This is a genomic window from Acinetobacter sp. YH01006 (assembly GCF_013420445.1).
GTDB classification, from domain to species: Bacteria; Pseudomonadota; Gammaproteobacteria; order Pseudomonadales; family Moraxellaceae; genus Acinetobacter; species Acinetobacter pseudolwoffii.
On sequence record NZ_VOYB01000015.1, the window covers coordinates 1 to 57,671 of the forward strand.

Sequence of the window (57,671 nt, forward strand, 5' to 3'; positions counted from 1 at the left end):
AGTATTTTTCCTGTTGAGCTGCACAATAACTAAAGCCTGCATGTTCTTTGAAGTTTTTATGTCTTTTTGCTCGACTATAGCGACAGACAGGAATAGGAAATCCATCAATAAAATGAATATTATCCTGACCATAATATGTAGTTAAGCGAGCTATGATTTTCTGATTGATCTGCCATAAGTTTGCACAATGTTTACAAAAATTAGGATATGACCCCAGTTTTGGAAACCAAGCTAACCAGTTGTTTTTAAAATACATCCAGATACTTTTATCTGTATCCATTCCAAGGAATTCACCCACAATTTGCATTGTGATAATTTCAATATCGGTAAGAGCGGGTGGAAAGCCACGAGTTCTGAGTGGTTTATTAACAACAATTGGATATAGCTCATCTATAATTAAATAGACAAAGATGATAAATTCTTCAATGGACATAACTGTAATTTTATTTTCTTGGTCGAAATTAAAGTGAGGTTATGTCCTTCTCATTTCAATGACTTAAAAAGTTGAGATTGGCGTATAAAGAATATAGTTTTACTATTTGAAGATTATCATATAAAAAAAATGGCGCAAAGAGCGCCATTCTCATTTGCTCAGAACCTTATAGAGTAGTTCCCACACTTACGCCTACAGTTGGCTTCAAGTTCATTGAACTACAGCCGATAAAGGTCAAGCTCAGACATAACACAACTAAGATTTTATTCATGAATCAATCCTTGAGATTTAGCCTGGTTAAACAAGGTCGCTGAACGTGTACCACTCCGGCAAACCATCAAAATAGGTTTAGGCAGTTCATTATAATATCGAGCAAATTCCTCAATATTGGCCTGAGAAAGCTGGCCACTCACCACAGGCTGATAAATTACACTCACTTGAGATTTCTCCGCAATGGAGCGTAATTGACTCACCGTGACATTATTGCCAGTTTCCTGATCCGGCCGGTTTACAATCACAGATTTGAAACCTTGCTGAATCAATTGCTGAAACTTGCTTAAGGTCATTTCACCTGACACACTCAGCGAAGAGGTCATTGCACGGCTGAGATCATTTGCGGCAAAACCAAGTGAGCTGACACTTAAACAGCTTGCCAGTACTACAATTTTCCAAAAAGACTTAGTCATCCAGCAGGTCCATCTGTTTTGCCAGTTGATATAAATTATTTGAGCGATTTCCAGTACGGCAGAACATCAGAATAGGTTTCGGTAATTCATTATAATGATTGGCAAAAGTACGTACATCGAGCTCAGTAATCTGACCAGCGACGACAGGCTGAAAGACATAATCCAGACCGGCACTGCGTGCAGCTTCTTCAATTTGTGCACTGGTCGGCTGCTCAGAACCACCTTCCATATCCGGGCGGTTATTGATAATAGATTTAAAACCTTTCTCGACCACCTGAGTCACGTGTTCCGGACCAATTTGACCAGCAAAGCCTACATTTTCGCTCATGACGCCACTCCATCATTTCATTTATATCGATATGCTTTATGATAGCATTAAGCGGAAAACATGCTGAAGCTGTTGTGAAATTTTTATAAATGATGATCACCATAAGATAACGCAATGGAGCGCGTATGCAGGCTTATACAGTTGAGCCACTGTATGTAAAAAGCGGTCAGGATGTGATTGCTGCAGATTTTTATTGGCCTAAAAATATAGAAAAACCGGCCGTGATCTTGATGGCCCATGGTCTGGCGGCCTTACGTCAATTTAAACTGGTGCACTATGCCCAGCATTTTGCCAGTGCCGGCTATGCGGTGGTGTTATTCGATTATCGCTATTGGGGCGGCAGTACCGGGCGACCGCGTGAGCTGGTATCCATTAATGCCCAGCTGGATGACTGGCGAACCATGATCAGGCATATTCAGGCACGTAAGTCGATTGATAGTCAACGGATCGTGCTCTGGGGAACTGCCTTAAGCGGAGGGCATGTACTCACTCTGGCAGCAGAACTGAAAAATATTCAGGCCGCAATGGTACAGGTGCCTTTTGTCGATGGGGCTGAAAGTGCCAGGTTTTATCCTTTGCAGCAACTCCCTAAGGCACTTAAGGTTTCTAGTCAGGACTATATGGGAAGCAAGGTCGGTATGCAGCCCAAAACCTTGCCGGTGGTCGATCCTTACGAGCTGTGTTTTATGCCGACACAGGACAGCTACGAGGGTTATCTGTCGATTGTGAATCCGGATTATTATTGGAGTGGTCAAATTCCTGCGCGGGTCTTTTTTAATTTAATGCGTTATCGCCCGATTCAGCAAGTTAGAAAAATCACCATTCCTGTGCTGTTTATTGCAGCAAAACTGGATAGTTTAATTCCGATTGAATCCAGTCGCGAAACCGTGACCAATCTTGCACCGTTTGTACAATATCAGGAGTGGAATATCCGGCATTTTGATATTTATCATGGTGAATGGTTTGAAAAAGCCGTTTCAACCCAATTAGAATTCCTACATCAACATATTGGAGTACGCTAGATGATTATTGTATGCCCAGAATGTCAGGCCAAAAATCGTGTTCCTGAAGATAAACTCACCGCCAACCCTGCCTGTGGTCAATGTCATCAGGCCCTGATTCCATTGGCGCCAATTGAATTAAATGAGCAGAATTTCAGCCAGTTTGTCACCCATAGTGATTTACCAATCCTGATTGATCTCTGGGCAGAATGGTGTGGCCCCTGTAAAATGATGGCACCGCATTTTGCGACTGTCGCGCAGCAATATCCAAACGTGGTTTTTGCAAAAATTGATACCGAAGCGAATCCGCGCTTAAGTTCAGCATTTAATGTTCGCAGTATTCCGACGCTGGTGTTGATGAATAAAAGCAACGAAATTGCTAGAATAAGCGGTGCATTACGATCAAGCGAACTACAAAAATGGCTTGATCAGCAGTTAAATACCCAACCCTAATTCAAATGCCTGGAGTGAATGTGTCAGATTCTCAAGTAAAACCAGAGGGGATTCTTTCCCTACAAACGATCGCAATGCCTGCAGATACCAACTGGAGTGGTGATGTGTTTGGTGGCTGGATCGTTTCACAAATGGACTTGGCAGGCGCGATTCACGCAGAACGATTTTCAAAGGGACGTTGTGCCACGATTTCGATTAACCAGATGACCTTTCTGGTTCCAGTGAAAGTCGGGGATGTCATTAGCTGTTATACCCAGATTTTAAAAGTTGGCAAGACCTCTATTCAGATGGAAATTGAAGTCTGGGACAGTCATGATGATTCACGTGCGCCGATTCGTGTCACAGAAGGAGTATTTACTTTTGTCGCGGTCGATGTAAAAGGCAATAAGCGTCTGATTCCAGAGGAAGCCAAACAGAAGTTTTTAGAGTCTCAAGCAGCCCAATGATTGAATGAGATATAAAAAAAATCCCAGAGATCATCTCTGGGATTTTTCTTGCGTAGAAAGAATTATGATTGCTTGAGCTGATCTTTGGCAATCCAGGCCCAGAGCATTTCACATTGAATCGGCGTTTCACCGGATTCATCCGTGACCGTGACCTGAACCAATGTTTCGCCTTTATCGGAGCTTTGCATGAGTGCTTGTTGCTCCGGCGTCAAGGTAGCGACTGCAGTCATGGCGCCTTTGGTCGGACGTTTAAAATCAATCTTCAAACTTTTGATTAATACAATCGCGGTATCCGGCACATTCATTGCCGTCACAAAGCCGGTCGCAGTTTCTGCCACTAAGGCCATGGCGCAGGCATGTACCTGACCAATATGGTTTTGCATGGCTTTATGGTTGGCGATTGTGACCACCACTTTTTCCCCACTGAGTTCTACATAGCGAATCTTGGCAGAACCTACCATGGGAATAATCCGACCAAAGGTTTTACTCAATAAAGTACTACGAATAGCTTGAGGTAGTCTGGAAGTAGCTTTTACCAGTTTGGTCAGTCGATTGCGATGCGTCATAATTCCTTCTTTAAGACACTGTGCGGTCTTAATCTTTAAAGTTATTGAACTGTAAAGGCAGACCAAATTGCTGTTCTTTTAAGAAGGTCATCACTTGTTGCAAAGTGTCGCGCTTCTTGTCCGTTACACGAATCTTGTCACCCTGAATAGAAGATTGCGCTTTAATGCCGCTTTCTTTAATGGCTTTATTGATTTTTTTTGCGGTATCAGAGTCAAGACCGTCTTTGAGCTTGATCACCTGAATCACGTTTTTACCAGAAGCGGTCATTTTCTGTGGATCGAGTGCCTGAATATCAACTTTGCGTTTAAAGAAATGACTTTCGAGCATGCTATACACTTGTTCACACTGGAAATCACTTTCAGTCGAAATCTTGATTTCCTTGTTTTTTTCATTCAGTTCAATAGAAACGTCCTGACCGCGGAAGTCAAAGCGGGTCGCAATTTCTTTTTGCGTGTTTTGAACTGCATGATTTACTTCAAAAATTTCTAATTCAGAAACAATATCGAAAGAAGGCATGGTTTAGACCTTTACAAATGGAAAGAATATCTGAGATGCTAGGGATGTTTTCTTCATTTGCCAAGTGTTGTTTACATCAAAGGAGTGCGCAATGATCCGTAAACAAGAAATTACAACATTTGAGTTCCCAGAAAATGCAATTATCTGGGATGTACGCGATACAAGTGCTTTTGCTGAAGTACACGTGAAAGGGGCGGTGAATCAGCCCATTAACGATCTTTCAGCAGAGAGCCTAACTCAGGTGTCAGCGGATCAACCCATTTACATCTTGTGTGGTGGGGGTAGTAAAGCTCCACGTGCTGCTGAAAAACTAGAGGGTTTTGACAGTTCACGTGAATATGTCATTCTGATGGGGGGTACTCGTGCCGCCCGTGATGCAGGCTTACCGCTTGAACAGGGTGCATAAGCATTCTGTTAAAAAAAAGCGCCGCAAGGCGCTTTTTTATTGGCTGAAATTTAATCCCTCCCAACCTCCCTTTTCTAAAGGGAGGAGCTACAGGTTCTAAAGGGAGGAGCTACAGGCATTCTATTTATTCATAAAAGTATAAAAAAGTCCCCCTTTAAAAAAGGGGGACTTAGAGGGATTCATGCAAAAGGGTAATTAAATTTGTGGCTTAAAATAAGGCTTCTTGGTTTTTACTTTCTTTTGAAAGCGGCTCACGCTGAGTTTTTTAACCAGACTTGCCGGAACAGGATAGGCTTCACCCAGAATCTGGGCGGCCAGAATTTCACTACAAAGGGGTGCAAATAAAAAGCCTTTGGAGCCTAGACCGGCAAAACTATAAATTTCCTGTTCAGGCTGCATTTTACCGAGTAAAGGAAAGTAATCCTGACTTTGGGCACGTAGCGCTGCACGGCCATGCCAGGTGTCCATCGGTGCTAATGACGCGGCATAATCTGGAAAGACGCTCTGGAGCAGCTCATGATTATGTGCATGATCTTCTGGGAGCACCTCTGTATCCTCCCGGCCGGGATGGAAAGATGCACCGAGAATTAAATGTGTATCATCCAGTTGCATACAATACCCACCGTAGTTATAAGCAGTATCTTTGCTTAAAGGCTGAGCGCTATTGTTTAGCCAGCTCACTTGTCCACGAATTGGCTTGAGTGCCGGATAATGCTCAAAGAATTGTGCTGTCTCGCGCGCGCTACAAACCAGCGCATGATCAAACTGACCCAAACAATTTTCATTTTCAAAAAGTTTGGGTTGAGATAGCTGCTCAATTTTGGTGATTTTTGCTTGGATATATTTAATATTCGGATGCTGTAAAATTTCATCACGCAATTGATGCGGAGAAATAGTTCCTGCTGCTAAAAGTTTTAAACTTGAATATTCAGTATGCAGTTTCTGCTCATCCGCCGTTTGCACTGAAAGAATATGTGCTGGATATTCATTTGCCAGACTTAAAAGAGTCTCGGGATGTTTGAGTGCCAATTGACTGACCTGAATCGGTCGAAAGGCTTTGAATTTTGCATAATGAGTCAGCGCATGTTGCCAAGCCAAGGTCATTAAATGTTCTGCACTCTGCTCAATCGGGCAGAGTTTTGGGTTCAGGAGCGCAAGCGGGTTACCAGAACCACCAGCAAGTGGCGCTGATTGATCGTAAATCGTGACTTGGCGGCCACGCTGCGCAAAGGCCCAAGCAGCACTTAAACCTGCGATTCCGGCACCAATAACCGCAATCTGGCGTATGTTAAATTCAAGTTCAGGATTTAATGCTGTTTTTTTTTGAGTAATATCTTGATCTGCACCCGAATTGGCTGGTTCAGATAGCTTCCAGATGGCTTTAAGCATTTCACGTTTATGCCCAAAACCTCTTGGACGTGAAATAGAAATCCCATGATTCTTTAGGCCACGTTTCAGGACACCTGCGACACTAAAAGAAGCGAAAGTGGTGCCGATCTCGGATAAACGCACAATATTATTTAAAACATTTTCTTCCCACATGTCTGGATTACAAGACGGCGCAAAACCATCCAGAAACCATGCATTCACAGGTGCGGTTTTTTCCATGATGGGAAATACATCATGGGCATCTCCAAGCCACAAGTCGATTGAGAAACGTTCTTCCCGGAAGCTTAAACGGTGGCAGCCTGCAATTGGCATCGGATATTGGGAAATCAGTTGATCTGCCAATGGCTTGAGTTCAGGCCAGACATTTAAAGCGCGAATCAGATCGGGTTTAGAGAGCGGAAATTTCTCCACTGAAATCGCATGCAAATGACTGTGATTGTCCGGACGGGTCTGTTGCCAGAGCTGCCATAACGCCAGAATATTCAGGCCTGTGCCAAAGCCGGTTTCGCCCACACAAAAATATTCAAACGGTTTTAAGTCAGTCAGGCGGGTCGGCAGGTCATTGCCATTTAAAAAAACATGGCGGGTTTCCAGCAAACCATTGTCTTTAGAAAAATAAACATCGCCAAACTGTTTAGAGACAGGCACTTCAATGCCATCCACCAATTGCCAATCGAGATCGGCGGTTTGAATTGCATGCGACAAAACGACTACAACCTTAAATAAGTCCGAAAGGGGAGTAGATTACCATTGACGGCGACGTTTGGTATAAACGTAACTGGCAATCAGAAAGCCCAGCAAAACGCCCACGGCCAACGTGGCAGCACCATACAGGAACATCTGCGCACTGCGTTCGCTTTGTAAAACCTGTACTTGCACGCCAAGATTGTCATTTCTGAGCTGTAGTTCCTGATTTTGTGCTAACGCTTCCAGATTGGCTTTTTCCAGCTGTTGCAGACGTGTCGCCTGATCTTTCACCAAGGCTTTTACTTTGGCATCTTGCTGAGCTTTATTTCTGGCGAGTTCTTCAGCAGTCAGTGGCTTATTTCCAGTTGCCGGAAGGGCTTGAGATGCTGTTGCAGCCACAGGGATGATTGCAGGTTTTGGCGTAGCAGTGGGGGGTGCGACTGCAGCTTGTACAGCGGCGGCGGCGACACTGTTCGGTGTTGTCTGAACTGTGGCAACTTCTACTGCCCATACAGAATGAAAGGTACAACAGAGGCCAATAACACTGGCAAGAACAACACGCATAAACCTTATCCTTGAGGGAATGCTTTGTTAAACGGTTTCACATCAATCTGTGCATATACACCTTCTTTCAGGAAGGGTTCATCCTCTAGCCAGGTATCCAGGTCTTCACGGCTGTCAAAATCGACAATGATGGTACTGCCATAAAAGCCGGCTTGTGGATTACTCGGATCTTTCGGCATCGCGCCTGCAACAATCAGACGGCCTTCATCATTCAGCTTTTGCAAGCGGGCAAGATGTTGTGGACGAATGGCAAGACGTTTCTCCACTGTACCTTCCTGATCGGTACAGCTAACGACAAATAATGGCATGATGATTCTCAATCGTTTGTAGTTGGATTTATTCAGCAGTCTTAAAGTATTTACGCAATACAATAAACTGGATAATGATAAAGGAAAACATCACGATCATGTCACCGAATGCCGTGAATTCGCCCCAATATTTTCCATCCAGCCACAAGTAGGCAAAGAAGGTATGTAAAAATGACATCAGTGCAAACATGGCGACCCAGGCATAGTTCAGTTTGATCCAGCCTTTTTCACTTAAGTTGAAAACCGGGCCAAACAGACGCTGAATCAGTGGCTTTTTATCTTTACTAAACCAAGGCGACAGCAGGAATACGCCCGCAAAGACCAGATTCAGCAATACCGCCTTTAAACGGATATAGAAATCGTCGCTCAGCATCAGAGTGATCCCACCAAAAATCACGGTCATAAACAGCACAATCCATTGCTGCTTATCCAAGCGGAATTTTTGCATGACAAATAACGCACCATAGACCACCAGCATAGCAATAATCAGACCAGTGGTTGCCACAAGAATATTATTATTGTCGACACCCCCCGCAGAACCGATCAATTGCAAAAGTTGATGGTCAGTGTCTTTTGGATCTACAGTTTTATATAAATAAAAGAAAATAATGAGTGGCACAAAGTCTAAAAGTGCTTTCATGTTAGAGTATCTAAATCTGATTAAATAAATGTCATAGTATAGAGATGCACGGCGTAGATTTACATACACATAGCAATATTTCTGATGGAACTTTAACTCCACAGCAATTGGTCGAGGCTGCCGTAGAGAAATCGGTGCATACTTTGGCATTGACAGATCACGACACTATGGATGGCCTGGAACTGGCACAAGAAGCCGCTAAAAATCATGAGATTAAGATCATTTCTGGGGTGGAAATCTCCAGCCAGTGGTCACGTCCAGCCACCAAGAAAAATTATGGCGTGCATATTGTTGCACTGAATATGCAAAATCCTGAGCCTTTACAAAAAGCCCTCAATCAGCAGAAGAAAATCAGGGCGGAACGCTCGAAACAGATCTGTGACTTACTGATTCCTTTAATTGGTCAGGATATTTATGCCGATGTACTGGTCAAAGTCGATAATATCCCTGATCGGGTAACACGGACGCATATTGCCAAAACCTTAGTAGAAAAGGGCATTGTGACTCGCCCGCAACAGGCTTTTGATAAGTACATCAAGGAAGGTAAGAAAGCCTATGTCAAATTTGATGGCTTGAGTCTTGAAGACACGGTTCAGGTGATTCATGAAAGTGGCGGTTTTGCAGTGCTGGCACATCCGACCAAATATGACCTATCTGCAACCAACATTCGTTACCTGATCGAGATCTTTGCCAAGTTTGGTGGCGACGCCGTTGAACTGCCGCCAGCGGTAGATCCAAGTTCTACTCGCCAGATGGTCGATCGGATGATTGCGGAGCATCGTCTGAAAGTTTCGATTGGCAGTGACTTTCATGGCGACCATATGCCATGGATCAGACTCGGGAATGTGCCGAGCCTAAAACCGGGACAAGTCGGGATTTGGGAGAGTTTTGTTGATTGAGTGCTTTACTCGAACTTTGTTCTTGCAAAGCAGAAGTGCCCTTTGCTGATAGAAAAGGGCAAGAGAAAAATAAATTACAGTAGGTTATGATCTTTGGCCTGAATCGGTGGTGGGGTTGGTTTGCCTAATGTGCCTAAGAGTTCAATTTCAATGGTACGTACCATCGAATCGAGTGGCAAATCATTACTTTGCGTGCCAAAAGGTTCTTCAATTTCTGAGCTTAAGGCATCCAGTCCTAAAAAGGTATAAGCTAAAATACCGACCAGTAAGGGCGTAAATAAGCCCAATGTTGAACCCAGACTAAAGGGCAAAATAAAACAGAAAAAATAGACGGTACGATTCAGCAAGACCGAATAGGCAAAAGGCAAAGGCGTTGTCGCAATCCGGTCGCAACCAGTCTGGACAATACTTAGTTCTGCCACGTGATTATTCATCTGCATATAGATGATGTCTGAGATTTCACCTTCTTTGAGTGCCTGCATTAACTCCCATTGAATCAGGCTTAAGGTATATTGCGGCGCGTTGGCCTGTTGATAGAGCTGGGTCACCGCTTGCTGGCTCATGCCGCTGGTTTCAACCAGTTCGGTCGGATTGGCTGTCTGATGGCGTAGCCGGTCACGGAGAACATTGGCAAAGACAATCACGTGCTGAATCACACGTTCACGGCGACCTTGGGACAGCATCCGGCAATCCCGGTCAAAATGTCGTGAATTGGCAATCAGAATACCCCAGAGTTTGCGGGCTTCCCACCAGCGGTCATAACAGGCCGAATTCTTAAATCCGAGAAAGATCGACAGTACCACTCCAATCAGGGTAAAGCCGACCAGAGGTAATTCTGGAAAATGAAAAGAGCCAATATGTGACAAGCCACCGATAATGGCCGAGATCAACATCACTACGCCTAAAGGTGGCAAAACTTTCGGCAAAATTGTACCTCGCCAGGAAAACAGCAATTTAAAAAGACTTGGCTGGTCACGTACAATCATTTATTGGAATCATCACAGTTTTTTCATGATCTTCTTGACTTGTGCCAGCTTTGTCAAGTGCTAATCACCTGTGTATTTCGGGTTGAATGAGTTGCTGCTCGGCAAAAGAAAAACTGCCCTCTAGGGCAATGATACAGTGGTCGATTAAATAAATATCGACCAGTTGACAGGCCTGCTGAATCTGGCGAGTCAGATGCAGATCTGCTGGAGAGGGATAGGCCCGGCCGAGTGGATGATTATGCGCAATTACAATTGAGGTTGCCTGCTGGGTAATTGCATAGCGCAGTAATTGATTAATCGAAATATCACATGCATTCACCGAGCCATAAAACAGTTTTTTAAAGCTGATTTTTCTTAAACTGGCATCCAGACACAGCACTGCAAACACTTCCTGAGTTTCACCGAGCAGTTCAAAACGTAAATAATCGCGTAGCCGTTTGGAATTATTGAGCTCCAGCGCATCCTGTTTCAGATGTTCGGAAATATAACGCCGTCCTAATTCCTTGACCGCCATGAGCTGGGTATATTTGCTAATACCCATGCCATGAAAGCGACTGACGTCTTCTAAGGGTGCATCCAGTAAGGCAGTGAGATGACCAAAATGCTGAATCAAGAGTAGGGCAAGTTCGACTGCGGAATGTTGCTGTGAGCCGGAACGCAGGAAAATTGCCAGTAGTTCGGCATCGGATAAACTTTCTGCACCATATTGAATTAAGCGTTCGCGCGGGCGTTCTTGTTCAGGCCAGTTTTTAATAGAAAATTGCATAGTTATTAGACTTATTTATTATGAATTATGTGTTTTCCCTGAAGCTGATCTCTTGGGAATGCCCTTATTTAATGCTATTGTGAGCCCCACTGCAACAGAAAGGTAGCCTGTTTGTGAGCTTCGACGTAAGTGTAATTCCTCATAAAAATATCATTTTAGCTGTGACTGGCGGCATTGCTGCCTATAAAAGTGCGATTCTGGTTCGTCGTCTGAAAGATGCCGGATTTAATGTGCGGGTGGTGATGACCCAAGGGGCACAGGCTTTTATTACACCTTTAACGTTTCAAGCCTTATCAGGCAATCCGGTCCATACGGCATTACTGGATCCTGAAGCGGAAGCAGGTATGGGGCATATCGAGCTGGCACGTTGGGCGGATCTGTTACTGGTTGCACCTGCAAGTTGTGACACCTTGGCAAAGTTTGCAGCAGGTCTGGCAGATGATTTGCTCAGTACTTTATATCTGGCGACCAAGGCACCGGTCTGGGTAGCGCCTGCCATGAACCAGCAAATGTGGGCAGCTAAGCCAACACAACGCAACTTGGCCACTTTAATTGAAGATGGTGTGCATGTGATCATGCCGGATGCCGGATCTCAAGCCTGTGGCGATGTGGGTTTAGGCCGTATGCCTGAGCCGGAAGATCTGGCACGACAAGTCACAGAATATTTCCATCAAGCACAGCGTGCGATCGCAGAAAAATTTGGTCAGCTTGCGGGTAAACGTGTCACCATCACCGCCGGTCCAACCCGTGAAGCGATTGATCCGGTACGTTATATTTCCAATCACAGTACCGGTAAAATGGGCTTTGCTCTGGCAGCTGCCTGTTATGCCGCTGGGGCAGATGTGACCCTGATTGCAGGGCCAGTGACTCTGGATACACCAAATGGTGTCAAACGCAAAAATGTCAGTTCTGCCGTAAAAATGCTCAATGAAAGCATGCAGATGCTGGAAGATGGCTGTGATATTTTTATTGCAACTGCTGCGGTGGCGGATTACCGCGTGGCGGAAGTTGCAGAACACAAAATTAAAAAATCTGGCGATGAGCTGAATGTGGCGCTTGTGAAAAATCCGGATATTGTTGCGACCATCGCCCAGCAAGAGAAACGTCCGTTTATGGTCGGTTTTGCGGCGGAAACCCGCAATATTGAAGAATATGCCGCGGGCAAACTGGTCGCGAAAAAACTGGATATGATTGCCTGCAATGATGTCTCACGTGCCGATATCGGTTTTGCGTCGGATGAAAATGCAATGACCGTATTCTTTGCCGAACAGTATCAGATGGATAAACGTGATCTGGAAAAAGCCTCCAAGCAGGAAATTGCCCAGCAACTGATCGAAGCAATTCATGATGCCTTGCATCGTGATCCATCCAGTGATGACGATTTTTAAAAGAATCTTCACAAAAAAAAAGCCCTGTTAGACTCAGGGCTTTTTTATGAGTAAATTTTTATCATTTATTCAAAAAGCTGTAGAAATCTTAAATAATTTAGTCATGATTCATGCACTGCTTATTTCTTGTTTTTTCAAAAAAGCATAAAATAGGTCACAGAATAAGCAAGCATAACAATACTGCATATATCAGCTATAAGCAGGAACAGGAAAGAAAAAGAAGGAGGCGCTATGAGAACAATCATTGTGTTATGGATGATCGCCTGTCTGGCTGGATGCAGTTACTTTGTCTCGATGGATGAATTGGCCAGAAATATTCAAGCGCAGATGCAACAGGAATTTAATTCCAATCAGGATTATCAACGCTATCGTTTTACTGTGCAGAAGGTCAAAATTGTCCAGCGGCAGGGCAATCAATTTAAAGCGATTTCTCATCTGAATTATCAGGGGGAGGCATATCCGGTCAATGTCAAAATTTTTAAGGTCGATGGAGGCTATAGGTGGGCGATCGAAGAGGATGCCTTTGCTTTTATTGATGAAATTGAAATAGAGCAATACCGGCAGCAACTGGATCGGGAGTTACAGCAGCTGGCTGCAGCCTTAGATGACCTGGAACCTGTAGATGAGTCAAAAGAACATGAGCGCGGTTCTCTGGTCACACCCATTGCCGAGCCAGAATTTCAAGGTGTTTCTTATCAGGAAGAACCGGTTCCGGTCGGTAATATCACCGCATATACTCAATAACGTCTTCGCTCATCTCTATAAAAAAGCACCGATGATCGGTGCTTTTTTATATCGATTAGACTTTTAAATTCGTATTTAGGATTCAACTTGCTGATGTTCACGCACATAGTCTTCAGTACGTTGCATTGCTTCTTGAATATTAAACAGCGCAGTTTCCACATCTTTCAAGGTTTTGGCATTGCCACCGCTTAGTGCCTGACGCCATTTACGTGCACCCGGCAAGTTCTGGAACAGTCCTAAAATATGACGGCTAATAATTGACAATGGTGCACCTTCTGCCATGCGCTGGGCAATATAAGGCAGCATTTGTTGCATGATCTCGAAACGATCAGGTGCATCCAGATTCCACAATTGGCCCAGTTCAGCCAATAAGTACGGATTATGATAGGCTTCGCGACCAATCATCACGCCATCGACATGTTTGAGATGTTCCAGCGTTTCGGCATAGGTCTTGATCCCGCCATTGATTTCAATCAGCAGATCAGGACGATCCTGCTTCAGGCGATAAACATCTTCATAACGCAGGGGCGGCACATCGCGGTTTTCTTTAGGCGATAGACCTTTTAATAAGGCAATTCGCGCGTGTACGATAAAATTATTGCAGCCGGTTTTGGCCACGGTATCGACAAAATGCAGCATTTCTTCATAAGACTGCATATCATCAATCCCGATCCGGTGTTTTACAGTCACTGGAATATCCACCGCATGCTGCATTTCAGCAATACATTCTGCGACTAAATCGGGTTCAGCCATGAGGCAGGCCCCAATTTTATTATTCTGTACCCGGTCACTCGGGCAACCCACATTTAAATTGACTTCGTTATAACCCCAATCCTGTGCCATCTTGGTACAGGTCGCGAGATCTTTAGGATTCGAGCCACCAAGTTGTAGCACGATCGGCTGTTCTTCGGTGTTAAAGTCCAAATGCCGTTTGGCATCCCCATAAATGATGGCACCTGTGGTGACCATTTCAGTGTACATAATCACATTTGGGTTAAACAGACGGGCAAAGAAGCGATAGTCTTTGGTGGTCCAATCCATCATCGGCGCAACACTGATTCGTGGTTGAAGTTTATTTTCAATGGTGGTCAGATCAGTCATTCAAAATTATGCCTTAACGAAATGGAAGAAGAAGGGATGAATAAATCACCCAAAGATTATTTTTTTTTGCCCAAGCTCGCTAGGCCAACATCGCAAAAAAAGAGGGCGTAATACTAGCATAAAATCAGCAGAACGACCCGGCGAACTTGAGTCAAGCCAGTAAGTCCAGGACATAAAACAAGAAATAAAATTAGAATTCCAAGTCATTCCAGAATGGTATATTTTGATAGTAGAAACACCAATATAAAAAATGATAGAAATAAGGAGAATAATTATGCTGTTATTGGAGGAGATTTATAAAAGCCATAAAGCACAAAATTCAGCACATTTTAACTTAAAAATTCATCGTGGCTTAGGCTGGTTTAAAAAAGCGCTAGACTTGGATCAAGATCTGGATTTTAAATTCATCAGTCTATGGATTGGTTTTCAGGCTATTTATGCAGAAGAGGATGATCGGGTTCAGGGAAAGGATAAGCTGCATCAATTTCTAGAAATACTTTGCCAAAATGATCTGGACCAGAAGATTAATCATATTGTCTGGGAAAAGTACAGTCAGCCAATCCACTCACTCTTAGCGAACCCCTATATGGAACAAAGTTTTTGGGATTATCGTCACCAGAAAATTAGTCTGGAACGCTGTAATGCTGAACTGGAAACACAGAAAAAAATCATACAGCATGCTTTAAATGAGCGAAATTCTGTAGAAATTTTAGTCGGGGTGTTTCGTCGTTTATATACATTACATCATCAGCTCATGCAGGGCGGAGTTACCTATCATAGTTCCCTGAATCACAAGTCACTCGAGGAAAGCTGCCGGATTCTGGCCGCTTTGCTGCCGGTCTTTATCTGTATTTTATTGGAAAATTCAGTTGCTCTAGATTTAAATAAACCTTTCTATCCAGCGGCTCAAGTCAGCTAAGTATAGTTAAGCATCTAGGCTGCTGTCCGGGCGTGATGCCATTGGTCCAGTAAGGCGAATAGGGTGGCGCCTAGGGCTAGCCCGAGTCCTGCTATACAGGTCATGCTCCAGCCCCCATGATGCCAGGCATATACACCCAAGGCCGAACCACAGGCACCGCCAATAAAGTACAGGGTCATATACAGTGAATTGACCCGTGATTTGGCATCCGGGCGCAGGCGGAAAATCACATTCTGATTACAGCTATGCGTAATCGCCAACCCCAGATTAATCAGTCCATAGCCCAGAATATAGCTCAGCAGCGATACCGCACCAAAATATAGGAACAGCCAGCTCCCAATCAGGATCGAACAGCCAATCCAGCTCAAGGTTTTGATATGGCCCCGATCGGCCCATTTGCCAATGAATTGAGTCGACAATGCGCCAAAGACACCAACCAGTGTCACCAGACCGACCATGACATCAGACAGCTGGAAAGGTTCTTGGGTCAGCAGCAGGGCAATGGTCGAGAACAGCATGCTCATGGCGGCAAAAGCACAAGCACCGGTAAGAGAGCGCAAGACCAATCGTGGTTCATGTTTTAATAAGCTCGCCATAGATTTGAAAATCGCTGCATAGCTGATTCTTAGGCGTGGCAGACTCGGTAATTTTCCTCGCAGATAAAAACTTAAAGCCAGCATGCTGATGCCACTGACGATATAGATCATTTTCCAGTGAAACAGGTCGGACAATAATCCCGCAATACTGGTCGAGAGCAGAATACCGACCAGCAAGCCGCTCATCAGGAAACCCACTACTTCTCCAGTTTTTTCCGGTTTGACTGCCATGGTGGCCAAGGGAATCAGAATCTGTGCAGCCACGGAAAACAGTCCGGCAATGATGGTGCCAACCCACAGCATCGGCAGGTTTATCGCACTGGCACAAATAAATAAACCTGCAGCTGCACCCAGCATGAGAAAGGGAATCAGCTTGGTTTTATTCAGCATATCGCCCAAAGGTACAATAAACAGCAGGCCTAATGCATAAGAGATTTGAGCAAAGGTAACGGTGAGTGCCACTTGTGATTCCGGCACCTGATAATATTGCTGAATCGATGAAATCAGTGGCTGGCAATAATAGTTGGCGCCGGCACATAAACCACAGGCAATCGCCATCAGCCATAATAAGGGCTTGTTTTGACTGATATCGAGGGGCGTGTTCATAGCAGCAACCTTATTTAAGCCGAGGAGAATTTAAAACAAGCAGCGCATTGATGCAGGAATGAAAGGCACTATAAGTGAGAACTTTAGGCTTTAAAAGTAGAAAAATATTACAATGACTCAATGAAAAGATCTTAGATCGCAAGGACTACACAAGACTTGAATTAGAAAACCAGTCAGGAATGATCAGGTTGCCAGATTTTTGATCAATAGCTGGCTTTATTACAACGCATAGGACAAAGAAAGAACGGAAAATCCCCTGAAAATGAAAAAAATTAAATAATGGCTCTCATTTTATGCGCAGATATGGTGCATAAACTTTATTTTAGTCACTTATTCGGTTTATGACATTAATATAATAAATGGTCAGCAAGATTTTTGTTCCTCTTGGTCTGATCATTTTAGAGATAATTGATCCTTAGACCCACAGATCTCGTTGTGTCACATCCATCAATTCAACCCTAGCTCGATGGGTGTTAAATCATAACTAAATTGAATAAAAGGTATTACTTTACAGATCAGATAGCTTATCGGGAATAAGTTCTTTATTTGTCAATAAAGTCAAATTTAGAAAACTTGGAAAGCTAAAGTGCCGCTGTCCTTAGCAGAGAGACCTATTCAGAAACGGGTAGCCTAAAGAACCAAAACAGGAATTTTGGTCAGAAAGATCAATGTAACAAAAGAAATCTCAAGTAGGCGGCTTATCAGCCGAGCGCATTTTCAGGTTTTCATTCAGGTAAATGAATATCGTTTATAAAATAATCAAATATAAATATTTGGCGTATGTAAGCCACGCACCAGTACAGCAACATTTTTATGAATCATCAGTTCAATATATAGGCATTTATTAAATAAATAGTAGGTAGTAATTTCAAACAGTTTGATTAGAATCCAAAAATTCAACAAGAACACATCCTGAGGGGAAGCATCGTTTAAGCGATGTTTACTTAAGAAAAATTAGCTTGAGGAACGCTCATGCAGATCGGAATTCCAGCCGAAACTGTTGTCGGTGAAAATCGCGTCGCTGCGACGCCAGAGACAGTAAAGAAATTGATCAGCGCAGGACATAGCGTGATTATCGAACGTAGTGCAGGGCTTAAAGCTGCCTATATCGATAGTGCCTATGAACAAGTTGGTGCCAAAATTACGGATGATGCCTACATCGGCAGTCAATTGATTTTAAAAGTTCGTGCACCGAAAGGTGAGGAAATTCAAAAACTCAATCCGAATACCGCCATCGTAGCGATGTTTGATCCTTACCGTAATACTGAGCTTGACCAATTTGCGGCACAGAACGTGTCTGCATTTGCATTGGAACTTTTGCCACGGACCTTGTCTCGTGCGCAGAATATGGATGTCTTGTCTTCTCAAGCCAACCTTGCAGGATACAAGTCAGTCCTTCTGGCTGCGGCTGAATACCAGCGCATGTTCCCGATGCTAATGACGGCTGCGGGTACAGTCAAACCGGCCCGTGTGGTGATCATGGGAGTCGGTGTCGCGGGTCTGCAAGCGATTGCCACTGCAAAACGCTTAGGCGCTATTGTGGAAGCTACAGACTTGCGTCCAACAGCAAAAGACCAAGTGGAGTCATTGGGCGGTAAATGGCTGGACGTGCCGATGTCTGCCGAAGAGCAGCAAAAAGCGGCGGATGCGGCCAAGAATGGTTATGGCTGGATGCCGGGTGAGGAATACATCCGCGATCAGGCTGCCATTGTGGATAAAGCCGTATCAAATGCTGACATTGTGATTACCACAGCGCTTTTACCCGGCCGTGATGCACCGCGTTTAATCCGTGCTGAAACAGTGGCGAAAATGAAACCGGGTTCAGTCATTTTAGATATGGCAGTGGAATCGGGCGGTAACGTTGAAGGTTCGAAATGCGGTGAAACTGTGCATACCGGCAATGGTGTCAAAATTCTCGGTATTCCTAATATTCCTTCGACAGTCTCGACTGAAGCATCGGCTTTATATGCACGTAACGTCTTTAACTTCGTGGAAACACTATTTGATGCCGACAAGAATTTTGTCCTGAATCCAGAAGAAGAAATTCAAAAAGCCCTACTTGTCACTCATGCCGGCCAAGTGCTGCTGAAACGTGGTTAAGGAGAAGACTCATGGTTGAAACAATTACGATTTTTGTCCTTGCCATTTTCGTAGGTTACTACGTGGTGTGGGGTGTAACACCAGCATTGCATACGCCGTTGATGGCGGTCACCAATGCCTTGTCATCGATCATTATTGTCGGTGCGATGATCCAGACCGTTGGTCTGCCGGTGATCGGCGTTGAAGGCAGCGTGGATTTCCAGACCATTAACGTGGTGAGCGTGCTGGGTGCAATCGCGGTGTTCCTGGCCAGTATCAATATTTTCGGTGGCTTTGCCGTGACTGCACGTATGCTGGAAATGTTTAAACCTAAGCAAAAGAAAAAAGAGGGTTAATCCATGGAAATGATTCGAGAATATGCGGATTGGTTCTACCTGATTGGTGCCGTTCTTTTTATCCTGACGCTACGTGGTTTATCAGGTCCTAAAACTGCAATTCAAGGTAACCGTTACGGTATGATCGCCATGGCGATTGCAGTATTGACCACCTTCTTTGTTGCAGATAATCCTGTGGTGTGGATGATTGTGGGCGCAATGGTAGCAGGTGCGGTGGTGGGTATTGCCCGTGCGCGTACTGTCCCTATGACCCAAATGCCAGAAACTGTGGCGCTGATGCACTCATTGGTGGGTCTGGCTGCGGTCTTGATTGCGATTGCTGCAATTATTCATAACAACAAACTGATTGAACTCGGTCCAGACCTTTTGGCGGCCAATGGTGTCAATTTCCATGAAATGAGCCGTGTTCATTTATTTGAACTGTTCGTGGGTTGTTTCGTGGGTGCAATTACCTTTACAGCATCAGTCTTTGCTTATGGAAAACTGGCTGCGAAGAAATGGGCAAAAACCATTTCTGGCGCATGGGTAAAACCTGTTCAGGCCATCATCTTTATTGCCATGTTGGTGTTTGGTTTCATGTTCTTCTCAACAGGGAATATGACCGCATTCTGGGCAATGACAGCACTTGCACTGGTCTTTGGCTGGGTATGGATTGCACCTGTCGGCGGTGGTGATATGCCGGTGGTGGTCTCGCTACTCAACTCATTCTCTGGTTGGGCTGCAGCCGGGATTGGTTTCACGCTTGAAAACAACATGCTGATTGTGGCAGGTTCACTGGTCGGTTCTTCAGGTGCGATTCTGTCTTATATCATGTGTAAAGCCATGAACCGTTCAATCATCAACGTTCTGTTTGGTGGCGCAATGGGCGGTACAGCTGCGCCGACAGCAGGAGCAGGTGAACAGGTTCAACGTAATCACCGTTCTGGCTCGGCAGATGATGCAGGCTTCCTGATGTCAAATGCAGACAGCGTGGTGATTGTACCGGGTTATGGTATGGCGCAAGGCCGTGCACAGAATGCGGTAAAAGAATTGGCTAACTTGCTGAAAGAGCAGGGCGTAACGGTTCGTTTTGCGATTCACCCTGTAGCAGGTCGTATGCCGGGTCATATGAATGTATTGCTTGCTGAAGCTGACGTACCCTATGAAGACATCCTGGAAATGGATGAGATCAATTCGGACTTCCCGGCAACAGATGTGGTGCTGGTGATTGGTGCCAACGATGTTGTAAACCCTGCGGCGAAAGATGATCCAACATCGCCAATTTATGGCATGCCGATTCTGGAAGCGCATAAGGCACGTACCATTATGGTGATCAAGCGTTCTATGGCAACCGGTTATGCGGGTCTAGACAATGACTTGTTCTATAATGACAAGACCATGATGATCTTCGGTGATGCCAAGAAAGTGGTGGAAGATATGACTAAAGCTATTAATGGTACGGGTCATTAATTCAAAATCTCCCCTAACCCCTCTTTAATAAAGAGGGGGAACTTCCAAAATCAAATTGGTTACTCAGGTAAGTCCTCCTTTTTTAAAGGGGGACTTTTTTGATAAAGGCTCCCTCCTTTGAAAAAGGAGGGTCGGGGAGGATTAAATAAAAAACCACCTTCGGGTTAATGCTGATCAGTTAAGGAATTTAGAAATAGACTCTTTAACTTTTTAGTCGTTCACGACAGAGTCTTAACGTTTTAAATCAAATATTTGCAATATCATTTGTTACTTTGGTTTCGCCCAAAGTAACCAAAAGCATTTGTCATCCGCAAAACTCGTCAGCCACCATCCACTAGCAAATTTGTCGCAGAAACAATCATTTTTTAATGTAGTCCTGCCTCAGACAGTTGCGGATGACTTTTCCAGCTATCAAATATAATCATGAATTTAAAAAAGAAAATGCCAGTCAATTGCTTAACTGACTGGCATTAACCTTCGGGTGGTTTTTATTTCGTATTCTTTTTATACGCACATAAAAAAAGCGACCTACACAGGTCGCTTTTTTGAATATTTGATTTTACGCTACAGAGTTTGTATCTGCAGGATTGCGCCATAAGCTTTCTAGATCATAGAATTTACGCGCTGTTGGAAGCATACAATGAACCACTACATAACCGAGGTCGATGAGGATCCATTCAGCATCACGTTCGCCTTCAATACCAAGCGGACGGAAGCCAGCTTTACGTGCTTCTTCAGCAACGTTATTGGCCAGTGATTTGATATGACGTGTCGATGTGCCGCTTGCAATGACCATAGCATCAGCCACATTACTGATACCGCTGACATCAAGCTCAACAATTTCTTTTGCTTTTACATCTTCAAGTGCAGCATGTACGACTTTTAAGCAGTCCTGTACAGCTTGAGAATTTGAATTCATAGTAAGATCGTGAGAATTAGAAGCGCTGGGCGATGGTTCTAAATTCATGGGGTGTGTAATTTCCTAACAATTATGCATGGTCTAATATAGCGGTTTTAGTGCTGAATTTCAAATGAAGCCGCAGTCCACTCAGTCATGCTCCGGAAAGAATTCGGCTTTCCAGACAAAGGAGTCATTGGAATGCTGCATCGGCTTATATTCGGCAGCGACATAAGCTTGATATTGACTATGTTTTAACCACTGAAATATATCATGATATTGAATAGACGCCGTATTGGGTTGATGTCGTCCCGGACAATCCGCAAACTGGATATGACCAATCAGGTGAATATTTTCTTTTAAATTTTCCAGTACATCTTCGCCCATCATCGCCATGTGATAGCAGTCATACTGCATTTTTAAGGCCGGATGATTGACTGCTTCCAGCATTTCCTGAGCTTGTGCAACATTTTGAATCAAAAAACGTGGCATATCGGTGCCATTGACCATTTCAAAGACCGGTTCAATTTGATGCTCGAGCAGCATTGAACAGGCCATTTTCAGATTACTTGCCAGCGTATTCAGGCAGGGCAACAGGTCACAATCCAGAGGCTGTTTGCCTGCCAGAATATTGACCCGAGGTACATTTAAGGCCGTGGCATACTGGATGGCTTGTTCAACAGCATGACGGAACTCGATTTCCCGCCCCGGGATACCGGCCAGGCCATGGCCGCCCTGCATTAAATCACCGGCAGGCACATTAATCAGGCATAAGTTCAGTTGATGGATGCTGAGCTGATTTTGAATCTGGCCAATCGTCAATTCATAAGGAAACTGGATTTCGACATGATTAAAGCCCTGTGCTCGAGCCAGTGCGAAGCGTTCGATGAGTGGCACTTCGGTAAAAATCATCGACAGGTTAACGGCGAGTTTAATCATGTATTTTCCTTATACATTCAGGGTATTACAAAAGTAAAAATTATGCGTGCTTGAGCTGTTGAATCACAGTGGCCAGATCGGCCTCGGCAAAGCCCTGGGCCTGATGGATTTGCAGCTGTGATAAGGCCTGAGTCGCGACCGGAACATCCAGGTCAAAGCTTTGGGCCAGTTGCACGGCATTGTTCAGATCTTTAGATAAGGTCTGCACTTTCCATTGCACCGGTTCGAAAGTTTGTGTGGCCATACGTGGCGCCAGAATCTGGAAAGGTTTGGAATCGGCAAAACCACCCGCCAAGGCAGGTGCCAGTAGGCGTGTATCTACACCTGCAAGGCCCGCCAATGCCACTGCTTCCGCGATCAGGGTGCTATTGGCTGCGACAATGAGCTGATTACAAATTTTGGTCGCCTGACCAGTACCGGTGTCGCCCATACGGGTGACGCGCTGTGAAAGTGTTGCATAAATTGGGTCAAGATGTTTAATCATTGCGGCATCACCACCGGCAAAAATCACCAGACTGCCTTGTTCAGCACCTGCGGTACCGCCTGAAACTGGGGAGTCAATCCAGTTCACCTGTCTGGTCTGTGCTTGTGCTGCAAGCGCGTGGGTTTGCTGCACCGAAAGGCTGGAAAAATCCACAATGATTTGATCGGCAACCAAATACGGCACGATCTGCTCAAAGACCGATTGCACCGCCTGATCATCTGCCAAGCAAGTCAAAATCACTGGATAATCCGCAATCTGATTCAAAGACAGCGCAGTTGCACCCAAGTCGATTAAGGGATGGCAAGCCGCCGAGGTACGGTTCCATACCGCGACCTGAAAACCTGCCTGTAGTAGACGGGTCGCCATCCGGCGTCCCATCAGGCCCATACCCAAAAAGGCAATCTTAGTATCGCGATTTAACTGCATGCTTTTTCTTATTCCTTGCTTGGACTCTAACTCGATTTAGTTATATTGGCGTGGCACGAACTGGACTTCCGGATTCTTGTCCTTTTTGCGAGCCAGCTGACTGTTTTTACCTAGCAATAATTTGAGCTGCCAGATTTTTTCCATACGTAAAGATTTATTTGGGCGATGCTGCATGGCATCCAGTACAAACTTAGAGGCCATCAGGGCATCCGGAGAGCGTTGCAGCATTTCCTCAGCCAATGCTTGTGCGCGTGCCAGTGGTTCTTGATCCACATGGGTAACCAGACCAATCTCTTTGGCATAGGCACCGTCAAAAATCCGGGCAGTCAAGGTCAGCTCTTTGGCCAGATCAATCCCAATCAGGCCTTTCAGCGAACGGCTGAGTCCCATATCTGGTACCAGTCCCCAACGGGTTTCCATAATCGACATTTTGGTATCAGGATGTGCAATACGGATATCTGCGGCCAGAGCAAGCTGCATACCAGCGCCAAAACAGAAGCCCTGCATCGCAGCGATCACCGGCACCGGTAATTCCTGCCAGACCAGAAAGGCTTTCTGGAACAGGCTCTGACCCGGACGGATTAACTCCCAGGCCGCATAGGCACGATTTTTAGGATTATTTAAATCGGCCAGATCAATGCCGGCACTAAACACCTGCGCTTCACCGGTTAAAATGACGCAACGGATACTTTTATCTTTTTTGATTTTCTGCGCAGTCGCAACCAGTTCACGCAGCAGGGCAAAGCTCATGGCATTGCGTTTATCCGGGCGATTCAGTGTAACTGTGGCAATGCCGTTATTTTTTTCCAAGCGCACGAGTGACATGGCATTCTTCCTTATTTTTCCTGAGCCGAGCATAGCATGCGGCCTATGAGCTTGCATGACAGCTCAGTCATACTTTCTAAGTCACGGACTGAGCAGCTTCAAGTTTTAATTCAAATGTTGTTTCAGAATTTGCTGGGCGGCCTGTTCAACTTGTTCGACCACGGCTTTAAGTTCATCAAAATGTTTCAGCACGTCTTGAACAAAGTTTTCGTCGGCCTTGCGACGTTCTTTGCGCAGGGTTGAAACGAACTGTTCAAATCTGCCCGTGACTTTCTGTAAAGTTGGTGCGCCGACATAGCGGGTTGCACCATATAAACGATGCAAGACATGTTCCAGTTGCGGGAAATCTTCCAGCTCAATTAACTGCTGCATTTCAGTAAGTTCATCGGCAAAACTGTCGACCAGCATGCGCAACAGGTCTACTGCCAGATCTTCCTTATTGGCTGCCAGTTGCAGGCTTTGCTGCCAGTCCAGAATATTCGGATCCAGTGCATCAATCACATGGGCGCGTTCCAGCACTGGAAGCCGTTTAAAATGTTCGGTGGTCCAGTGGGTCAGAATCTGCACAATCTGCTCGATCTGGATCGGCTTGGTGACATAATCATCCATGCCATTTTGCAGCAGCTTATGTTTTTCATCCGACAGCGCATGTGCAGTCAGGGCAATAATCGGCAGTCGGTTATGGTTTTCAAAGGTCGATTCCAGTGAGCGAATCGCACGTGTGGTATCAATTCCCGACATCACCGGCATCTGAATATCCATAAAGACCAGATCAAAAGCCGGCTGTTTCTGCTCATAACGGCGCTGGATGATATCAATCGCTTCCTGTCCGCTCAGGGCTTTGCTGGTGGTGACATTCAGTTCAGCAAGTAATGCTTCCAAAACAATCAGGTTGGGTAAATGATCATCGACGGCCAGAATATGCAGGCCCTGACCATTAAAGTCTTCATGCTGTTCCTGATCGAAGACCGGTTGATTGCCCAGCAGCTGAATCAAGGCACTGCGGCTGAGTGGCTGATGCAGAGCACGGGCACGATGGTCGTTCAGCATGCTTGGATCGAGTTGCATCTGATAACCATATACGGCCAAATGACCCTGATAACGCGAGCGGATCTCGCGTAACAGGACTTCGCTGTCGCCACTATGATCGACGATGAGCCAGGTGTTTTCAGAGTTCTGTAGATGATTCAGGCGGCTAAACAGATCCAGAATCGATGCGCATTCAATATGCTTGACCTGATAATTTTCCAGATAATGACGCAAGACGTTCGCGGTTGCCGGATGGGCCAGATAAGACACCACCGTCAATTCATTGAAATCTGGATGTTCAATTACAGTATCTTCATCGACCAGGAACTGCGCAGTAAACCAGAAGGTCGAGCCTTTTTCGGTTGGGGCACGTTCCTGATTATCTTCAAAACCAATCTGGCCATGCATCAGGCTGACCAGCTGTTTGGAAATGGCCAGCCCCAGTCCTGTACCGCCAAACTGACGGGTGACCGAGGTATCGCCCTGTGAGAAAGACTCGAATAATTTTTTACGATCGGTACCACTCAGGCCAATGCCGCTGTCCTGTACACTAAAATGCAAGACACATCGATCGATCCCCTCATGTTCCATACGTGCCCGCACGATGATTTCGCCATCCGGCGTGAATTTGATCGCATTGGAAATCAGGTTGGTCAGAATCTGCTTAAAGCGTAGCGCATCGCCAATCACATGTTTCGGTACGCTGTCTGCGTAGTAGAAGGCCATATCAATATGTTTTTGTGCCGCCAGTGGCGAGAGCATGTCCATCACATCAAAAATGGCTTCTTCCAGATCGAAAGCTGCGGTTTCCAGTTCCAGTTTGCCGGCATCAATTTTGGAAAAATCCAGCACATCATTAATCAGCGCCAGTAAATGTGCGGAAGATTTACGAATGGTTTGCAAATATAGACTTTGCTCATTGCTGAGATTGCCCTGACGCAAGAGCAGATGAATAAAGCCATCAATACTGTTGAGCGGGGTACGCAGTTCATGGGAAATATTGGCCAAAAACACCGACTTGGCCTGGTTGGCTGAAATCGCCTGGTCACGTGCCTGACGGTAAGTAATATTCTGTACTTCGAGCGTATCTAAAGTACGACGTAAATCATCTTCAGTCTGTTCAGTATGTTCGCGCAGTTCTAGAAAACTAAAATGTAGACGTTTTACCACATTGGCAATATCCCGTTGCAGTAAACGCAGCTCTCCGGTGCTGTTAATCACCATATGCTGGCCGAGGGTATCGGCATTCAGTCGCTGCAACTGCATGCGAATTTCATACATCGGTGCAATCCAGCGCCGTGAGTAAAAGTTCAGACAGAGTAATAACAATAATAAGGTTAATAGACCCGTTGCAATCAATACGATCAATACCCGGTAGCGAGCAATGGCCAGCGGCTGATTATCCAGCTCAATTGCCAGCCAGCCTTTAGAAAAACTGTTTTCATTCACTTTAATGGCATAAATATGATTGTCTTTATGCAGAATCGGGCCAATAAAGTTACCGCTTTTATCAAAATCGGGCCAAGCGGCCTGTTCCTGAAAGCCGATACCTAAACGATTCTTGCCACTGTCATCCAGAATGGCTGCCCGAACCAGATGTTTTTCATTGAGCATATTCTGCATGGCATTGTGGGCCTGATCATATTGCCAGGGATACAAGCTTAAAATATCCAGTGCATACTCAGACGTGCCTTGAAAACGCGTCATAATGGCAATTGCCATCTGCTTTTGCTGGGCACGTGCGGCATTCGAGGTTTCAGTCAACACCAGCATCGCGCCAACACAGGCCAAAATAGTAATCGGCACAAAAATCAGCGCAATCAACTGTCCATAGGCGTGATTTAAGTGTAGGCGTTTAAACAGCTTTTTATTGATCGTTGACATGATTTAAGCAGTATTTTCTTTATGTCTGGCATATTAGCATGCTTTAAATCGACAGTTAAAATTTAAGCATTATTTTTATAAGGGTTCAGATCAACCTTTAAAAATACAAGAGATTTCAGTTAAATGATTGCTGAAATACAGTGAAAAGCGGGCGATGAAGACTTCAGTCGTCTGAAAGTCCGGGGCTGAAAATAACGCTTTTATATTCACAGCCGAGCTGCTTGATCTTGCTAAATCACAGGGAAATGAAGTTTATAGCAGGATACTGAGTTTGTTTTAGAGAGTTTCCTGAAAAAGCAGTGCTAAATGGATGCAGGGAAAAGCATTTTTTCATACAATAGCCGCACCTCGATATAGGTGCACACAATGAGTAATACCACCCCCGATTTTCAAGCAGATGAATTTTTGTTAGACCACTATGTTGGCAAAACGCCATTGGTGCGTTTACAGCGTCTGGCAAGTCACACTCAAGCTACAGTACTCGCGAAACTCGAAGGCAATAATCCGGCAGGATCGGTCAAAGACCGTCCGGCCTATAATATGATCATGCAGGCCGAGAAGCGTGGACAGATCAAGCCGGGTGATACCCTGATTGAAGCAACGAGCGGAAATACGGGGATTGCATTGGCGATGGTCGCAGCGATGCGTGGCTATAAAATGAAGCTGATCATGCCGAACAATATGAGTCAGGAACGTAAGGATGCGATGCGTGCTTATGGTGCCGAGCTGATTGAAGTTACCAAAGAACAAGGCATGGAAGGTGCACGTGATCTGGCCGCTCAAATGCAAAATGATGGCGTGGGTCTGGTACTGAATCAGTTTGGCAATCCGGATAATGTCGAAGCACATTATCTGACTACAGGTCCTGAAATCTGGCAGCAAACCGGTGGCAAGATTACCCACTTTGTCAGTTCTATGGGTACAACCGGCACTATTATGGGTGTCTCGAAATATCTGAAGGAAATGAATCCGGAGATTCAGATCGTGGGTTTACAGCCATCTGATGGTTCAAGCATTGCCGGAATCCGTCGCTGGCCGGAAGAATATCTGCCGACCATTTTTGATCGCAGTCGCGTGGATCGTATTATCGATATTCCACAAATTGAAGCTGAAAAAACCATGCGTAAGCTGGCGCAGAAAGAAGGCATCAGTGCTGGTACTTCATCTGGTGGTGCAGTGTGGGCTTCCATAAAGCTGGCGGAAGAACATCCGGATGCCGTCATTGTGTGTATTATTTGTGACCGTGGTGACCGTTACTTGTCTACAGGGTTATTCTCTGTGCAAGATTCTGAATAATTATTTGAGCACTGTGTTATGCGCCTGCCTGTTTTAACTTTCGATATTGAAACCCAAACCGATCTCAAATCAGGCGCGCATTTATTTGGTCTGGACCTGCCTGAAGCAGATCTGGATCAGGCCTTGACCAAACTGCGCCGTCAGGATTCAGGCTCTGATTTTCAGCGTCCGCCCTTGCATGAAATTGTCTGTATTTCCGGTTTATGGATCGATGAGCAGGGCATGAAGCTGTTTTCCTTTAGCCGGGAACAGCATTCTGAAGCGGAAATTTTAAGAAAATTCTTATCGATTTTTGATAAGCGTCATCCGACGCTGGTCAGTTGGAATGGTTCACAGTTTGATTTACCGGTGATTTTATACCGTGCCATGTATCATGGACTCTCTGCACCGAGTCTATTCGATCAGGGCGAAATTGACACGCAAAAGCGTTATAATAACTACCAGAATCGTTACCATCATCGTCATGTTGACTTAATGGATGTGATGGCCATGTTCCATACGCGTCATTTCCAGAAGCTGGACGATGTTGCACATTTGCTGGGTTATCCGGGTAAACGCGGTGACGGGGCCTATCGGGTTCCTGAATATGTCCGCAATCAGCAATGGATCGAACTGACCTCTTATTGTGAAGGCGATGTGCTGAATACCTGGCTGGTCTATATCCGCTGGCTGTTGTTAAAAGGACAGCTGTTATTGCCGGATTATCAGCATTTGCTGCACAGTACGATTCAATATTTGCATACGCAACCGCAGCATGCGGACTTTTTATCGGTTTGGCGTGAAACGTCACAAAGAACTGACTTTACCCGTTTTGATTTTCCAACTCCCACATCCTAGGTTTTCATGAAGCATCGAGCACACACACGTCCTACCCAGCAACCCGAGTACATTTTTCAGGTTGAGTCACTTTCGCATGAGGGACGTGGCATCGCTCATTATGGTTCACACCCGGATCATCCACCGCATAAACACGGCAAGAAAGTCTTTATCCGTTATGCCTTGCCCGGTGAAACCGTGCGTGCTCGCATTACCCGTGAAGTTAAAAAACTGGAAGAAGCTGACAGTCTTGAATTACTCAGCGAAGCTTCCGAAATTCGCGTCAAGCCGATCTGTGCACATTTTGGGGTCTGTGGCGGCTGTAATATGCAGCATATCGCAGCCGATGCACAGATTGAACTAAAACAGAATGTGCTGAAATCGCATTTACAGCATTTTGCTGGCATCCAGCCTGTGCAGTGGCTTGCACCGCTACGTTCCGAGCGTGAAGATTATCGCCGTAAAGCCCGGATCGGAGTGCGTTATCTGCCGGCTAAAGACACATTGGTGGTGGGTTTTCGTGAGAATCAAAGCAATAAATTAACCTCGATTGATCGCTGCATGATTCTGGATCGTGAATTTGGATCGCTTACAAGCCTTAAACAATTGCTGCAAAGTCTCAATGGCAAGGCTGACATTGGTCATATAGAATTGGCCATGGGGGATCAGGATATTGCCTTACTGGTGCGTGAAACTGCAAAATTATCAGTGGCTGATGTCAACCAATTGCGCGAATTTACGTTACAGAAAGGCTGGCAACTGTATGTGCAGCCTGCCGGCAAAGATACACTCTCGCGAATTGATGCTCCAGATGCCGCGGCGCGCTTGCACTATAGTCTTGATGACTTTGATGTGAAATTCGGTTTTAATCCTGTGGACTTCACTCAGGTGAATTCGACTATCAATCCGCAAATGGTAGCGCTGGCATGTAATTTGCTACAGCTGCAACAGGGTGAGCGGGTTCTGGATCTATTTTGTGGATTAGGAAATTTTTCTCTAGCACTGGCACGCTGTGTAGGCACATCTGGTCAGGTGATTGCGGTGGAAGGGAGTGAAGAAATGGTGCAACGCGGTGCGGAAAATGCCAAAAATAATGGTATTGCCCAAGTTGCTTTTTATTCACAAGATTTAACCAAAGATTTCTCGCACCAGACTTGGGCAAATCAAGGTTTTGATGCATTATTGATTGACCCGCCACGTGCTGGCGCAGAAGAAGTCATGCATTATCTTCCTCAGTTTGGCGCAAAAAGAATCGTTTATGTGTCATGTAATCCTGCGACACTCGCAAGAGATGCAGGGCTCTTGGTACAACAGGGTTATCGCCTCACTCAAGCCGGAGTGATGGATATGTTCACGCATACTGGGCATGTTGAATCGATTGCATTGTTCGAAAAAGAAAATTAAATGAACGATTGAAGAAATGATGTATTTACAAGTAGGAGAAGGGTATGGTCACAGTACGTGAGCAACTCCCTGGACGACTCAATGAGTTGTCACAGGAGACGACTGTAGAACATGCCGAACAAGCACACCACGATCTGACTGAGTGGTTGGATCGGGTTCGTGGCATATTAGATGGGGCACCTTTACAGCAGCTCGAAGAAGTCGCCCACTTAACATTAGAAAGAGAGCTGCAAAGTACGGTTCAGCATCGTTCCAATACCTTTTATACCGGTATTGAGATGGCGGATATTTTGGCACATCTGCATGTCGATGAAGATACCCTGTCCGCGGCCATGCTCTATCGTTCGGTGCGTGAAGGCGTCATGCCACTGACTGAAGTGTTAGAGAAGTTTGGCGAGCAAGTGCATAGCCTGGTCAAGGGCACGCTGGCCATGGGTAAACTGTCTGAACTGATCGAAAAAAATAAACGTCTGGAAGACCATTTCGATAATAATCAGCGTGAACATCTGTCCGGCATTTATAAAATGCTGATTTCAGTGACCGAAGACGTGCGTGTGGTTCTGGTGAAGTTGGCAGAGCGTACCTATGCCTTGCGTGAGCTGACCAATTCCTCGCGTGAGCGTCAGGAGCGGGTTGCCCGAGAAATTCTGACGATCTACTCACCACTGGCGCACCGTTTAGGCATCGCCCAGTTAAAGTGGGAACTGGAAGACTTGGCCTTCCGTTATCTTGCGCCAGAACGTTATAAAGAAATTGCTTCTTTACTGAATGAAAAACGTTTAGAGCGAGAGCAATATATTCAATTCGTGATTGATAAATTACGCAATGAATTATCTGAATATGGCATCGAAGCTGAAATTAACGGACGCGTAAAACACATTTATTCGATTTATCGAAAAATGAAAAGCAAGAGCCTGAGTTTTGACCAGCTCTATGATATTCGTGCCTTAAGGGTATTGGTCAAGAGCGTACCGGAGTGTTACCACAGTTTAGGGATTGTACATCAGATCTGGCGACATATTCCGCATCAGTTTGATGACTATATTACCAATCCAAAAGCCAATGGCTATCGTTCCCTGCATACGGCTGTAATTGCCGAGAACAAATCACTTGAAGTGCAGATTCGTACTTACAGCATGCATGAAGAAGCAGAGCTGGGGGTGTGTTCGCACTTTAATTATAAAGAAGGCTCGAAAACCACCGATCATTCTTTTAATCATCGTTTGCATTCTTTACGCGCAGTTCTCGAGCATTATCAGGAACGCAATGAGTCCAGTGCACATAAAGAAGCAGAAGATGAAATCGAAAACTTCGAACATATTCAAGACTTCGAAGGCTTCGAAAAAATTTATGTGTTTAGTCGTGATGGTGATATCAAAGAGTTGCCGCGTGATTCAACTGTGCTCGACTTTGCTTATCATGTGCATACCGAAGTTGGTAACAAATGCTATGCCGCGCGTGTCAATCAGCGCTATGTGCCACTGACCTATACCCTGAAAACCGGGGAACAGGTCGAGATTCTGACCAAAAAAGACCGTGAGCCGAATCGGGACTGGCTGGTTAACTCTCTGGGTTATATCAAGACTGCACGTGCGCGCGACAAGTTGCGCCACTGGTTCCGTCAACAGGACCGCAGTAAAAACCTGGAAGTCGGCCGTGAAGTGCTGAATAAAGAATTGTCACGTCTGGCGATTCATCCAAAATCGATCGATTTGAGTGATTATTGCAATCATTTTAATGTCAAAACCGGTGATGACATTCTGGTGAATCTGGTCAATGGTGATATCAGCCTGCATGCCTTGATTAATCAGGTGAATCGTCATATGCATCTGGATCAGGATGAACCTGAGCTGGTGCTGAAGCCAGCGCTGAATCCGCGTGCCAGTCATACCCTGTCAGCGCACGGTATTCTGATTGACGGGCTGGATAACGTAGAGCTGCATGTCGCGCAATGTTGCCAACCGGTGCATGGTGAGTCGATCGCTGGCTATATCACCCTGAATCGTGGGGTAAGCATTCATAAGGTGGCTTGTCCGGACTATGTGCGCATGATCACCCAAGAGCCTGAACGTGCGGTAGAAGCCGACTGGGAAATGCAGCCAACACGTGGCCAGAGCGTACAGATTGTGGTGGAAGCCTATGATCGACGTGGTCTGCTCAAAGATCTGACGCAAGTGATTTTTTCCGACCAGATCAATATCCGTCAGGTCAATACTATTTCGGAAGCGGACGGTATTGCCAATATGAAGCTATTGATTGAAGTTAAAGGTCTGGCGCAACTTTCCAAACTGCTGGCGCGTCTTGAACAGCAGCCGGGCATTATCAGCGCCCGCCGTCTGGTACAGGGCACTTAATTCTTTATTTCTAAGCTGAAGAAAGCCTGCAATTCAATTGTGGGCTTTTTTATTGTAAGGTATTTGAACAAAATGGATAAAAACAGATCAACAGACCGATATGAGTGCGCCAGAAATATTTGAACGAAGACGACATCATCTGACAAAAGTGATTGATCAGCTGATTGACACCCAGCAATTTAAAACCGGCAAAGAGATCTGCGAGCATTTTGGCTTGTCTGCTGCTTATATCGCGCAGTTACTGAATAGCAAACGCCAGATCGGAGAGAAGGTGGCAAGGGAACTGGAACAGCAGCTTGGCTTAGCCCGTTTAATTCTGGATCAGACGGTCGAACCGAAGATTGAACTTGCTACAGCTATAGATCGGGTCGTTTTGTTTCAGATGCAGGTGGTACAACAACAGGCCTTTAAACTCAATCCCATAGATTCTACGGTTTCGTTCAATCCGGATATTTTTCATCTGCAAGCACAGCATTATGCGATTCAGGTGGCAGAGCGCTATTATTTTCCCAGTCTGAAACCGGACTGGTGGCTGGTTTGTGATAAAGAGTTGCCAGTTTTTGGGATGTGCTGTGTGTATCTGGCCAACGGCTTGCAGCTCATTTTGGAGGGGGTGGGGGAAGCTCAAGATACTTATGAATTTCAAAGTCTGGATGAAAATCGGAAAGTCATTTTCCAAAAAACAGATATTGAAAAAATCCATCCAGTGATTGCGATTCTGCCGGCTACTTCAACATTCAAACAGCAGAAATAATTCAGCCCATCCTAGGACGGGCTGAACGATGAAAATGAAATATCAGATTAGGGAATCTGGTTTTCGTCTTCAAATTCTGGCTTGACTTGTACGATAAAGTCCTGACGGTTTAAACCACGCCAAAGTGCAAATCCAGTCCCGATATAGATTGAAGAGTAGGTACCGACAAAAACGCCGACAAACATCGCAATCGAGAACCATTTCAGGCCATCACCACCCATGAGCATCATTGCAACAACAACCAGCAATAGCGTCATAGAGGTATGAATGGTACGGCGTAAGGTTTCGGTCAGGGCAATGTTAATCACTTCAAGCGGTTCTGCACCCCGAATCTTACGGAAGTTCTCACGGATACGGTCAGAGACCACGATATTATCGTTCAGTGAGAAACCAATGATCGCAAGGAGTGCCGCAAGTACCGTCAGGTCAAATGGCCACTGCGTCATGGCAAAAATCCCGAGGGTCACCACGATGTCATGGAACAGCGACAGTACTGCACCGATCGCCAGTTTGAGCTCAAAGCGGATGGTGACATAGACCAGCATCAGTAAGAGCGCCAGTGCCACCGCGCCACCAGAGCGGACATACAGCTCATTACCCACCTGTCCGCCGACCACATCAAGCTTCGGTACCTCTGCCGCATTATTTGGCAGTTGAACCGCTGCAGTAACTGCTTTGGTCAGGTCTTCAGCTTCCACATCTTCCTGAACTGGCATACGCACCATCAGGTCACGTTCCGAACCCAAAGTTTGTACGACAGCATCGTTGAAACCGGCCTGGCTCAGTGCCTTGGAAACATCTTCAGGCTTGACCGGATTGGTATAGTTCAGCTCGGCTGCCACACCACCGGTAAAGTCTAGCCCCAGGTTAAGGCCTTTGGTCGTAATAAAGAACAGACTCGCAACAGTTAAGATGATTGAAAACAATGCCGCAGGCAAAGCAATCTTCATAAACGGAATGACGCGTTCGTCTTCAGGGCGACCGTACTGTTTTTGATTCAGTTGAGTATTTTCAGTCATCATCGATCTCCTTAAATGCTCAACTTTTTCAAGTTACGTTTTTTGCCATAAATGAGCTGTATCACGGCACGCGTTACTGTAATCGCAGTAAACATCGAGCAGACAATACCAATCATCAGGGTCACGGCAAAGCCTTTGATCGGACCTGTACCAATCGCGAACAGAATGAAGGCTACCAGGAAGGTAGTAAGGTTCGAGTCGAAAATGGTGTTATAGGCCCGATCATAACCGGCCACAATCGCCTGTTTCGGCGAAGCTCCCCATTTCATCTCTTCCCGTATTCGTTCACAGATCAGAACGTTGGCATCGACTGCCATCCCGATGGTAATCACGATACCGGCAATACCAGGCAAGGTCAGAGAAGCACCAATCCATGACATGACGGTCAGAATCATTGCCAGGTTAAAGACCAGGGCAAAGTTCGCAATCACACCAAACAGACGGAAGAATACCACCATCCAGATCGCCACCAGAAGGAAGCCAATTTGTGTTGAAAGTACACCTTTGTCGATGTTTTCCTGACCCAGACTTGGACCAATCACACGTTCTTCAACAAAGTACATTGGCGCAGCCAGGGCACCGGCACGTAGCATCAAGGCAAGTTCAGCAGCTTCCTGTGGTGAGTCCAGACCGGTAATACGGAACTGGGAACCGAGTACCGCCTGAATGGTTGCCGCATTAATCACGACAGATTCAGTATATGGCGTACGCACTTCAGTTTGAGTCCCAGTCGCTGGATCTTCTACATAGCTAATGCGCTGTTTGTTCTCGATGAACAATACTGCCATCCGTTTGCCGACCGCATTCCGGGTCGCATCCGACATCAGTTTGCCGCCTGCGCTGTCTAGGGTAATGTTGACCTCAGCACCGCCAGTGTCCTGGCTAAAGCCGCTTGATGCATTCTGAACACGTTCACCGGTCAAGATACGGTTACGGTTCAACAGCAGCTGACGACCGCTGTCCAGGGATTCATAAGCGAATACTTCTGTACCTGGTGGCAATGTGCCAGTCGCCTGACCGGTATATGGATCAATATATTGATCATTCAGGTCAGAAACCAGACGAAACTCAAGGTTTGCGGTACGACCCAAGACACGTTTTGCTTCTGCAGTATCCTGTACACCCGGCAATTCAACCACAATACGGTTGCTGCCCTGGGTTTGCACCAGTGCTTCTGCCACACCTAACTCGTTAATACGGTTACGTAACGTGGTCAAGTTCTGGTTGACTGCATAAGACTCGATTTCTTGCTTACGTACATCAGTATAAGTCAAACGTAAAGTCGAACCGGTATCAGTCGCAACAGCCTGCTGGGTAAACTCATTGCCATTACGGCGCAAGAAGTCCATCGCTGCAGCACGATCATCATTGCTGGCAAACTGCACCACAATGGTGTTGCTGCTTAAGTTCAGGCTATTAAATTTCAGGTTGTTATCACGCAACTGACGACGTAGGTCTGTCGCAGAGGTTTCCATGCGCTGCGCAATCGCTTTGTCCATGTCCACTTCGAGTAAGAAGTGAACACCGCCACGTAAATCCAGACCCAGCTTCATTGGCTTGGCACCAATTTTTTGCAGCCATTCCGGCGTGGTCGGGGCAAGGTTCAATGCAACCACGTAATCATCACCTAATCCGCGACGTAAAGCTTCTTTGGCTTTAAGTTGCAATTCACTTGAATCTACACGTAATAAGGCAGCATTGTTGCTAAAGCTATTGTCATGGGTGGCAATATTTTCAGTTGTTAAAATTTGCTCTGCTTTTTGTACGATGCTTGCATCAATTTGAGTACCGGCTTTGGCACCCGAAATCTGTACAGCAGGTTCATCTGGATACAAACTTGGCAGGGCATATAAGGTACTGATGACTAGTACAACTAGAATCAGTACATATTTCCATGCTGGGTAACGCATTTATTTTCTTCTTAAAATGAAAAAGTCGTGCAAGGGCACGACTATTTTTGATTAAAGGTTATTTAAAGTGCCTTCAGGAAGGACTGAAATCACACTCGCACGCTGAACTTTAACTTCTACGCCACGGTTCAATTCAACCACTGCGAAGTCACCTTCAATCTTGGTGATTTTGCCCATTAATCCGCCTGCAAAAACGACTTCACTGCCAACACCAAGGCTTTCAACCAAAGCACGATGTTCTTTGGCACGTTTAGATTGAGGGCGCCAGATCAAAAAATAGAAGATTGCAATAAAAACCGCAATCATCAAAAGGTTCGCCATCATGCTGGGTTGTTGTGCAGCTTCACCTGCAGCGTGAGCAGTCGAAATAAAAAGGCTCATTACATTTTCCTAAAATAAAAAAACTGGTGATCAACTTGATAATAAATTGACATATTCTTGCAATTTACATTGTCTTTTTCCTCAGCGCAAATGCTGATGGATTAATCTTGCGGGCAAGGGGGTACTTCCAGGCCACGACGGGCATAAAAGTCCTGCACAAACGCATCAAATGTACCGTTGTCCAAGGCATCACGCATGGATTCAGTCAAGCGCAGGTAATAACGCAAGTTATGAATGGTACCGAGCATCGAACCAAGCATTTCCCCACATTTTTCGAGGTGGAATAAATAAGCACGAGTGAAGTTGGTACAGGTGTAGCAATCGCAATGTGGATCAAGCGGGCTTTGATCGTGACGATATTTTGCATTACGGATCCGTACCAGACCATCTGTGACAAAATAATGACCATTACGTGCATTTCGGGTTGGCATCACGCAGTCAAACATATCGACACCACGGCGCACCGCTTCCACAATATCTTCAGGCTTGCCGACCCCCATCAAATAGCGCGGTTTATCTGCCGGCATTTGTTCTGGAAGATAATCCAGTACCTTGATCATTTCTTCTTTAGGCTCGCCAACGGACAGACCGCCAATCGCGTAACCATCAAAGTCAATATCAAGCAGGCCTTTTAACGATTCTTCACGTAAGTCTTCATACATGCCACCCTGAATAATCCCAAACAGTGCATTACGGTTTTTCAGAACCTCGTGATGTTGGGTTTTACAGCGCTTCGCCCAGCGCAAAGACAGTTGCAAGGATTTTTGCGCTTCTTCATGCGTCGCAGGGTACGGCGTACATTCATCAAAAATCATCACAATGTCAGAGTTCAGCGTGTGCTGAATGTCCATTGAAATTTCAGGCGATAAAAATACTTTTGAACCATCGATGGGTGAGCGGAAGGTGACCCCTTCTTCTTTAATTTTACGCATTGCGCCCAGACTGAACACCTGGAAGCCACCGGAATCGGTCAAAATGGGATTATTCCACTTCATAAATTCGTGCAGGCCACCATGTTCACGAATCACATCGAGTCCTGGACGTAAATACAAATGGAAGGTATTGCCCAAAATGACTTGAGACTTGATCTCTTTAATATCACGCGGCAACAGGCCTTTCACCGTACCGTAAGTGCCGACAGGCATAAACATCGGGGTTTCAACCACACCATGTTCAAGCGTTAAACGACCACGACGGGCGCGACCCGACTGACCTAATTTTTCAAACTTCATAGGAGTTCCACATCCAGGCGAAAAAACAGTTCGCTGCTAGTTCATAGCTAAAGGGCGCTATTTTCCTTGATTCTTACGCTAAACGCCAGCATTGTAGAGCATTCGCTCTGTAATTTTATTTATCGTTGAATAAATGCAAGATCAGGTGAAATAGTCGAATTTGCAGAAAACTGTTGCAAGCGCTGCTGGATATCTTCCCGGCTAAGAGCACAGCTGCCATCCGGCTCAGAGGCCATGGCAGCGATATGCTGGATCAGTTTCTGGATATAGATATTGCTGTCGATAAAGTAGGATTCCAAGGTCAGCAAATAGGCATCGTGCGCCACTTGCAGATAATCATAAGGCTCCATCACCAGCATTTGTTCCAGATCAATCAGAATGTCCTTGTCATTTTGCGAGAGTTTTAATCGCTTGCTGATTTCAGAAAAAGGCTGGGCATGTCGGGAGACTAAAAAGTTTTGCAATAAGGCGCTTTCTGGGTTGATTTCCAGTGCAGATCGGCGCTCAAATTCGACTTGGTTTGGCAGGCTCAGGAAAAAAAGTATATTGCCCAGATCCAGACCATAGGCTTCGGAGAGGCGATATTTGGCCTGTTTGAACGTTTGCAGTAATAAGTCCAGATGTGTTGTGTGGAGCTGTTGCTGTCCCAATAGCGGATGACCAAAACTATGCTGGGTTTTAAAATAATCGGCCAGCAAAGTTTTGAACGGGATCAGTCCGGAGTCGGGCGCAGCTTGTGCCCGATAACGCCATTTTGGGACATTCCAGCGATCTTGTTTAGCCAGATATTGCCGCTGATCTTCCGGATCTTTAAAAATACTGCACTCAGTCGAAATAGCCAGATCATCCAGCAGTAAAAATTCGTCAAAGACCAGACTACAGGCATAGATTCCATCGTCCTGATAATGGTCATAAAGCGGATAAAATTCTTCCACCAGCGTCTGCTCTAAGCGCTCTACATAATTCAGCATAATTTTTATTCTTTATTTTATTGGTTTTATAAAGGTGTAGCTTCATCCTGGGGCATTTTATTATAAGTTGAGTACGCCAGGATGAGAAAGTCGATCAGATGAGATAGTTGCTCAGTGAAAATTTGGACGATAGTCAAAACTCTGGGTTGCGCTCTGATCGCGAAAAGGGCGAACTGCTTTTTTTCCTAACAGCATATTATTAATCACATTGTGTGGGAAAATCTGGATCTGGTTATTAAACAGTTCCACATTGCGATTATAAATGGTAATTGCCGCACCGACATTTTCATTCTGTTCTTCAATTTCAGCCATCATTTTCAGATAAATGTCATTGGCTTTTAGCTCGGGATAGTTTTCAACCACTACATTGAGGCTATGCATGAGTTGTTTGTTCAGGCTTTCAATGCGCTGTAACTGAGAAATGTCGGCATCGTTGATATTTAAATTCATGATGTTCTGACGCAGTTCGATGACTTTTTCCAGTGTGCCTTTTTCAAAAGAAGAATATTGCTCGACCAGCGGCTGCAGTCCATCCAGAATTTTCAGTTTCTGCCGTTCATAACTGGCAACATCCGACCAGGCGCGAATCGTCGCGTTGTGATGACGGACAATACTGTTGCGGATCATAATGATCAGCACAATCAGCGCAATAATGATCAAACATAAAACCAAAAATCCCATGCGAGATATCCCCAATTCATATTTATATTCTGAAAATATTGATTTAAAAAAAAGCAGTTATTTTAAAAACTGCACAAGATCATGTTGTAACTGTTCGAGTTGTCTTAATTTAAACGTTCTGAGATGGCCGCGCAATGTCGAAATATCATTGATATGACGATGCTTGCTCGACACCTGAAATAAATCATGAGGCCCCAGATAGCAGAGCATCCGATTTTCCGGATGAAACAGTAAATCCCCCTGACGCTGTGCAAAAAAATCGGCCAGACGCAGTACAAAACCCGGACTGAGTAATTTGGCGGTTTGCATCGGATCACTGCCATAAAAGCTTAAGCGTTGATTGGTACGAATATCGCTACTATGCCAGGGATGGCTATAAGGATAATAAAATTTACGTCGAGAAGTCGTGACCGCCAGTCCCTGAATCTGGATATCAAAGACAAACACGCCCCACAGGTCTTTGTGAACCTGCATTAATTTAACCGGCTGCCCTTGCTTGTTGCGAACCTGTACTTCATCAATATAGTGATATTGAAACAGCAGCACCTGATGTTGCTGGCCGTTTTCATCTTCCCATACCGTGCTGGCATAACGTGTAATCTCATTACTCAAAGAACCTTGATTGAATAAGGGGAATAAACGTTTTAAATGTCCAATAAAATGCAGGGGATTTAAAGGAATTGAAATATGCTGTGGCTGTTGCTGAAAGGCAAGCTGATATTTTTTGGCCAGTGCTGCATCTTCCAGAAAGCCAATAACTTCATCTAATGGTTGTTGTTGCTCATAGCAAAGATAGGCCCAGAACAGCAGCAGACCGCCCAGAAAAACGCCACTTTGAATCCAGATATTTTCCGGTGCAATAAAAATGCTGACGATGAGCAACAAACCAATACCAGCCAGCGCCAATGGCAGATTATTTTCAAATTTTAGCGTTATCGGGCCATTCCAGGGATGCAATCCGTCCAGCAGGTCTTGATGACTCTTGGCTTGACGGCCCAAATCCCACAGCCGGGCGATATTCTGAAACACCACTGCATTTTTCTTGCGGCGAATATGAATGGACTGTTGTACAGACTCGATCGGCATGGGCAGCTATTCTCGCTATTGTGCCTGATCAATCAGCATGGCATCGCCATAACTGAAGAAACGATATTGGCTGTCTACTGCATGCTTGTAGGCATTCAGAATGTTGTCACGATTGGACAGGGCAGAAACCAGCATTAACAGGGTCGATTCCGGTAAATGGAAATTGGTAATCAGACGATCGACCACTTTGAACTGATAACCTGGATAAATGAAAATCTGGGTATCACCGGTCCAGCCTTTTAGTTCACCGCCATTGGCCTGCGCCGCACTTTCTGTGGCACGGGTAGCCGTTGTACCGACAGCAATCACTTTATTGCCACGCGCTTTAGTTGTTTTGATGAGTTCCATCGACTCATCGGACACCTGGCACCATTCGCTGTGCATGATGTGATTTTCAATATCGGTAGTGCGTACTGGTAAGAATGTACCTGCGCCCACATGTAGTGTGACAAAGGTGGTTTGAATTCCTTTGGCTGCTAACTTTTTCAATAAGTCTTTATCGAAATGCAGAGAAGCCGTAGGTGCTGCGACACTGGCCAGCTTGGTTGGATCATTAAACACAGTTTGATAACGTTCGGTATCAATTTCTTCTGCTTCACGGTTGAAATAGGGCGGAATAGGGAGGGCGCCATATTTGTCTAAGACTTCTAAAATCGGCTGTGAAAATTCCACAATAAACAGGTTTTCATGACGACCTTGCACGGTCACTTTTACTGCATCTGGGCCAATAAACAGTTCTGCACCGGCTTTCGGTGAGTTGCTGGCCTTGATATGACAATGTGCAATGAACTGATCCATCATGCGTTCAACCAGTACTTCTATGGCACCGCCTGAGGCACGTTTGCCTTTTAGACGTGCTTTCATGACTTTGGTGTCGTTCAATACCAGTAAGTCGCCGTCTTCAAGCAAGTCCAGAATGTCGGTAAATTGATGGTCGTGATATTGACCGTGTGCGTCGAGGTGCAGCAGGCGAGAGGCACTGCGTGTTTCCAGAGGATAGCGAGCAATCAGCTCATCGGGGAGATCAAAATTAAAATCAGAAAGTTGCATGATGATTTACGCTAAAAAAACTGCGGCTAGTATAAACTTTTTTCTTTTTTATGGCGGGAATTGCTCGATTTTAAAACGAAAAAATGCCATTTGTTTTAAAAATAAACAAATGTAAATATTCTGCGTTGACAGTGCCGAGAAATCGCGTATTATACCTTTCATCCACTCCCGAGGTGGTGAAATTGGTAGACGCGGCGGACTCAAAATCCGCTGTCAGAGATGACGTGTCGGTTCGAGTCCGACCCTCGGGACCAAAATTCTAGAAAACCCCAAGCACATTCAGTCTTGGGGTTTTTTATTGTCTGTATATTTAAAAGTATTTATTTTCATCATTTCTTAAAATGGTTTTTGACTGAATTTGAGTGGTTTTGTCAGTAAGATGATGATTTATATCTATAGCGAAAAATAGATTAATTGAATAACTTTGATACATCAATCAGACATAAAAAACCGGCGCCTAGACGCCGGTTTTTTTATTTTACATTACTGATCAAGTCAGTTTTGCAAAAGCTTAGATCGTAGCAAGTGCTGCATTCAAAGTAGCACTTGGACGCATCACTGCATTTACTTTCTCTTGATCAACAGCGTAGTAACCACCGATGTCTACTGATTTACCTTGAACTTCAGCAAGCTCAGTAACGATTTTCTCTTCATTTTCAGCTAAAGTTTTTGCAAGTGGTGCAAATTTCGCTTTCAATTCAGCATTTTCGTCTTGAGCAGCAAGTTCTTCAGCCCAGAACTTCGCCAGGTAGAAATGGCTACCACGGTTGTCGAGTTCGCCAGTACGACGAGAAGGTGACTTGTCGTTATCTAGCAATTTGCCAGTTGCACGGTCTAAAGTTTTAGCAAGTAACTTGATGTTGTCATTGCCTTCTTTAATACCCATTTCTTCTAGAGAAACTGCAAGCGCCATGAATTCACCGAGTGAATCCCAGCGTAAGTGGTTTTCTTCAACTAACTGCTGTACGTGTTTAGGCGCAGAACCGCCTGCACCTGTTTCATACATGCCGCCACCCGCCATTAACGGCACGATTGACAACATTTTCGCAGATGTACCCAATTCCATGATCGGGAACAAGTCAGTCAGGTAGTCACGTAAGATGTTACCTGTTACAGAAATGGTATCTAGACCGCGCGCAACACGTTCAAGCGTATAACGCATTGCACGTACTTGTGACATGATCTGGATATCAAGACCGGTAGTGTCGTGATCTTTCAGGTATTTTTCAACTTTCTTGATCAGTTCATTTTCGTGTGGACGGTACGGGTCAAGCCAGAAGATTGCCGGCATGCCAGAGTTACGTGCACGCGTTACTGCAAGTTTCACCCAGTCGCGGATCGGTGCGTCTTTCACCTGACACATACGCCAGATATCGCCTTCTTCCACGTTTTGTGACATCAACACTTCGCCAGTTTCAAGATCAACGATGTTGGCAATACCTGCTTCAGAGATCTCGAAAGTTTTGTCGTGTGAACCGTATTCTTCCGCTTTTTGCGCCATCAAACCAACGTTCGGTACGGTACCCATTGTACGTGGATCAAAATTGCCATTCCACTTACAGAAGTTGATCATTTCCTGGTAAATACGTGCGAATGTTGATTCAGGCATAACGGCTTTACAGTCATAAGGTTTGCCATCAGCGCCCCACATTTTACCGCCACCACGGATCATTGCAGGCATAGAAGCATCTACAATCACGTCGTTTGGTGAATGGAAGTTCGTGATGCCTTTGGCAGAATCAACCATCGCAAGCGCTGGACGATGTTCTTGGCAAGCATGTAGATCTGCAATGATTTCTTCACGTACAGAGGTTGGTAGAGTTTCGATCTTTTCATAAAGACCAGCCATACCGTTGTTTACGTTCACGCCCAGCTCATCAAATAACTTGCCGTGTTTTTCAAATGCGTCTTTGTAGTAAATTCTCACACAGTGACCGAATACGATCGGGTGTGAAACTTTCATCATGGTTGCTTTGACGTGAAGTGAGAACAAGATGCCGGCTTCTTTACAATCATCTAATTCTTTTTCATAGAAATCGCAAAGCGCTTTTTTGCTCATGAACATTGAATCGATGATTTCGCCATCTTGAAGTGCAACTTTTGGCTTAAGAACGATGGTTTCACCAGACTTGGTGATCAATTCCATTTTCACATTACGTGCACGGTCTAAAGTCATCGACTTTTCGCCATGGTAGAAGTCGCCTTCGTCCATGTGTGAAACGTGAGTTTGAGACCACTGTTTCCACTCGCTCATAGAGTGCGGGTGTTTTTTCACATAGTTTTTAACGGCAGCAGGTGCACGACGGTCTGAGTTACCTTCACGTAGTACCGGGTTTACTGCTGAACCAAGACATTTGCTATAACGTGCCTTGATTGCTTTTTCTTCTTCAGTGGCCGGGTTTTCAGGATAGTCAGGAAGGGCATAGCCTTTAGACTGGAGTTCCTTGATACACGCTGTTAGCTGGCCAACAGAAGCACTGATATTTGGGAGTTTGATAATGTTCGTGTCTGGATCTTGTGTAAGACGACCTAGCTCAGCTAGAGTGTCAGGCACCTTTTGCTCTTCGCTTAGGTAATCTGTAAATTCAGAGAGCACGCGCACAGCTACAGAGATGTCACTTTTGACGATCTCAACGCCAGCTGGCTTAGTAAAGGTCTCAATGATCGGCAGCAGAGAATAAGTCGCCAGTAATGGCGCCTCGTCGGTCAGTGTGTAAATGATAGTTGACTTTCCACCAGCCATATATAGCCCCTTGCGTTGGATTGAGTTTCTGAGGACCGAACTTTTGGTCCAGCCTCATTGAACCGATTTGCTTAAATAAAAACATTGAGAGTATCGTCTTTCAGCGCATTTCAGTCAACGAAATATGCTTTTAGATTGAAATTTGGGCGAAAATTTGTACAGATTTGTATGGTTTAGCTGTGTTTGTATTTTGTACAAAAAATAATTTTCGGCGCTTAGAAATCATTGTGGTGCTGGAAGGAAATTTTATGCTACCAGATTGTATTCACTGAAGATGAGTTTTTGAGCATTGGGCGGGATCGTGATGATCTCGAAATACAAATAAATGTTGAGTAAGCAGATACTATTTCGGGACAATTTCTTAGGGTCAATTGAGGAAATTTGTCTTGACGAATCATCACCTCAATATCATGGAATTACTTTGCGATATACTTCTAAGCATTGATCAAATCATTCTTAAAATTGCAGCGAAATAAGGAAATCGAATGCCCAGTTTATTTATTGTGATGCTTGGTGGCCGTCATGCCCGTGCCAATACAGAAGTTCATGATGTGGTACTGGCAGTAGGCGAAACTCTGGAAGAAACCTATCCTCAACTGAAAAATGCCTGGTTTGCCGAGCAAAAAGGGCTGCATATTGATGCTTGGGCGCAAATTAATGGACTGGAGTTCGAGGGCAAAAATTATCACGTTCAATTTAGCGATGCTGCCCCGAATCAGGCTGCCGAAAAGCTTTGGCTGATTAATTTAGGTGGTTATGATGCACGTGAATTTGGTGAGCTGCACCGTTATGTGCTGGTGGTGGCACAGAATGCCATGGTGGCAAAACAGCGCGGTAAAGCTTATTTCGCCAAGCACTGGCAAAAACAGCATACTGACCGGGTGCTGGATGTCGATGATTGCATTGCGATTGATCAGGTGTATGGCCGATATGTACAGCTGGTGGAGGGACATTTTAGTGCGAATCGCTGGGAAAATACCTATCTTACGATTTAAAACTGAAGCATAGGGCTATAGCGTGGCTGAGGGTCAGGATTCGACGAGTGACTTAAAAAAAATCTTTATCAAAGTTCAATAATCTGCATAATACCGGAAAGGAAAAACAGCTTTTGACTGAGATGGAACATCTTAAATGGATTTAATTCAGGCAAATGGACAACCGCACTATGGACGTTTCAAGGAACTTCCAAAAAGTATTGACTATCAGGCATATCAATACAAGAACCCTTATGGTCAGGTGCTGTCAGGCTGGCGTAAGCATCTAAAATATAAGAAATTCAAATTTTGTAGTATTCAGCACGAACATTATACCATTGGGCTGGCGATTGCCGATATTGCATGGGCAGGGCACAGTTTTGTCTATGTCTACAACCATATGACCAATGACGTTCTGGAATGGAATGCGATTAATTTCCTGTCTCGCCATACTGTGCTGGATGAACAACCATTATTCAATCACAGTTATTTTCATAAATCGCCTTTTCAGGTCGATATTCAGCATGCCAACGGTGTGCGCTATATCAATGTCAGTAAATACGGCGAAATTCAGCTCAGTGCACGAATCTTTTGTGCAGGAACCGATCCTTTAAGTATGTGTAGCCCAACTGGTATCAACGGTTGGACTTATACGCAAAAGCTCACGACCTTAGGTTGCGAAGGCTATTTTTTAAATAAACAAAAACAAAAGATTCAATTTAACGAACGAACTTTTGCCTTGCTGGATGACACCTGTGGCTTTTTACGTCCAGAAACTGCCTGGTTTTGGTTGTCGTGTAACTTTTGGGATGCGACCAATCAGCGGATTGGAATTAATTTAGCATCCGGTGTTAACGAAAGCTTTGGTAATGAAAACTGTTTGTGGATCAACGGAAAAATTTATCCATTGGCTGATGTGCTCTTTCAGCAGGAAACTGAAACTCAATGGACGATTCAATCACTAGATGAAAAGCTGAATCTAACGGTGACAACCGGTTGGCGACGTTATGAAAATCTGAATTTGCGTCTGGTCGGCAGCCAGTTTAGCCAGTGGCAGGCCAAAGTCTGTGGCACCATTCAGCAGGATGATCAGGAAATTATTTTACTGAATGAATATGCCTTGCTTGAGCAGCATTATGCCAAATGGTAAATCATCTTAAATCAAAAAGCCTTCAAGTTAATGAGGGTTTTTTGATTTAAGCGATGCTCACGTGTAGTCTTTCGCGGCCTGCCAGAAGGCTTCACCGGCTTGAATCGGATCGCCGGTTTCATTTAGGGTGTTGATCCAGACATCGTATTGGGCAATCACTGGGTGCTGACTCGGATGAAAGTCTTTTTTAAACCAGTCTCGATACTGTTTGCCCATTCGGGTCAATGTGCCTTTTGGGCCAAAAAACCAGGGTAAGCTCTTGATATTCATCTGCAAGCGTTGCAAGAGGCTAAAGCCATCATGTTTCAGCATGACATTGGCACGGTAGACGGTAAAACTAAACATTAAAATGGTCGTGCTGACTAAGGTGGCTCGACGGGTAAATTCTGGGGTTTTAGCCACATTTTTCATCACATCAAAAGCTACATCGCGGTGTTCCATTTCCTCAATGGCATGCCAGGCCAATAATGCCCGTACAAAAGGATGGGCATCTTTCAGGGTCTGTTTTTGTCCATAAAAAGTTTCTGCCATAAGCGCCGTTAAATGCTCTGCCGCAGCGGTAATGGCAATATTAAACTGGGGTGAGCGGTGCTTCAGATCATAATTGAAAATTTTATTTAAACGTTCAATAAATTGGTCTACAGGCATGCCTTGCTCGCGCATCAACTGATTCATTTTGTCATGCGCGATGCCGTGCTGGGCTTCCTGGCGGATAAAATCCGCGACACGTTGTTGCAGCTCCGGGTCCTGGATCTGATCGCGGAACAGGCGGACACTCTGAATAAAATAGCGCTCGCCGTCTGGAAAGGTCAGGCTCAGGGCATCGAACATGCGTGTCATAAAGGGATCGCCGCCGAACCAGTAACGTGGAATTTCATCCAGTTTAAAATCAAGTTGGGTGCGAACCACAGGCTGTAGGGCGGATTTTAATATGGCGTTCATCTTGTAATTCTTTTTTGTGACGATGCTGACAGTATGTCGGCGAATCTCGCCATTGTTTTGACAGAGCTTGCCAATTTTTATACATTTTATGCCAAATGAAAATAAAACTGGTCAGATTAGAGCTGCCAGCGAGAATCGCACATGCAAGACATAAAAATATCCAATGGTTATCTTCAGCTCTGGGCGACTTATTTGCGTGATGTGGGGATTGAACCCTTAACTGCCGACTTTCTGCAAGATGTGCATGACTCGCTTGTGACCCTCATCGATCAGCCTTTTGATACACAAGTACCTTTGGAATTGTTGAATCATATTATTTTAACTACTCGGCAACATCTGAACTGTCCGCAGCTGATTTTTGAAATCGTGCAGGTCATTCGTCCTGAGCATTTTGGTGTACTGGGTTATATGGTTTCACGTAGCAGTAGTGTCGCGGAAATGATCGGCTATAGCATGCGCTTTCAGCGGCTGGTGATTGATGGCAGTGAATTCGTGCCTTTACAGTTGAAGCAGCATGAACACAGTATGGAACTCTATTGGGGCTATTTAGATGAAAAATATAATTTGTTAAATGAGCTCACCATGGCAGCAATGGTGCAACTGGGACGGGTTATTTTGCAAGAGCAGCCACTTTTATTGCGTTGTGTACGACTGGCTCATGCAGCTGAAATGGCACAAATGCATTATCAAAAATTCTTTGCCTGTGAGGTTCAGTTTTCTCAAGATTATTATGCTCTGGAACTGGATGTACAGGGGTTAGCTCATGGGTCTGAGCATGCTGACCCCATATTATTGCAGTTGCTGACTCTTCAGGCGGAACAGGCGATTGCAGCAAAAGTACCTGTTGAAAATACCTTGCAGCAAGCACAGCAAATCATTGCCGAACAGTTGCGAACCAGGCAACAGGCGATCAAAATTGAGCAGCTTGCCCAGCAGTTGTGGATGTCGACCCGAAGCTTGCAACGCTTATTCAGCATATATCAAACTTCATTTAAAAAACTGCTGCAACAGCAGCGCATCAAACGCTGTGAGATTTTGTTACAGCAGGGGCTTAGTCTGAGCGAGATTGCTGAAGCGCTGGATTATTCCGACCAGTCGGCCTTGGCCCGCGCCTATAAAGCAGCCACCGGACAGACTTTGTTCCAGCGCAAGAAACAGTTAAAGCATGCACAGCAATAAAAAAGCGACCCAATCAGATCGCTTTTTGATGTGAGGATGATACAGAGATTAAGCGGTTGCTTTAAGGTTGGGGAATCTCAACGCAATCGCAGCAATTGCGAAGATGGCCAGAATCCAGCAATAGTACAAGCCGCCAATCAGTTCAACCGGTGAGATTTTTGCAATCGAGCAGGCGAGGAGCAACTGTGCACCATAAGGAATCAGACCTTGTACCACGCAGGAGAAAATATCCATCAGTGCTGCAGAACGCTTGGGATCCACGCCGTATTCTTTGGCGACTTCACGTGCCATATCACCCGACAGAATAATTGCGACGGTATTATTGGCCACAAAGATATTTGAAAATACCACCAGAAAGCTGATCCCGATTTCGCCGGCCCTTTGCTGCCCAACTTTAAACAGACGGGTCAGGCTATAAATGCGCTCGATTAGCCAGCGTAAACCACCTTCACGTTGCATGATCGCTGACAGACCCCCCAGAAACATGGACAGTAATGCCACTTCAAACATGCCGACAAAGCCGTCATAAATCGAAGTATTCAGCTTGAGCAGGTTAAATTCAGGCGTCGCAAACAGACCGAACAGACCCGAAAGCAAAACACCAATGGTCAGTACTGCGAGGACATGCAGGCGACTAAAAGCCAAAACAAAGACCGCAATATAAGGTAAGACCAGTAACCAGTTAAAATCTTTATATTCTACGGGGCTGGAGCTGCCTGTACTTAAAATATAAATCACAATGGTGCTGATAGAGGCCGGTACAGCAATCCAGACATTGACTTTAAACTTGTCACGTAATTGCACCCGCTGGCTGGTGGTGGCTGCAATGGTGGTATCTGAAATCATGGAAAGGTTGTCACCGAACATGGCACCGCCTACGACTGCACCAATGGCGTAGATCACATTAATATCGGTGACCTGGGTAAAACCAAAGGCAATCGGGGCACAAGCTGCAATGGTGCCCATGGAGGTGCCCATCGCCGTGGCAATAAATGCCGAGATGATAAACAGCATCGGCAAGATAAATTCAGGCGGAATAATCGACAGGCCCAGTTGTACCGTGGCATCCACACTGCCAATCGCACTGCTGACACTGGCAAAGGCACCGGCCAGCATAAACACCATAAACATCAAAATTAAGTTCGGATGACTGGCCCCTTTTAGAAAGGCTTCAATGCCCTGATTGAGTTTGCCGCGATACACCAATGCAGCCAAAATAATCGCAGGCAGGGCAGCAACAGGCGCTTTCACCTGATAGAACGCAAATTCGGTTCCAATCAGGGAATGATAGATCCCGCTACCCAAAAATAGGGTTAAAAATACAATAAGCGGCAGCAGTGCAATGGCGCGTGCCTGCACTGTAGCCTCAGAATCAGTCTGCATAGGAGATAAAAAAGTAAGAGAATAGGACTAGTATAAAGCAGGTTTTGCAATTTCAGAAAACTTTAAATGAATGCGCTAACATCTGCATTTTTATTAATTTTTGCATGATAAAAATAAGTTTATCTAAATATTCAGGATTTTGGCTAATAGCAAAATTAGGCATCTTTGATCATTGTGAAAAAAATCAAAATAATCGTAAATAGACCCTTCCGAATTGTTTTGAAATCTTCGTACAGGAAATGAAATACTCGAGGTCGGTATCGCAGACTGTTCATTGGACAAAAAATAGCGTTACAATGCGACGTCTTGTATTTTTACATAGTCAATGCCTCAAGTTTGAAACACGTTAAGGAAAGCTCAGCCCTATGTCACGTTTAGCCACACGATTTGAACAACTTAAATCTCAACAGCGTAAAGCTTTAGTTTCTTATGTGATGGCTGGTGATCCGCATCCAGAGGTCACTGTACCTTTGCTCCATGCAATGGTAGAGGCGGGTGTCGATGTGATTGAGCTGGGTCTTCCTTTCTCCGACCCGATGGCAGATGGTCCCGTAATTGCTTTAGCGGCTGAACGTGCGCTGGCAGGCGGAACCAATACTTTGGACGCACTGCACATGGTGAAAGAATTTCGCTTGAAAGATCGCGAAACACCTGTGGTGCTGATGGGTTATCTGAATCCGGTCGAAGTGATTGGCTATGAAAAGTTTGTGGCTTATGCTTACGAATGTGGAGTAGATGGCGTGCTGCTGGTGGACTTACCGCCAGAGGAAGCACAAAGTCTGGGTGAAGTACTGGAAAAATATGACATGGATCAGATTTTCCTGCTGGCACCCACTTCAACCGATGCACGTATTCAACACGTAGCGAAACAGGCCACTGGCTTTATCTACTATGTATCCTTGAAAGGCGTGACCGGTGCAGCAACTTTAGATGTCTCTGAAGCCGCTGCCCGCATTCAAAAGATTAAAGCTGTGACTGATGTTCCTGTAGGCGTAGGTTTCGGTATCAGCGATGCTGCATCTGCGAAAGCGATGGGTGTTGCTGCCGATGCAGTTATTGTGGGAAGTGCGTTTGTAAAGCAGTTTGCAACGCTTGCACCAGAACAAGCCGTTATTGCGACGGTGAATAAAGTCAAGGAGCTTCGAGCAGCGCTCGATGAGTTATAGTATGAGTCAACCCGTGAAATCAGGCAAAATTCTGAGCCCATCGACCCCATGGACGGAACGCATTGTTCCAGGCATTCATGTACCTGATGAGCAAACGATCTACAAAGCGACATTTACCGAGCCTACGGTCGAGTGTCCTGAATGTCATGCTTTGGTGACCCGTACCGCGATGTCATTCAATGCCTATGTTTGTCCGCAGTGTGATGAGCATTTACGCATGAAAGCCCGTGATCGCCTGAACTGGTTCTTTGACCAGGTACAGACTGAACTGGGTCAGGAGTTTAAGGCTAAAGATCCGTTAAAGTTTGTCGATAGCAAAGCTTATCCAGAGCGTATGGCAGAAGCGCAAAAGAAAACCGGCGAAACCGAAGCGTTGGTCGTGATTCAAGGCCTGCTAAAAGATGTCCCAATGATTGCCTGTGCATTTGAATTCGATTTCATGGGCGGCTCTATGGGGACAGTGGTCGGTGACCGTTTTGTTCAGGCGGCAGAGCGTGCGATTGAAGCCCGTCAGCCCTTGATCTGCTTTGCTGCTTCAGGCGGTGCACGTATGCAGGAAGGCATGTTGTCCTTGATGCAAATGGCACGTACTTCGGCTGCTATCCAGCGTTTAAAAGAAGCAGGCCTGCCTTATGTGGTGGTATTGACGCATCCGGTATACGGTGGTGTCACTGCATCATTGGCGATGCTGGGTGATGTACATCTGGCTGAACCGAAGGCGATGATTGGCTTTGCCGGTAAACGAGTGATCGAACAAACTGTCCGTGAAAAACTGGAAGAACCGTTCCAGCGCGCGGAATATTTGCTTGATCATGGGGTAATCGATCAGATTGTTCACCGTCACGCATTACGTGATACAGTTTACCGTATTGTTACGAAATTGATGAACCTGCATTGAACACAGCACCGCTAGCAACAGATTCTTTAAGTACATGGCTCGATTATTGGAGCCATGTTCACGTTACGGGTATTGATTTAGGTCTGGAACGGGTTATTCCGGTGGCTGAAAAGCTCGGTGTGACACGTCCGGCGGCCAAAGTGCTGACGGTGGCTGGAACCAATGGTAAGGGTTCAACCACCACCACACTGGCTGCGATTTTGAATGCACAAGGCTTCAAGGTCGGACTGTATCAATCTCCACACGTGTACCGTTTCAATGAGCGGGTAAAACTGCGCGGCATTGAAGTTGAAGATCAGTTGTTGGTGGATGCTTTTGTTCAGGTGGATCAGGCTCGTCGCGAATGTGATTTGAGCCTGTCTTTCTTTGAAGCGACCACTTTGGCCGCTTTTGTGATTTTTAAAGATCAGTTATGTGATGTCTGGGTGCTGGAAGTCGGTCTGGGCGGTCGTCTGGATGTGGTCAATGTGGTTAATCCGGATGTAGCAGTGATTACCAATATTGGTCTGGATCATACCGATTGGCTCGGTGATAGCATCGAGAAAATTGCCTTTGAAAAAGCCGGAATTATCCGGCCGAATATTCCGGTGGTGTTTGGTGGACAGCAACAGATTCCACAAGCCATTTTAGCTAAAACTCAGCAATGCAACGCGCCCCTATATGCGGTGAATCGTGATTATTTCTATGAAGCATGTGCAGATGGGCAAAGCTGGGTCTTTGCCTCTTCGGGTACGACCTTAAAACTTTCTACAGGATCGTTGGCGCTGGATAATATTTCCACGGCGGTGGCTGCAATTTTGCTGAGCGGTTTAACGGTTAGTCAGGATGTGATGGCTCAAGGTATTCAGACTGCAAAGTTGCCGGGACGTTTTGAAGTCTGTCAAATCCAGAATAAAACCGTGATTTTTGATGCCGGACATAATCCGCATGGGGTCGAGTTTCTGCTGAAACAGTTGCGAAACTATTTAAATTACAATCAAAACTATAAAAATATCGTTTGTGTGTTTTCAATGTTGGCAGATAAAGATATAAATTCTGTCACCAAGTTATTGAAAGACACGGTTCAATTGTGGAAAATTGCACCATTATCCGTCCCACGTGCGGCAGAGCTCACAGTTTTGGCTGAAGCTCTAGGCGGTGAGGCGGTAGAACAATTTGACAATGTGAAATTAGCTTTTAAATCAGCACTGGATCAAACAGATAATAATCAGCTGATTTTGGTATGTGGATCATTTCATACCTTAGAAGCGGTATGGGAGTATTTGGAAGAATGTCAATGAATAACAAACAGCGCTGGATGGGCGGTGTTGTTTTACTCGGTGGTGGTGTTTTATTGGCAGCATTACTCCTGAAAGGTCAAGATGAAATCAAGCAGGACCGTCAGCAGAAACCGGCACAGGTTGCGGAAGTGGAAACGAAGGATGCAGTGAATCATTCGCTGGGTTCCTTGACGGTCGATGTGGAAACAGAAAAGCGTTTACTTGAACAGCAACGCCGTGATCGGGAAAAATCTGTGGCAGAGCAGGAGGCTCGTGCGGCTGAATTTTTAGCGATGCAGCAGCAGGCAGAAGCAGATGCGGCGCGTAAAGCGGCTGAAGAATATGCTGCACTTAATGCGCATCGTATGGGACAGCAAAGCTCGGATAATATTCCACCAGAACTGGTCGAAGACGAACAGGCCAAACAGAAACGCTTGGCTGAAGAAAAGGCTGCACAAGACAAAAAGCTAGCCCTGCAGAAGCTTGAGCAGCAAAAAGCCAACAGTTCAACTGAAGCGGCCAAGAAAGAAGCGGAGCGTAAAGCCGCTGAAAGCAAAGCGGCTGAAGAAAAACGTAAATTGGAGCAACAGCAAAAAGCCGAAGCAGAACGTAAGACGGCTGAGGCAAAACGTAAGGCTGAGGAAGAGCGTAAGGCAGCCGAGAAGAAAGAAGCTGAACGTAAAGCCGCCGAAGAAAAACGTAAAGCCGAAGACAAACGTAAGGCTGAAGAAGCCAAGAAAAAGGCAGCAGAAGACGCCAAAAAGAAAGCAGAAGCTGAGCAGGCACGTAAATTGCTGGAAGGTGAAAGTGACAAGCAGTGGATGGTGCAGGTTGCACTGGCAGCCAATGAAGCCAATGCAGATGCGGTTGCGGCAAAGCTGCGTGCCAAGGGTTATAAAGTGACCAAGAGTCCAACCTCTAAAGGGATTCGTATCATGGTCGGTCCATCAAAGGATCGGGAAACTGCTGATGCTTCGCGTAAAAAAATCGCTGCAGATGACAGTCTGAATATGAAATCTGCCTGGGTGATTGACTGGGTGCCTTTAGATAAGCGTAACTAAGACGGCGTATTACTGTACTTTGGTTTAAAATGGATTCAGGTTATGCCTGAATCCATTTTTATTGGGGAGCAAAAATTAAAAAGGTGACAAAGCTCTCAGGATTAAAAAAGCCTATCTAAAGATAGGCTGGTGATGAACTTCGAACTCGGCACGTCATTCGGGTTAGAAATTCAGTTTTAATCTTGCTGCTTTTTATATAGATATATCAACGTTAAGAGTGATGAATGTACTTATACATATTCTTTATGGACAGAGCAGTGCTTCGTTTTATCCCGTCCTACGCGCTTCACTTGTCTTGCGCCAAATTAAGGTAGTGCTTTATTTATAACTACGCGCTTCGCTTGTTTTGCGCCAAATTAAAAAAGGAGTCCTTTTCATTTGTTGCTCGAAGCGTACTTTTCGTCTTGCGTTCGGGCAAGGCAGTGCCTTGCTGATCCTCACTCAGGATGTGGCGTTAAGCGCAGGTAAGGCGTGACCGCGGTATACCCTTTAGGAAAACGTTGTGCAATTTCAGTCTCATCTTTTAGGGAAGGCACAATCACCACATCATCGCCATGCTGCCAATTGGCCGGTGTTGCGACTTTATGGCTGTCGGTGAGTTGCAATGAATCCACCACACGCAAGATTTCATGGAAATTACGACCCGTCGATGCCGGATAGGTAATAATCAAACGGACTTTTTTGTTTGGATCGATGACCACCAAAGAGCGAACTGTGAGCGTTTCACTGGCATTCGGGTGAATAAAGTCATATAGTTCAGACACTTTACGATCCTGATCGGCAATGATTGGGAAATTGACTGTGGTATTCTGGGTTTCATTGATGTCTTTAATCCAGCCCTTATGTGATTCAACATCATCAACCGATAAGGCAATGGCTTTGACACCACGTTTTTCAAATTCATCCTTCAGCTTTGCGGTATAGCCAAGTTCAGTGGTACATACCGGCGTATAGTCCGCCGGATGTGAAAATAAAATGCCCCAGCTATCGCCCAGAAAATCATAAAAATTAATCAGGCCTTTACTGGATTGCTGTTCAAAATTCGGTGCGGTGTCGCCTAGACGTAAACTCATTTTTTTGCCTCAATTGGTCTTTTAATGTAGAGATGAGATTTAATATGAACTAATTTTTTTATGATTAAAAATAGTGTTTTTAGCTTTCTTTATGAATAAATAGCATAAGTGATTTGTTTTATCTATCTAGAATCAAACAAATCAGTCGTCTAATTGACTATATTGCACAGCTAAAGTTTGCTACATTACTTTGCCTTAGATCTCGGGGCTAGAACTCAGGATCAGATTTTTTCAGCGGTTTTATAGCAAAACCCTTGTAGTTCAAATTTCTAGCACCATAATAACGACTAAGAACATATTCATTTGACAAGCAAGATTTAGAGAGTCTATTCATGTTGGCAAGTCTGATCGGAGGAATCTTCGGTACCAAAAATGAGCGCGAACTCAAACGCATGCGTAAAATCGTAGACAAGATTAATGTGCTCGAGCCGACGATATCTACCCTTAGCGATGCAGACTTATCTGCAAAAACTGAAGAATTCAAACAACGATATAATAAGGGTGAAAACCTCGATAAATTATTGCCTGAAGCATTTGCAGTCTGTCGTGAAGCCGCCAAGCGGGTCATGGGCATGCGTCATTATGACGTGCAGCTGATCGGTGGTATTACCTTGCACGAAGGTAAAATTGCAGAGATGCGTACCGGTGAGGGTAAAACCCTGATGGGTACCTTGGCCTGTTACCTGAATGCCATCAGCGGTCAGGGTGTGCATGTCATTACCGTGAACGATTACCTGGCACAACGTGATGCCGAGCTCAACCGTCCATTATTTGAATTTTTGGGTTTAAGCATCGGGATTATTTATTCCATGCAAAATCCGATGGAAAAAGCGGAAGCTTATCGTGCCGATATTACCTACGGTACCAATAACGAATTTGGCTTTGATTACCTGCGTGACAATATGGTGTTCTCGCTGGCTGAGAAAAAGCAGCGTGGTTTAACCTATGCGATTATTGATGAGGTCGATTCGATCCTGATTGATGAAGCACGTACTCCGCTGATTATTTCGGGTCAAAGTGAAGACTCTTCGCAGCTTTATGCAGCCATTAATAATATTCCACCAAAATTACAGCCGCAAAAAGAAGAGAAAGTGCCGGATGGTGGTCACTTCTGGATTGATGAAAAACAGCGTTCAGTTGAAATCACTGAAGTGGGTTTTGAAACCATTGAAAGTGAACTGATTGAAATGGGCTTGCTGGCTGAAGGTGAGAGCCTGTATTCGGCTTCAAACCTGAATCTGTTGCATCATGTGACTGCGGCAATTCGTGCCCATTATTTATATCAACGTAACGTGCAATACATCATCAATGATGGTGAAGTGATTATCGTTGATGAAAATACCGGTCGTACCATGCCGGGCCGTCGTTGGTCTGAAGGCTTGCATCAAGCAGTAGAAGCCAAAGAAGGTCTGGAAATTCAACCAGAGAACCAGACCCTGGCAACCACAACCTTCCAGAACTATTTCCGTCTGTATAAAAAATTATCCGGTATGACCGGTACTGCTGATACTGAAGCCGCGGAAATGAAAGAAATTTATGGTCTGGATGTGGTGCTGATTCCGACCCATCGTCCAATGATCCGTGATGACCAGAACGATTTAATCTATTTAAATCGTGAAGGCAAATATAACGCGATTATTCAAGAAATTCAGCGTGTGCATGAAGCCGGTGTTGCGCCAATCTTGATTGGTACGGCAACCATCGAAGCATCTGAGATTCTATCCGATAAGCTGAAAGCTGCCGGTATTACCCACGAAGTACTGAATGCCAAACAGCACGAACGTGAAGCGGATATTATTGCGCAAGCCGGTGCGCCGCGTGCCGTAACCATTGCCACCAACATGGCGGGGCGTGGTACCGATATTCTGCTGGGTGGTAACTGGAAAGCGCTGCTGGCCAAAATTGAAAATCCGACAAGCGATGACGAAGCGCGTCTGAAAGCGGAATGGGATGTTAATCATCAATCCGTTCTGGATTCGGGTGGCTTGCATATTATCGGTTCTGAACGTCATGAATCACGCCGTATCGATAACCAGTTGCGTGGTCGTGCAGGCCGTCAGGGTGATCCGGGTGTATCGCGTTTCTACCTGT

General features: G+C 45.2%; 53 protein-coding genes, 1 tRNA gene and 1 pseudogene (1 of these 55 running past the window's edge). 25 read left to right on the forward strand and 30 right to left on the reverse strand.

The window, feature by feature from the left end; all coding sequences use genetic code 11:
* From FTT73_RS12025 to FTT73_RS12035, 3 genes and pseudogenes are all read right to left on the reverse strand, one after another.
* A pseudogene (locus FTT73_RS12025) lies at positions 1-433 on the reverse strand (IS982 family transposase); the annotation flags it as partial.
* Between the two features lie 263 nt (positions 434-696).
* A complete protein-coding gene (locus FTT73_RS12030; protein ID WP_100329847.1) occupies positions 697-1,119 on the reverse strand; it encodes a beta-lactamase hydrolase domain-containing protein in 423 nt (140 codons plus the stop codon).
* Complete coding sequence (locus FTT73_RS12035; protein ID WP_005098133.1) at positions 1,112-1,447, reverse strand: TIGR01244 family sulfur transferase; 336 nt, start codon at positions 1,445-1,447, stop codon at positions 1,112-1,114. Before FTT73_RS12035 ends, FTT73_RS12030 begins: the two co-directional genes overlap by 8 nt.
* 125 nt (positions 1,448-1,572) lie before the next feature.
* Here FTT73_RS12035 and FTT73_RS12040 point away from each other — a divergent pair, with 125 nt between their 5' ends.
* From FTT73_RS12040 to FTT73_RS12050, 3 genes are read left to right on the forward strand one after another with little or no spacing between them, the layout of a single operon-like run.
* Positions 1,573-2,469 (forward strand): alpha/beta hydrolase, encoded by an 897-nt coding sequence (locus tag FTT73_RS12040; protein ID WP_180078700.1) that lies wholly within the window; start codon positions 1,573-1,575, stop codon positions 2,467-2,469.
* The gene (trxC, locus tag FTT73_RS12045; protein ID WP_005098120.1) at positions 2,470-2,901 is read left to right on the forward strand and encodes a thioredoxin TrxC; all 432 of its coding nucleotides are present in this window, start codon (positions 2,470-2,472) and stop codon (positions 2,899-2,901) included.
* A gap of 5 nt (positions 2,902-2,906) precedes the next feature.
* Complete coding sequence (locus FTT73_RS12050; RefSeq protein WP_218944670.1) at positions 2,907-3,347, forward strand: acyl-CoA thioesterase; 441 nt, start codon at positions 2,907-2,909, stop codon at positions 3,345-3,347.
* A 62-nt stretch (positions 3,348-3,409) separates the two neighbouring features.
* On the opposite strand, the gene FTT73_RS12055 is transcribed toward FTT73_RS12050, so the two are convergent.
* Positions 3,410-3,913, reverse strand: coding sequence for a DUF4442 domain-containing protein (locus FTT73_RS12055; RefSeq protein WP_005098116.1), 504 nt, complete (start codon positions 3,911-3,913; stop codon positions 3,410-3,412).
* Between the two features lie 28 nt (positions 3,914-3,941).
* On the reverse strand, positions 3,942-4,430 hold the full coding sequence (locus tag FTT73_RS12060) for a YajQ family cyclic di-GMP-binding protein (protein WP_005098115.1): 489 nt from the start codon (positions 4,428-4,430) through the stop codon (positions 3,942-3,944).
* A gap of 91 nt (positions 4,431-4,521) precedes the next feature.
* Here FTT73_RS12060 and FTT73_RS12065 point away from each other — a divergent pair, with 91 nt between their 5' ends.
* Positions 4,522-4,836, forward strand: coding sequence for a rhodanese-like domain-containing protein (locus tag FTT73_RS12065; RefSeq protein WP_180191482.1), 315 nt, complete (start codon positions 4,522-4,524; stop codon positions 4,834-4,836).
* 195 nt (positions 4,837-5,031) lie between these two features.
* Here FTT73_RS12065 and mnmC read toward each other — a convergent pair whose 3' ends face one another.
* Genes mnmC through FTT73_RS12085 form a run of 4 tightly spaced genes read right to left on the reverse strand, consistent with a single transcriptional unit; the run spans position 5,032 to position 8,424 of the window.
* Positions 5,032-6,930 carry an FAD-dependent 5-carboxymethylaminomethyl-2-thiouridine(34) oxidoreductase MnmC gene (gene mnmC / locus FTT73_RS12070; RefSeq protein WP_180191483.1) on the reverse strand — a complete coding sequence of 633 codons (1,899 nt, stop codon included), beginning with the start codon at positions 6,928-6,930 and terminating at the stop codon, positions 5,032-5,034.
* 39 nt (positions 6,931-6,969) lie between these two features.
* Complete coding sequence (locus FTT73_RS12075; protein WP_100329844.1) at positions 6,970-7,476, reverse strand: hypothetical protein; 507 nt, start codon at positions 7,474-7,476, stop codon at positions 6,970-6,972.
* A 5-nt stretch (positions 7,477-7,481) separates the two neighbouring features.
* Positions 7,482-7,784: a YciI family protein gene (locus FTT73_RS12080; RefSeq protein ID WP_005098111.1), complete on the reverse strand. Its 303-nt coding sequence runs from the start codon at positions 7,782-7,784 to the stop codon at positions 7,482-7,484.
* Positions 7,785-7,812: 28 nt separating this feature from the next.
* Positions 7,813-8,424: a septation protein IspZ gene (locus FTT73_RS12085; RefSeq protein WP_005168649.1), complete on the reverse strand. Its 612-nt coding sequence runs from the start codon at positions 8,422-8,424 to the stop codon at positions 7,813-7,815.
* Positions 8,425-8,468: 44 nt separating this feature from the next.
* Between FTT73_RS12085 and FTT73_RS12090 the strand changes: the two genes are divergently transcribed.
* Positions 8,469-9,323, forward strand: a complete 855-nt coding sequence (locus FTT73_RS12090) for a PHP domain-containing protein (protein ID WP_005098107.1) — start codon at positions 8,469-8,471, stop codon at positions 9,321-9,323.
* Positions 9,324-9,397: 74 nt separating this feature from the next.
* Here the strand turns inward: FTT73_RS12090 and FTT73_RS12095 are convergent, their stop codons facing one another.
* On the reverse strand, positions 9,398-10,309 hold the full coding sequence (locus FTT73_RS12095; protein WP_005168648.1) for a bestrophin family protein: 912 nt from the start codon (positions 10,307-10,309) through the stop codon (positions 9,398-9,400).
* A 64-nt stretch (positions 10,310-10,373) separates the two neighbouring features.
* Entirely contained in the window at positions 10,374-11,075 is a 702-nt protein-coding gene (gene radC, locus FTT73_RS12100; protein WP_180191484.1) for a DNA repair protein RadC, read from the reverse strand.
* Positions 11,076-11,188: 113 nt separating this feature from the next.
* Here radC and coaBC point away from each other — a divergent pair, with 113 nt between their 5' ends.
* Entirely contained in the window at positions 11,189-12,463 is a 1,275-nt protein-coding gene (coaBC, locus tag FTT73_RS12105; RefSeq protein WP_005098105.1) for a bifunctional phosphopantothenoylcysteine decarboxylase/phosphopantothenate--cysteine ligase CoaBC, read from the forward strand.
* Positions 12,464-12,694: 231 nt separating this feature from the next.
* Positions 12,695-13,207, forward strand: a complete 513-nt coding sequence (locus FTT73_RS12110) for a hypothetical protein (RefSeq protein WP_180075584.1) — start codon at positions 12,695-12,697, stop codon at positions 13,205-13,207.
* Between the two features lie 75 nt (positions 13,208-13,282).
* On the opposite strand, the gene dusA is transcribed toward FTT73_RS12110, so the two are convergent.
* Complete coding sequence (gene dusA, locus FTT73_RS12115; protein WP_100535415.1) at positions 13,283-14,308, reverse strand: tRNA dihydrouridine(20/20a) synthase DusA; 1,026 nt, start codon at positions 14,306-14,308, stop codon at positions 13,283-13,285.
* 274 nt (positions 14,309-14,582) lie between these two features.
* Here dusA and FTT73_RS12120 point away from each other — a divergent pair, with 274 nt between their 5' ends.
* The gene (locus FTT73_RS12120; protein ID WP_159516646.1) at positions 14,583-15,227 is read left to right on the forward strand and encodes a hypothetical protein; all 645 of its coding nucleotides are present in this window, start codon (positions 14,583-14,585) and stop codon (positions 15,225-15,227) included.
* 14 nt (positions 15,228-15,241) lie between these two features.
* Here FTT73_RS12120 and FTT73_RS12125 read toward each other — a convergent pair whose 3' ends face one another.
* A complete protein-coding gene (locus FTT73_RS12125) occupies positions 15,242-16,429 on the reverse strand; it encodes an MFS transporter (protein WP_180191485.1) in 1,188 nt (395 codons plus the stop codon).
* A 972-nt stretch (positions 16,430-17,401) separates the two neighbouring features.
* Between FTT73_RS12125 and FTT73_RS12130 the strand changes: the two genes are divergently transcribed.
* Genes FTT73_RS12130 through FTT73_RS12140 form a run of 3 tightly spaced genes read left to right on the forward strand, consistent with a single transcriptional unit; the run spans position 17,402 to position 20,313 of the window.
* Complete coding sequence (locus FTT73_RS12130) at positions 17,402-18,529, forward strand: Re/Si-specific NAD(P)(+) transhydrogenase subunit alpha (RefSeq protein ID WP_179999655.1); 1,128 nt, start codon at positions 17,402-17,404, stop codon at positions 18,527-18,529.
* 11 nt (positions 18,530-18,540) lie between these two features.
* Complete coding sequence (locus FTT73_RS12135) at positions 18,541-18,864, forward strand: proton-translocating transhydrogenase family protein (RefSeq protein WP_004281642.1); 324 nt, start codon at positions 18,541-18,543, stop codon at positions 18,862-18,864.
* A 3-nt stretch (positions 18,865-18,867) separates the two neighbouring features.
* On the forward strand, positions 18,868-20,313 hold the full coding sequence (locus FTT73_RS12140) for an NAD(P)(+) transhydrogenase (Re/Si-specific) subunit beta (RefSeq protein ID WP_180078692.1): 1,446 nt from the start codon (positions 18,868-18,870) through the stop codon (positions 20,311-20,313).
* 559 nt (positions 20,314-20,872) lie between these two features.
* On the opposite strand, the gene rsfS is transcribed toward FTT73_RS12140, so the two are convergent.
* The 5 genes from rsfS to FTT73_RS12165 form a co-directional block, all read right to left on the reverse strand.
* Positions 20,873-21,280 carry a ribosome silencing factor gene (gene rsfS, locus FTT73_RS12145; RefSeq protein WP_005098092.1) on the reverse strand — a complete coding sequence of 136 codons (408 nt, stop codon included), beginning with the start codon at positions 21,278-21,280 and terminating at the stop codon, positions 20,873-20,875.
* An 81-nt stretch (positions 21,281-21,361) separates the two neighbouring features.
* A complete protein-coding gene (locus FTT73_RS12150) occupies positions 21,362-22,150 on the reverse strand; it encodes a hydroxypyruvate isomerase family protein (protein ID WP_100329839.1) in 789 nt (262 codons plus the stop codon).
* A 40-nt stretch (positions 22,151-22,190) separates the two neighbouring features.
* Positions 22,191-23,060, reverse strand: a complete 870-nt coding sequence (locus FTT73_RS12155; protein ID WP_180191486.1) for an NAD(P)-dependent oxidoreductase — start codon at positions 23,058-23,060, stop codon at positions 22,191-22,193.
* Between the two features lie 36 nt (positions 23,061-23,096).
* Positions 23,097-23,885: a crotonase/enoyl-CoA hydratase family protein gene (locus FTT73_RS12160; protein WP_100329837.1), complete on the reverse strand. Its 789-nt coding sequence runs from the start codon at positions 23,883-23,885 to the stop codon at positions 23,097-23,099.
* Between the two features lie 105 nt (positions 23,886-23,990).
* Entirely contained in the window at positions 23,991-26,798 is a 2,808-nt protein-coding gene (locus tag FTT73_RS12165; RefSeq protein WP_179999649.1) for an ATP-binding protein, read from the reverse strand.
* 366 nt (positions 26,799-27,164) lie between these two features.
* Here FTT73_RS12165 and cysM point away from each other — a divergent pair, with 366 nt between their 5' ends.
* The 5 genes from cysM (at position 27,165) to FTT73_RS12190 (ending at position 33,422) form a co-directional block, all read left to right on the forward strand.
* Entirely contained in the window at positions 27,165-28,094 is a 930-nt protein-coding gene (cysM, locus tag FTT73_RS12170; RefSeq protein ID WP_005168623.1) for a cysteine synthase CysM, read from the forward strand.
* Positions 28,095-28,112: 18 nt separating this feature from the next.
* Positions 28,113-28,931, forward strand: coding sequence for a 3'-5' exonuclease (locus FTT73_RS12175; protein WP_100535412.1), 819 nt, complete (start codon positions 28,113-28,115; stop codon positions 28,929-28,931).
* A gap of 6 nt (positions 28,932-28,937) precedes the next feature.
* Positions 28,938-30,314 carry a 23S rRNA (uracil(1939)-C(5))-methyltransferase RlmD gene (gene rlmD, locus FTT73_RS12180; RefSeq protein ID WP_005098083.1) on the forward strand — a complete coding sequence of 459 codons (1,377 nt, stop codon included), beginning with the start codon at positions 28,938-28,940 and terminating at the stop codon, positions 30,312-30,314.
* A 44-nt stretch (positions 30,315-30,358) separates the two neighbouring features.
* Positions 30,359-32,668, forward strand: a complete 2,310-nt coding sequence (locus FTT73_RS12185; protein ID WP_005098082.1) for a bifunctional (p)ppGpp synthetase/guanosine-3',5'-bis(diphosphate) 3'-pyrophosphohydrolase — start codon at positions 30,359-30,361, stop codon at positions 32,666-32,668.
* Positions 32,669-32,768: 100 nt separating this feature from the next.
* Complete coding sequence (locus tag FTT73_RS12190) at positions 32,769-33,422, forward strand: hypothetical protein (protein WP_074383521.1); 654 nt, start codon at positions 32,769-32,771, stop codon at positions 33,420-33,422.
* Between the two features lie 47 nt (positions 33,423-33,469).
* Here the strand turns inward: FTT73_RS12190 and secF are convergent, their stop codons facing one another.
* From secF to queA, 8 genes are all read right to left on the reverse strand, one after another.
* Positions 33,470-34,444 (reverse strand): protein translocase subunit SecF, encoded by a 975-nt coding sequence (gene secF, locus FTT73_RS12195; RefSeq protein WP_180078688.1) that lies wholly within the window; start codon positions 34,442-34,444, stop codon positions 33,470-33,472.
* Positions 34,445-34,452: 8 nt separating this feature from the next.
* Positions 34,453-36,351, reverse strand: a complete 1,899-nt coding sequence (secD, locus tag FTT73_RS12200) for a protein translocase subunit SecD (protein WP_180078687.1) — start codon at positions 36,349-36,351, stop codon at positions 34,453-34,455.
* A 51-nt stretch (positions 36,352-36,402) separates the two neighbouring features.
* Positions 36,403-36,732, reverse strand: a complete 330-nt coding sequence (gene yajC, locus FTT73_RS12205; RefSeq protein ID WP_005098077.1) for a preprotein translocase subunit YajC — start codon at positions 36,730-36,732, stop codon at positions 36,403-36,405.
* A gap of 101 nt (positions 36,733-36,833) precedes the next feature.
* Positions 36,834-37,964 carry a tRNA guanosine(34) transglycosylase Tgt gene (gene tgt, locus FTT73_RS12210; RefSeq protein WP_005098076.1) on the reverse strand — a complete coding sequence of 377 codons (1,131 nt, stop codon included), beginning with the start codon at positions 37,962-37,964 and terminating at the stop codon, positions 36,834-36,836.
* A gap of 119 nt (positions 37,965-38,083) precedes the next feature.
* Positions 38,084-38,935, reverse strand: a complete 852-nt coding sequence (locus tag FTT73_RS12215; RefSeq protein WP_100329834.1) for a DUF4303 domain-containing protein — start codon at positions 38,933-38,935, stop codon at positions 38,084-38,086.
* Positions 38,936-39,046: 111 nt separating this feature from the next.
* Positions 39,047-39,616, reverse strand: a complete 570-nt coding sequence (locus FTT73_RS12220) for a LemA family protein (RefSeq protein WP_180191487.1) — start codon at positions 39,614-39,616, stop codon at positions 39,047-39,049.
* A 57-nt stretch (positions 39,617-39,673) separates the two neighbouring features.
* Positions 39,674-40,702, reverse strand: a complete 1,029-nt coding sequence (locus FTT73_RS12225; protein ID WP_005168601.1) for a hypothetical protein — start codon at positions 40,700-40,702, stop codon at positions 39,674-39,676.
* A gap of 15 nt (positions 40,703-40,717) precedes the next feature.
* Positions 40,718-41,752: a tRNA preQ1(34) S-adenosylmethionine ribosyltransferase-isomerase QueA gene (gene queA / locus FTT73_RS12230; protein ID WP_180078683.1), complete on the reverse strand. Its 1,035-nt coding sequence runs from the start codon at positions 41,750-41,752 to the stop codon at positions 40,718-40,720.
* Positions 41,753-41,919: 167 nt separating this feature from the next.
* Here queA and FTT73_RS12235 point away from each other — a divergent pair.
* A tRNA-Leu gene (locus FTT73_RS12235) sits at positions 41,920-42,006 on the forward strand.
* Positions 42,007-42,263: 257 nt separating this feature from the next.
* Here the strand turns inward: FTT73_RS12235 and FTT73_RS12240 are convergent.
* Positions 42,264-44,495, reverse strand: coding sequence for an NADP-dependent isocitrate dehydrogenase (locus tag FTT73_RS12240; RefSeq protein ID WP_100357986.1), 2,232 nt, complete (start codon positions 44,493-44,495; stop codon positions 42,264-42,266).
* Between the two features lie 485 nt (positions 44,496-44,980).
* On the opposite strand from FTT73_RS12240, the gene FTT73_RS12245 reads away from it, so the two are divergent.
* Together FTT73_RS12245 and FTT73_RS12250 are read left to right on the forward strand one after the other, a co-directional pair.
* Entirely contained in the window at positions 44,981-45,490 is a 510-nt protein-coding gene (locus FTT73_RS12245; protein WP_005098068.1) for a DUF1543 domain-containing protein, read from the forward strand.
* A gap of 136 nt (positions 45,491-45,626) precedes the next feature.
* Complete coding sequence (locus FTT73_RS12250; RefSeq protein WP_100329830.1) at positions 45,627-46,619, forward strand: DUF2804 domain-containing protein; 993 nt, start codon at positions 45,627-45,629, stop codon at positions 46,617-46,619.
* A gap of 57 nt (positions 46,620-46,676) precedes the next feature.
* Here FTT73_RS12250 and FTT73_RS12255 read toward each other — a convergent pair whose 3' ends face one another.
* Positions 46,677-47,561, reverse strand: a complete 885-nt coding sequence (locus FTT73_RS12255) for a metal-dependent hydrolase (protein WP_005168590.1) — start codon at positions 47,559-47,561, stop codon at positions 46,677-46,679.
* A 141-nt stretch (positions 47,562-47,702) separates the two neighbouring features.
* Here FTT73_RS12255 and FTT73_RS12260 point away from each other — a divergent pair, with 141 nt between their 5' ends.
* Positions 47,703-48,740, forward strand: a complete 1,038-nt coding sequence (locus tag FTT73_RS12260; RefSeq protein WP_005098065.1) for an AraC family transcriptional regulator — start codon at positions 47,703-47,705, stop codon at positions 48,738-48,740.
* A 48-nt stretch (positions 48,741-48,788) separates the two neighbouring features.
* Here the strand turns inward: FTT73_RS12260 and FTT73_RS12265 are convergent, their stop codons facing one another.
* Positions 48,789-50,123, reverse strand: a complete 1,335-nt coding sequence (locus tag FTT73_RS12265; protein WP_005098063.1) for a Na+/H+ antiporter NhaC family protein — start codon at positions 50,121-50,123, stop codon at positions 48,789-48,791.
* A gap of 365 nt (positions 50,124-50,488) precedes the next feature.
* On the opposite strand from FTT73_RS12265, the gene trpA reads away from it, so the two are divergent.
* From trpA to FTT73_RS12285, 4 genes are read left to right on the forward strand one after another with little or no spacing between them, the layout of a single operon-like run.
* Positions 50,489-51,289: a tryptophan synthase subunit alpha gene (trpA, locus tag FTT73_RS12270; protein ID WP_005098062.1), complete on the forward strand. Its 801-nt coding sequence runs from the start codon at positions 50,489-50,491 to the stop codon at positions 51,287-51,289.
* Position 51,290: 1 nt separating this feature from the next.
* On the forward strand, positions 51,291-52,187 hold the full coding sequence (gene accD / locus FTT73_RS12275) for an acetyl-CoA carboxylase, carboxyltransferase subunit beta (protein WP_034608357.1): 897 nt from the start codon (positions 51,291-51,293) through the stop codon (positions 52,185-52,187).
* Positions 52,184-53,467 carry a bifunctional tetrahydrofolate synthase/dihydrofolate synthase gene (folC, locus tag FTT73_RS12280; RefSeq protein ID WP_180191488.1) on the forward strand — a complete coding sequence of 428 codons (1,284 nt, stop codon included), beginning with the start codon at positions 52,184-52,186 and terminating at the stop codon, positions 53,465-53,467. Before accD ends, folC begins: the two co-directional genes overlap by 4 nt.
* The gene (locus FTT73_RS12285) at positions 53,458-54,507 is read left to right on the forward strand and encodes an SPOR domain-containing protein (RefSeq protein WP_373683527.1); all 1,050 of its coding nucleotides are present in this window, start codon (positions 53,458-53,460) and stop codon (positions 54,505-54,507) included. The genes folC and FTT73_RS12285 overlap by 10 nt, the downstream gene beginning before the upstream one ends.
* Before the next feature lie 437 nt (positions 54,508-54,944).
* On the opposite strand, the gene FTT73_RS12290 is transcribed toward FTT73_RS12285, so the two are convergent.
* On the reverse strand, positions 54,945-55,580 hold the full coding sequence (locus FTT73_RS12290; RefSeq protein ID WP_005098056.1) for a peroxiredoxin: 636 nt from the start codon (positions 55,578-55,580) through the stop codon (positions 54,945-54,947).
* Between the two features lie 332 nt (positions 55,581-55,912).
* On the opposite strand from FTT73_RS12290, the gene secA reads away from it, so the two are divergent.
* On the forward strand, positions 55,913-57,671 hold the 5' portion of the coding sequence (secA, locus tag FTT73_RS12295) for a preprotein translocase subunit SecA (RefSeq protein WP_180191489.1). 968 nt of this gene lie beyond the right edge of the window; only the first 1,759 of its 2,727 coding nucleotides appear in the window; its start codon is at positions 55,913-55,915; its stop codon lies beyond the right edge, outside the window.

What these genes read in the sequence shown, in the direction of transcription:
- secD (WP_180078687.1), bottom strand. Translation starts at nt 36,351, where the DNA reads ATGCGTTACCCAGCATGGAAATATGTACTGATTCTAGTTGTACTAGTC.
- FTT73_RS12055 (WP_005098116.1), bottom strand. Translation starts at nt 3,913, where the DNA reads ATGACGCATCGCAATCGACTGACCAAACTGGTAAAAGCTACTTCCAGA.
- trxC (WP_005098120.1), top strand. Translation starts at nt 2,470, where the DNA reads ATGATTATTGTATGCCCAGAATGTCAGGCCAAAAATCGTGTTCCTGAA.
- FTT73_RS12040 (WP_180078700.1), top strand. Translation starts at nt 1,573, where the DNA reads ATGCAGGCTTATACAGTTGAGCCACTGTATGTAAAAAGCGGTCAGGAT.
- yajC (WP_005098077.1), bottom strand. Translation starts at nt 36,732, where the DNA reads ATGAGCCTTTTTATTTCGACTGCTCACGCTGCAGGTGAAGCTGCACAA.
- FTT73_RS12125 (WP_180191485.1), bottom strand. Translation starts at nt 16,429, where the DNA reads ATGAACACGCCCCTCGATATCAGTCAAAACAAGCCCTTATTATGGCTG.
- tgt (WP_005098076.1), bottom strand. Translation starts at nt 37,964, where the DNA reads ATGAAGTTTGAAAAATTAGGTCAGTCGGGTCGCGCCCGTCGTGGTCGT.
- FTT73_RS12265 (WP_005098063.1), bottom strand. Translation starts at nt 50,123, where the DNA reads ATGCAGACTGATTCTGAGGCTACAGTGCAGGCACGCGCCATTGCACTG.
- FTT73_RS12190 (WP_074383521.1), top strand. Translation starts at nt 32,769, where the DNA reads ATGAGTGCGCCAGAAATATTTGAACGAAGACGACATCATCTGACAAAA.
- FTT73_RS12085 (WP_005168649.1), bottom strand. Translation starts at nt 8,424, where the DNA reads ATGAAAGCACTTTTAGACTTTGTGCCACTCATTATTTTCTTTTATTTA.
- FTT73_RS12075 (WP_100329844.1), bottom strand. Translation starts at nt 7,476, where the DNA reads ATGCGTGTTGTTCTTGCCAGTGTTATTGGCCTCTGTTGTACCTTTCAT.
- rsfS (WP_005098092.1), bottom strand. Translation starts at nt 21,280, where the DNA reads ATGAATTTAGAACCATCGCCCAGCGCTTCTAATTCTCACGATCTTACT.
- FTT73_RS12185 (WP_005098082.1), top strand. Translation starts at nt 30,359, where the DNA reads ATGGTCACAGTACGTGAGCAACTCCCTGGACGACTCAATGAGTTGTCA.
- FTT73_RS12095 (WP_005168648.1), bottom strand. Translation starts at nt 10,309, where the DNA reads ATGATTGTACGTGACCAGCCAAGTCTTTTTAAATTGCTGTTTTCCTGG.
- FTT73_RS12080 (WP_005098111.1), bottom strand. Translation starts at nt 7,784, where the DNA reads ATGCCATTATTTGTCGTTAGCTGTACCGATCAGGAAGGTACAGTGGAG.
- FTT73_RS12135 (WP_004281642.1), top strand. Translation starts at nt 18,541, where the DNA reads ATGGTTGAAACAATTACGATTTTTGTCCTTGCCATTTTCGTAGGTTAC.
- FTT73_RS12150 (WP_100329839.1), bottom strand. Translation starts at nt 22,150, where the DNA reads ATGATTAAACTCGCCGTTAACCTGTCGATGATTTTTACCGAAGTGCCA.
- FTT73_RS12065 (WP_180191482.1), top strand. Translation starts at nt 4,522, where the DNA reads ATGATCCGTAAACAAGAAATTACAACATTTGAGTTCCCAGAAAATGCA.
- FTT73_RS12240 (WP_100357986.1), bottom strand. Translation starts at nt 44,495, where the DNA reads ATGGCTGGTGGAAAGTCAACTATCATTTACACACTGACCGACGAGGCG.
- FTT73_RS12140 (WP_180078692.1), top strand. Translation starts at nt 18,868, where the DNA reads ATGGAAATGATTCGAGAATATGCGGATTGGTTCTACCTGATTGGTGCC.
- FTT73_RS12035 (WP_005098133.1), bottom strand. Translation starts at nt 1,447, where the DNA reads ATGAGCGAAAATGTAGGCTTTGCTGGTCAAATTGGTCCGGAACACGTG.
- FTT73_RS12225 (WP_005168601.1), bottom strand. Translation starts at nt 40,702, where the DNA reads ATGCCGATCGAGTCTGTACAACAGTCCATTCATATTCGCCGCAAGAAA.
- FTT73_RS12255 (WP_005168590.1), bottom strand. Translation starts at nt 47,561, where the DNA reads ATGAACGCCATATTAAAATCCGCCCTACAGCCTGTGGTTCGCACCCAA.
- FTT73_RS12030 (WP_100329847.1), bottom strand. Translation starts at nt 1,119, where the DNA reads ATGACTAAGTCTTTTTGGAAAATTGTAGTACTGGCAAGCTGTTTAAGT.
- dusA (WP_100535415.1), bottom strand. Translation starts at nt 14,308, where the DNA reads ATGACTGATCTGACCACCATTGAAAATAAACTTCAACCACGAATCAGT.
- FTT73_RS12090 (WP_005098107.1), top strand. Translation starts at nt 8,469, where the DNA reads ATGCACGGCGTAGATTTACATACACATAGCAATATTTCTGATGGAACT.
- trpA (WP_005098062.1), top strand. Translation starts at nt 50,489, where the DNA reads ATGTCACGTTTAGCCACACGATTTGAACAACTTAAATCTCAACAGCGT.
- secF (WP_180078688.1), bottom strand. Translation starts at nt 34,444, where the DNA reads ATGATGACTGAAAATACTCAACTGAATCAAAAACAGTACGGTCGCCCT.
- FTT73_RS12245 (WP_005098068.1), top strand. Translation starts at nt 44,981, where the DNA reads ATGCCCAGTTTATTTATTGTGATGCTTGGTGGCCGTCATGCCCGTGCC.
- FTT73_RS12215 (WP_100329834.1), bottom strand. Translation starts at nt 38,935, where the DNA reads ATGCTGAATTATGTAGAGCGCTTAGAGCAGACGCTGGTGGAAGAATTT.
- FTT73_RS12160 (WP_100329837.1), bottom strand. Translation starts at nt 23,885, where the DNA reads ATGTCACTCGTGCGCTTGGAAAAAAATAACGGCATTGCCACAGTTACA.
- FTT73_RS12155 (WP_180191486.1), bottom strand. Translation starts at nt 23,060, where the DNA reads ATGCAGTTAAATCGCGATACTAAGATTGCCTTTTTGGGTATGGGCCTG.
- cysM (WP_005168623.1), top strand. Translation starts at nt 27,165, where the DNA reads ATGAGTAATACCACCCCCGATTTTCAAGCAGATGAATTTTTGTTAGAC.
- queA (WP_180078683.1), bottom strand. Translation starts at nt 41,752, where the DNA reads ATGCAACTTTCTGATTTTAATTTTGATCTCCCCGATGAGCTGATTGCT.
- FTT73_RS12120 (WP_159516646.1), top strand. Translation starts at nt 14,583, where the DNA reads ATGCTGTTATTGGAGGAGATTTATAAAAGCCATAAAGCACAAAATTCA.
- FTT73_RS12110 (WP_180075584.1), top strand. Translation starts at nt 12,695, where the DNA reads ATGAGAACAATCATTGTGTTATGGATGATCGCCTGTCTGGCTGGATGC.
- FTT73_RS12060 (WP_005098115.1), bottom strand. Translation starts at nt 4,430, where the DNA reads ATGCCTTCTTTCGATATTGTTTCTGAATTAGAAATTTTTGAAGTAAAT.
- FTT73_RS12050 (WP_218944670.1), top strand. Translation starts at nt 2,907, where the DNA reads ATGCCTGGAGTGAATGTGTCAGATTCTCAAGTAAAACCAGAGGGGATT.
- FTT73_RS12175 (WP_100535412.1), top strand. Translation starts at nt 28,113, where the DNA reads ATGCGCCTGCCTGTTTTAACTTTCGATATTGAAACCCAAACCGATCTC.
- FTT73_RS12260 (WP_005098065.1), top strand. Translation starts at nt 47,703, where the DNA reads ATGCAAGACATAAAAATATCCAATGGTTATCTTCAGCTCTGGGCGACT.
- radC (WP_180191484.1), bottom strand. Translation starts at nt 11,075, where the DNA reads ATGCAATTTTCTATTAAAAACTGGCCTGAACAAGAACGCCCGCGCGAA.
- FTT73_RS12290 (WP_005098056.1), bottom strand. Translation starts at nt 55,580, where the DNA reads ATGAGTTTACGTCTAGGCGACACCGCACCGAATTTTGAACAGCAATCC.
- FTT73_RS12165 (WP_179999649.1), bottom strand. Translation starts at nt 26,798, where the DNA reads ATGTCAACGATCAATAAAAAGCTGTTTAAACGCCTACACTTAAATCAC.
- FTT73_RS12130 (WP_179999655.1), top strand. Translation starts at nt 17,402, where the DNA reads ATGCAGATCGGAATTCCAGCCGAAACTGTTGTCGGTGAAAATCGCGTC.
- FTT73_RS12285 (WP_373683527.1), top strand. Translation starts at nt 53,458, where the DNA reads ATGTCAATGAATAACAAACAGCGCTGGATGGGCGGTGTTGTTTTACTC.
- FTT73_RS12220 (WP_180191487.1), bottom strand. Translation starts at nt 39,616, where the DNA reads ATGGGATTTTTGGTTTTATGTTTGATCATTATTGCGCTGATTGTGCTG.
- FTT73_RS12250 (WP_100329830.1), top strand. Translation starts at nt 45,627, where the DNA reads ATGGATTTAATTCAGGCAAATGGACAACCGCACTATGGACGTTTCAAG.
- rlmD (WP_005098083.1), top strand. Translation starts at nt 28,938, where the DNA reads ATGAAGCATCGAGCACACACACGTCCTACCCAGCAACCCGAGTACATT.
- accD (WP_034608357.1), top strand. Translation starts at nt 51,291, where the DNA reads ATGAGTCAACCCGTGAAATCAGGCAAAATTCTGAGCCCATCGACCCCA.